This window comes from Pseudomonas sp. FFUP_PS_473 (assembly GCF_002858665.1).
GTDB classification, from domain to species: domain Bacteria; phylum Pseudomonadota; class Gammaproteobacteria; order Pseudomonadales; family Pseudomonadaceae; genus Aquipseudomonas; species Aquipseudomonas defluvii.
Map to the genome: position 1 here is coordinate 1 of NZ_PJQQ01000018.1, position 57671 is coordinate 57671.

General features: G+C 59.8%; 50 protein-coding genes (1 of these 50 running past the window's edge). 15 read left to right on the forward strand and 35 right to left on the reverse strand.

All coding sequences use genetic code 11. From position 1 onward, the window contains the following. Positions 1–116: 116 nt before the first annotated feature. The 8 genes from rpoS to CYD26_RS14080 all read right to left on the reverse strand — a co-directional run bounded on the left by rpoS (position 117) and on the right by CYD26_RS14080 (position 7247). Positions 117–1124 (reverse strand): RNA polymerase sigma factor RpoS, encoded by a 1008-nt coding sequence (gene rpoS / locus CYD26_RS14045; RefSeq protein WP_102052860.1) that lies wholly within the window; start codon positions 1122–1124, stop codon positions 117–119. 107 nt (positions 1125–1231) lie between these two features. Then, positions 1232–2089 carry a peptidoglycan DD-metalloendopeptidase family protein gene (locus CYD26_RS14050; protein ID WP_102052861.1) on the reverse strand — a complete coding sequence of 286 codons (858 nt, stop codon included), beginning with the start codon at positions 2087–2089 and terminating at the stop codon, positions 1232–1234. Positions 2090–2267: 178 nt separating this feature from the next. Continuing rightward, positions 2268–2906, reverse strand: a complete 639-nt coding sequence (locus tag CYD26_RS14055; RefSeq protein WP_177442435.1) for a protein-L-isoaspartate(D-aspartate) O-methyltransferase — start codon at positions 2904–2906, stop codon at positions 2268–2270. 35 nt (positions 2907–2941) lie between these two features. Further along, a complete protein-coding gene (gene surE, locus CYD26_RS14060; protein ID WP_099773742.1) occupies positions 2942–3691 on the reverse strand; it encodes a 5'/3'-nucleotidase SurE in 750 nt (249 codons plus the stop codon). Beyond that, complete coding sequence (gene truD / locus CYD26_RS14065; protein ID WP_102052862.1) at positions 3679–4737, reverse strand: tRNA pseudouridine(13) synthase TruD; 1059 nt, start codon at positions 4735–4737, stop codon at positions 3679–3681. Before truD ends, surE begins: the two co-directional genes overlap by 13 nt. Then, entirely contained in the window at positions 4734–5207 is a 474-nt protein-coding gene (gene ispF, locus CYD26_RS14070) for a 2-C-methyl-D-erythritol 2,4-cyclodiphosphate synthase (protein WP_099773740.1), read from the reverse strand. The genes truD and ispF overlap by 4 nt, the downstream gene beginning before the upstream one ends. Positions 5208–5283: 76 nt before the next feature. Further along, positions 5284–6126, reverse strand: a complete 843-nt coding sequence (fghA, locus tag CYD26_RS14075) for an S-formylglutathione hydrolase (protein ID WP_099773739.1) — start codon at positions 6124–6126, stop codon at positions 5284–5286. Positions 6127–6134: 8 nt separating this feature from the next. After that, the gene (locus CYD26_RS14080) at positions 6135–7247 is read right to left on the reverse strand and encodes an S-(hydroxymethyl)glutathione dehydrogenase/class III alcohol dehydrogenase (protein WP_099773738.1); all 1113 of its coding nucleotides are present in this window, start codon (positions 7245–7247) and stop codon (positions 6135–6137) included. A gap of 108 nt (positions 7248–7355) precedes the next feature. Between CYD26_RS14080 and CYD26_RS14085 the strand changes: the two genes are divergently transcribed. Then, positions 7356–8255, forward strand: coding sequence for a LysR substrate-binding domain-containing protein (locus CYD26_RS14085; RefSeq protein WP_099773737.1), 900 nt, complete (start codon positions 7356–7358; stop codon positions 8253–8255). 26 nt (positions 8256–8281) lie between these two features. Here the strand turns inward: CYD26_RS14085 and ispD are convergent, their stop codons facing one another. The 23 genes from ispD to rpsB all read right to left on the reverse strand — a co-directional run bounded on the left by ispD (position 8282) and on the right by rpsB (position 34277). After that, the gene (gene ispD / locus CYD26_RS14090; RefSeq protein ID WP_102052863.1) at positions 8282–8989 is read right to left on the reverse strand and encodes a 2-C-methyl-D-erythritol 4-phosphate cytidylyltransferase; all 708 of its coding nucleotides are present in this window, start codon (positions 8987–8989) and stop codon (positions 8282–8284) included. Then, the gene (ftsB, locus tag CYD26_RS14095) at positions 8986–9264 is read right to left on the reverse strand and encodes a cell division protein FtsB (protein WP_099773735.1); all 279 of its coding nucleotides are present in this window, start codon (positions 9262–9264) and stop codon (positions 8986–8988) included. Before ftsB ends, ispD begins: the two co-directional genes overlap by 4 nt. A gap of 160 nt (positions 9265–9424) precedes the next feature. Further along, positions 9425–10714, reverse strand: coding sequence for a phosphopyruvate hydratase (gene eno, locus CYD26_RS14100; RefSeq protein WP_099773734.1), 1290 nt, complete (start codon positions 10712–10714; stop codon positions 9425–9427). A gap of 159 nt (positions 10715–10873) precedes the next feature. Continuing rightward, positions 10874–11719: a 3-deoxy-8-phosphooctulonate synthase gene (kdsA, locus tag CYD26_RS14105; RefSeq protein ID WP_099773733.1), complete on the reverse strand. Its 846-nt coding sequence runs from the start codon at positions 11717–11719 to the stop codon at positions 10874–10876. A gap of 3 nt (positions 11720–11722) precedes the next feature. Further along, positions 11723–13351 carry a CTP synthase gene (locus CYD26_RS14110; RefSeq protein ID WP_102052864.1) on the reverse strand — a complete coding sequence of 543 codons (1629 nt, stop codon included), beginning with the start codon at positions 13349–13351 and terminating at the stop codon, positions 11723–11725. 271 nt (positions 13352–13622) lie between these two features. Beyond that, positions 13623–14930 (reverse strand): tRNA lysidine(34) synthetase TilS, encoded by a 1308-nt coding sequence (gene tilS / locus CYD26_RS14115; RefSeq protein WP_102052865.1) that lies wholly within the window; start codon positions 14928–14930, stop codon positions 13623–13625. A 100-nt stretch (positions 14931–15030) separates the two neighbouring features. Further along, entirely contained in the window at positions 15031–15978 is a 948-nt protein-coding gene (accA, locus tag CYD26_RS14120) for an acetyl-CoA carboxylase carboxyl transferase subunit alpha (RefSeq protein WP_099773730.1), read from the reverse strand. A 98-nt stretch (positions 15979–16076) separates the two neighbouring features. Beyond that, complete coding sequence (gene dnaE / locus CYD26_RS14125; protein ID WP_102052866.1) at positions 16077–19598, reverse strand: DNA polymerase III subunit alpha; 3522 nt, start codon at positions 19596–19598, stop codon at positions 16077–16079. Positions 19599–19702: 104 nt separating this feature from the next. Continuing rightward, a complete protein-coding gene (rnhB, locus tag CYD26_RS14130) occupies positions 19703–20332 on the reverse strand; it encodes a ribonuclease HII (RefSeq protein ID WP_102052867.1) in 630 nt (209 codons plus the stop codon). After that, entirely contained in the window at positions 20333–21460 is a 1128-nt protein-coding gene (lpxB, locus tag CYD26_RS14135; protein WP_102052868.1) for a lipid-A-disaccharide synthase, read from the reverse strand. 2 nt (positions 21461–21462) lie between these two features. Beyond that, positions 21463–22239 (reverse strand): acyl-ACP--UDP-N-acetylglucosamine O-acyltransferase, encoded by a 777-nt coding sequence (gene lpxA, locus CYD26_RS14140; protein WP_099773726.1) that lies wholly within the window; start codon positions 22237–22239, stop codon positions 21463–21465. Beyond that, positions 22236–22676 carry a 3-hydroxyacyl-ACP dehydratase FabZ gene (gene fabZ / locus CYD26_RS14145; protein ID WP_099773725.1) on the reverse strand — a complete coding sequence of 147 codons (441 nt, stop codon included), beginning with the start codon at positions 22674–22676 and terminating at the stop codon, positions 22236–22238. The genes lpxA and fabZ overlap by 4 nt, the downstream gene beginning before the upstream one ends. 111 nt (positions 22677–22787) lie before the next feature. Beyond that, positions 22788–23843 carry a UDP-3-O-(3-hydroxymyristoyl)glucosamine N-acyltransferase gene (gene lpxD / locus CYD26_RS14150; protein ID WP_099773724.1) on the reverse strand — a complete coding sequence of 352 codons (1056 nt, stop codon included), beginning with the start codon at positions 23841–23843 and terminating at the stop codon, positions 22788–22790. Between the two features lies 1 nt (position 23844). Continuing rightward, positions 23845–24348 (reverse strand): OmpH family outer membrane protein, encoded by a 504-nt coding sequence (locus tag CYD26_RS14155; RefSeq protein WP_099773723.1) that lies wholly within the window; start codon positions 24346–24348, stop codon positions 23845–23847. A 44-nt stretch (positions 24349–24392) separates the two neighbouring features. After that, positions 24393–26741, reverse strand: coding sequence for an outer membrane protein assembly factor BamA (bamA, locus tag CYD26_RS14160; RefSeq protein ID WP_102052869.1), 2349 nt, complete (start codon positions 26739–26741; stop codon positions 24393–24395). Between the two features lie 74 nt (positions 26742–26815). After that, positions 26816–28168 carry a sigma E protease regulator RseP gene (gene rseP, locus CYD26_RS14165; protein ID WP_099773721.1) on the reverse strand — a complete coding sequence of 451 codons (1353 nt, stop codon included), beginning with the start codon at positions 28166–28168 and terminating at the stop codon, positions 26816–26818. A 57-nt stretch (positions 28169–28225) separates the two neighbouring features. Continuing rightward, complete coding sequence (ispC, locus tag CYD26_RS14170) at positions 28226–29416, reverse strand: 1-deoxy-D-xylulose-5-phosphate reductoisomerase (protein ID WP_099773720.1); 1191 nt, start codon at positions 29414–29416, stop codon at positions 28226–28228. Further along, entirely contained in the window at positions 29413–30228 is an 816-nt protein-coding gene (locus CYD26_RS14175) for a phosphatidate cytidylyltransferase (protein WP_099773719.1), read from the reverse strand. Before CYD26_RS14175 ends, ispC begins: the two co-directional genes overlap by 4 nt. Further along, complete coding sequence (uppS, locus tag CYD26_RS14180) at positions 30228–30983, reverse strand: polyprenyl diphosphate synthase (RefSeq protein ID WP_099773718.1); 756 nt, start codon at positions 30981–30983, stop codon at positions 30228–30230. Before uppS ends, CYD26_RS14175 begins: the two co-directional genes overlap by 1 nt. A 15-nt stretch (positions 30984–30998) precedes the next feature. Beyond that, entirely contained in the window at positions 30999–31556 is a 558-nt protein-coding gene (frr, locus tag CYD26_RS14185) for a ribosome recycling factor (RefSeq protein WP_099773717.1), read from the reverse strand. Further along, on the reverse strand, positions 31553–32296 hold the full coding sequence (gene pyrH, locus CYD26_RS14190) for a UMP kinase (protein WP_099773716.1): 744 nt from the start codon (positions 32294–32296) through the stop codon (positions 31553–31555). Before pyrH ends, frr begins: the two co-directional genes overlap by 4 nt. A 181-nt stretch (positions 32297–32477) precedes the next feature. Beyond that, positions 32478–33341, reverse strand: a complete 864-nt coding sequence (gene tsf, locus CYD26_RS14195; protein ID WP_099773715.1) for a translation elongation factor Ts — start codon at positions 33339–33341, stop codon at positions 32478–32480. 195 nt (positions 33342–33536) lie between these two features. Next, complete coding sequence (gene rpsB, locus CYD26_RS14200; RefSeq protein ID WP_099773714.1) at positions 33537–34277, reverse strand: 30S ribosomal protein S2; 741 nt, start codon at positions 34275–34277, stop codon at positions 33537–33539. A 342-nt stretch (positions 34278–34619) separates the two neighbouring features. Here rpsB and map point away from each other — a divergent pair, with 342 nt between their 5' ends. From map to dapC, 3 genes are read left to right on the forward strand one after another with little or no spacing between them, the layout of a single operon-like run. Continuing rightward, positions 34620–35402, forward strand: coding sequence for a type I methionyl aminopeptidase (gene map, locus CYD26_RS14205; RefSeq protein ID WP_102052870.1), 783 nt, complete (start codon positions 34620–34622; stop codon positions 35400–35402). 28 nt (positions 35403–35430) lie between these two features. Beyond that, the gene (locus CYD26_RS14210) at positions 35431–38130 is read left to right on the forward strand and encodes a [protein-PII] uridylyltransferase (protein ID WP_099773712.1); all 2700 of its coding nucleotides are present in this window, start codon (positions 35431–35433) and stop codon (positions 38128–38130) included. Positions 38131–38152: 22 nt separating this feature from the next. Beyond that, the gene (dapC, locus tag CYD26_RS14215) at positions 38153–39346 is read left to right on the forward strand and encodes a succinyldiaminopimelate transaminase (RefSeq protein ID WP_102052871.1); all 1194 of its coding nucleotides are present in this window, start codon (positions 38153–38155) and stop codon (positions 39344–39346) included. A 98-nt stretch (positions 39347–39444) separates the two neighbouring features. On the opposite strand, the gene CYD26_RS14220 is transcribed toward dapC, so the two are convergent. Further along, entirely contained in the window at positions 39445–41103 is a 1659-nt protein-coding gene (locus tag CYD26_RS14220) for a Na+/H+ antiporter (protein WP_102052911.1), read from the reverse strand. A 254-nt stretch (positions 41104–41357) separates the two neighbouring features. Here CYD26_RS14220 and CYD26_RS14225 point away from each other — a divergent pair, with 254 nt between their 5' ends. Genes CYD26_RS14225 through CYD26_RS14240 form a run of 4 tightly spaced genes read left to right on the forward strand, consistent with a single transcriptional unit; the run spans position 41358 to position 44442 of the window. Next, positions 41358–41699: an ArsC family reductase gene (locus CYD26_RS14225; RefSeq protein ID WP_256588028.1), complete on the forward strand. Its 342-nt coding sequence runs from the start codon at positions 41358–41360 to the stop codon at positions 41697–41699. A gap of 41 nt (positions 41700–41740) precedes the next feature. Then, positions 41741–42775 (forward strand): 2,3,4,5-tetrahydropyridine-2,6-dicarboxylate N-succinyltransferase, encoded by a 1035-nt coding sequence (gene dapD, locus CYD26_RS14230; protein ID WP_099773709.1) that lies wholly within the window; start codon positions 41741–41743, stop codon positions 42773–42775. A 54-nt stretch (positions 42776–42829) separates the two neighbouring features. Then, complete coding sequence (locus CYD26_RS14235; RefSeq protein ID WP_102052912.1) at positions 42830–44035, forward strand: aminotransferase class V-fold PLP-dependent enzyme; 1206 nt, start codon at positions 42830–42832, stop codon at positions 44033–44035. Then, positions 44032–44442 carry a SufE family protein gene (locus tag CYD26_RS14240; RefSeq protein WP_102052873.1) on the forward strand — a complete coding sequence of 137 codons (411 nt, stop codon included), beginning with the start codon at positions 44032–44034 and terminating at the stop codon, positions 44440–44442. The genes CYD26_RS14235 and CYD26_RS14240 overlap by 4 nt, the downstream gene beginning before the upstream one ends. On the opposite strand, the gene tcdA is transcribed toward CYD26_RS14240, so the two are convergent. Further along, the gene (gene tcdA, locus CYD26_RS14245) at positions 44421–45245 is read right to left on the reverse strand and encodes a tRNA cyclic N6-threonylcarbamoyladenosine(37) synthase TcdA (RefSeq protein ID WP_102052874.1); all 825 of its coding nucleotides are present in this window, start codon (positions 45243–45245) and stop codon (positions 44421–44423) included. The two genes, CYD26_RS14240 and tcdA, sit on opposite strands and share 22 nt — an antisense overlap. Before the next feature lie 282 nt (positions 45246–45527). On the opposite strand from tcdA, the gene CYD26_RS14250 reads away from it, so the two are divergent. The 4 genes from CYD26_RS14250 (at position 45528) to CYD26_RS14265 (ending at position 50579) form a co-directional block, all read left to right on the forward strand. Then, positions 45528–48119 (forward strand): glycosyltransferase, encoded by a 2592-nt coding sequence (locus tag CYD26_RS14250; RefSeq protein WP_102052875.1) that lies wholly within the window; start codon positions 45528–45530, stop codon positions 48117–48119. A gap of 96 nt (positions 48120–48215) precedes the next feature. Next, positions 48216–49367 (forward strand): succinyl-diaminopimelate desuccinylase, encoded by a 1152-nt coding sequence (gene dapE, locus CYD26_RS14255; RefSeq protein ID WP_099773705.1) that lies wholly within the window; start codon positions 48216–48218, stop codon positions 49365–49367. Further along, positions 49367–50179, forward strand: coding sequence for a putative RNA methyltransferase (locus CYD26_RS14260; protein WP_102052876.1), 813 nt, complete (start codon positions 49367–49369; stop codon positions 50177–50179). The genes dapE and CYD26_RS14260 overlap by 1 nt, the downstream gene beginning before the upstream one ends. 22 nt (positions 50180–50201) lie before the next feature. After that, on the forward strand, positions 50202–50579 hold the full coding sequence (locus CYD26_RS14265) for a hypothetical protein (RefSeq protein ID WP_099773703.1): 378 nt from the start codon (positions 50202–50204) through the stop codon (positions 50577–50579). 59 nt (positions 50580–50638) lie between these two features. Here CYD26_RS14265 and CYD26_RS14270 read toward each other — a convergent pair whose 3' ends face one another. Then, positions 50639–50848 carry a cold-shock protein gene (locus CYD26_RS14270; protein WP_099773702.1) on the reverse strand — a complete coding sequence of 70 codons (210 nt, stop codon included), beginning with the start codon at positions 50846–50848 and terminating at the stop codon, positions 50639–50641. A 210-nt stretch (positions 50849–51058) separates the two neighbouring features. Between CYD26_RS14270 and plsB the strand changes: the two genes are divergently transcribed. The 3 genes from plsB (at position 51059) to CYD26_RS14285 (ending at position 54748) form a co-directional block, all read left to right on the forward strand. Beyond that, positions 51059–53545, forward strand: coding sequence for a glycerol-3-phosphate 1-O-acyltransferase PlsB (plsB, locus tag CYD26_RS14275; RefSeq protein WP_102052877.1), 2487 nt, complete (start codon positions 51059–51061; stop codon positions 53543–53545). 81 nt (positions 53546–53626) lie between these two features. Continuing rightward, positions 53627–54025 (forward strand): YbaY family lipoprotein, encoded by a 399-nt coding sequence (locus CYD26_RS14280; RefSeq protein WP_102052878.1) that lies wholly within the window; start codon positions 53627–53629, stop codon positions 54023–54025. 33 nt (positions 54026–54058) lie between these two features. Beyond that, positions 54059–54748, forward strand: coding sequence for a DUF4197 domain-containing protein (locus tag CYD26_RS14285; RefSeq protein WP_102052879.1), 690 nt, complete (start codon positions 54059–54061; stop codon positions 54746–54748). 108 nt (positions 54749–54856) lie between these two features. Here CYD26_RS14285 and CYD26_RS14290 read toward each other — a convergent pair whose 3' ends face one another. Continuing rightward, positions 54857–57671, reverse strand: partial view of an efflux RND transporter permease subunit gene (locus tag CYD26_RS14290; protein WP_102052880.1) — the 3' portion only. The gene runs 251 nt beyond the window's last position; only the last 2815 of its 3066 coding nucleotides appear in the window; its start codon lies beyond the right edge, outside the window — the gene reads right to left on this strand; it ends in the stop codon at positions 54857–54859.

Here is a 57671-nt window from a genome sequence, read left to right on the forward strand (position 1 = left end):
CAAGTCACCCATTCAGCCACCACAGCCAAACGGGTTGCGCTAACGCGCAACGCGCCATGCCTGGCGCACAACAAAAACACCCCGAACCAGTCGGGGTGTTTTTCACTGCATCGGCGTTACTGGAACAGCGACTCGCTGGACAGACCGTTCTTCTCCAGAATCTCGCGCAGGCGCTTTAGCCCCTCAACCTGGATCTGGCGAACCCGCTCCCGGGTCAGACCGATCTCCAAGCCAACATCCTCAAGGGTACTGCTCTCATGGCCGCGCAAGCCAAAACGGCGAATCACCACCTCACGTTGCTTGTCAGTCAACTCACTGAGCCACTGGTCGATGCTCTGGGACAGATCATCGTCCTGAAGCAACTCGCAGGGGTCAGTCGGTCGATCGTCAGTGAGGGTATCGAGCAGGGTCTTGTCAGAATCAGGCCCCAGCGAAACATCGACTGAAGACACGCGCTCGTTAAGGCCCAGCATGCGCTTGACCTCACCAACAGGCTTCTCCAGCAAGCTGGCAATCTCTTCCGGCGACGGTTCGTGATCGAGCTTCTGGGTCAGTTCCCGAGCAGCACGCAGGTAAACGTTCAGCTCCTTGACCACATGGATCGGCAAGCGGATGGTACGGGTCTGGTTCATGATCGCCCGTTCGATGGTCTGCCGGATCCACCAGGTGGCATAGGTAGAGAAACGGAAACCACGTTCAGGATCGAACTTCTCGACAGCACGGATCAACCCCAGGTTGCCTTCCTCGATGAGGTCAAGCAGCGAAAGCCCCCGATTCACATAGCGCCGGGCAATTTTTACCACCAGACGCAAGTTGCTCTCGATCATGCGCTTACGCCCAGCAGGATCACCACTTTGCGACAGCCGCGCAAAATGAACTTCTTCCTCAGGCGAAAGCAGGGGTGAGAATCCGATTTCATTCAGGTAAAGCTGAGTAGCATCAAGTGCTCGGGTGTAGTCGATGTACTTGTGCTGTTTGAGTGACGAGCCGTGTTTGGCTTTGGTCCGAACCGAAGATACAGCAGGTTCGTCTGACACCACATCCGTTTCCAAAACGATACCGGCCTCCATCAGGAGAACCTCATCGTCGATGTCAAACTCCGGCACTTCTTTACTGAGAGCCATTGTTATAGTCCTTTGCTGAGTTCGAACTCAGACTCGAGCGTCACCTGATCCTTGGTAGCGCTGGAGCCTGTCCCCACTACGCGAAGGAACAGGCAAGGCACAAGCGGTCAACGACGCGGCAGGAATTGCAACGGATCTACAGGTTTCCCCTGACGGCGAATCTCAAAATGAAGCTTCACCCGGTCAGTACCCGTGGACCCCATCTCGGCAATTGTCTGCCCTGCCTTGACCTGCTGCCCCTCCCGAACCAACAGCCTACGGTTATGACCGTAAGCACTGACGTAGGTGTCGCTGTGCTTGATAATTACCAACTCGCCGTAGCCCCGCAAGCCACTTCCGGCGTACACCACTGAACCATCAGACGCAGCAAAAACAGGCTGTCCCAAATCACCGGCGATATCAATGCCTTTATTCAAACTACCGTTTGAAGCAAATTTACCAATTAACACACCACTCGCAGGCCATGCCCAGCCCCCCACAGCACGCTCCGATGCCGGCACCTGAACGGGCGCAGGCACGCTGCTGGCGGCACTCGACGAGGTGCTTTTGGAAGGCGCCGGGGTACCCACCGGGCGCCGGGTAACCGTAGTTTTACTTGACGACGAGGAGCTGCTGACCACGGTCTGGGAGGGAGTACCCGACGCACCACCGGAACGGCCATCGAAACGAATAGCCTGCCCAGGACGAATGGTATAGGGCGGCGCAATATTGTTGCGCGCAGCCAACGCCTTGTAGTCCCAACCGTATCGGAAAGCGATGGAGAACAGGGTATCACCTGGACGTACGACGTACTGCCCTGTGGTCACGGCAGGACGCTTGGGCGCCGCATTATTGCGGTCCACCACGCCAACGCTGCTCGAAGAAGTGCTGGAACAACCCGTAACCAGCGTACCAAAGGCAAGTGCAATCACCAGAAGCCTGAAGCTCGATAGACCCATACGCTGCCGAATGACTGTGTGACTCACCCGCCGCTCCCTCTAATGGTGACCGATAAGGAAAATGAAATAATGTTGCAATTATAACTGAGCGTGCGCCTATTGCGGCGGGCTCACGCAGCACAAATTTACTCAGGATGTTTGCTCAGGCCTGGCAAATAGACCTGCAGCCTGCAGCAGAATTCGCTCACGCAGAAAAAAGCCTGGCTCAAGCCACCGGGCCGTTGAGCAATGGCACAAAACGCACCGCCCCCATCGCACGCTGGGAGAAACCGTTCTCCTCACGAACGATCAACATCAACTGCTGCAACTCTCCTGTAGCGCCCACCGGAATGACCATGCGCCCACCGGGCGCAAGCTGATCAAGCAAGGCTTGCGGAACCTCGGGAGCAACCGCAGTGACGATGATCCCATTGTAAGGGGCCAGGGCTGGCCAACCTTCACAGCCATCGCCCCAACGGAACACCACGTTACGCAGATTGAGTTCGAGCAAACGCTCCTTGGCCCGGTCTTGCAGCACCTTGATGCGTTCAACCGAAAACACTCGCTCAACCAACTGCGACAGAATCGCGGTCTGGTAACCAGAACCCGTGCCAATCTCCAGCACTTTGTCCAACGGACCCGCTTCGAGCAACAACTCACTCATGTGCGCCACAATAAAGGGCTGGGAGATGGTCTGGTTGTTACCAATCGGCAGCGCTGTATCCTCGTAGGCGCGGTGCGCCAGCGCTTCGTCGACGAACAGATGGCGTGGCGTGCGGCGAATGACCTCCAACACCTGCGGATTGGAGATCCCCTCTTCACACAACCGCTGGATCAGTCGCTCACGGGTTCGCTGAGAGGTCATGCCAATACCGCGGCGCACCAGATCGTCCTCACGCATCAGAGCACACCCTCCAACCAACCATCGAGTTGTTCAAACGCCTCATTGAAGGTGCGATCGAGCTGCAGCGGGGTAATCGATACATAGCCCTGCATCACCGCGTGAAAATCGGTGCCCGGGCCGCCGTCCTCAGCATCGCCAGCCACCGCGATCCAATAGCCTTCCTTACCGCGCGGGTTAACCACCTTGGTCGGCGCAGCTGCACGCGCACGGTGACCGAGACGCGTCAGCTGGATACCACGGATGTGCTCCAGCGGGAGGTTCGGAATATTGACGTTAAGCACTGTGCGTGGGGGCAATGTCAGGCGGCTCTGCGCCTCGACCAGCCTGCGGGCAATATAGGCAGCCGCTGGCAGATTGTCGGGAAGACGCGACAACAGCGAAAACGCAAACGAGGTTCCACCGAGGAAGCGCCCTTCCAGTGCGGCAGCGACCGTACCCGAATACAACACATCATCGCCCAGGTTGGCGCCCAGGTTGATGCCCGAAACCACCATGTCGGGGGTATACGGCAACAGACCATTAAGGCCCAGGTGCACGCAGTCGGTGGGTGTGCCATTGAGGCTGATGTAACCGTTGGCCAGGGTCTGCGGGTGCAGCGGCCGGTCAAGGGTCAGCGAGCTGCTCGCGCCGCTTTTGTCTTGATCCGGGGCAATCACCACACACTCGGCATAATCCGCCAACGCAGCGTGCAGTGCGGCAAGTCCGGGGGCAGTAACCCCATCATCGTTTGAAATCAGAATACGCATGGGCTGTCCGTCTGCCCTGCCGGCGCCAGGTCGATGAGTTCACGCACCACAACGGTGGCGAAGCATCCGGCCGGAAGGACGAATTCCAGTTGCAGGATATCAGGCTCGGGATAATGCCACGTCAGACCGCCAATGGGCAGCCGCAGAATGCGTCGCTCGTGACTCATGCCGGCCTTGCTCAACCATTGGCACAACGCCGCCTCTTCTTCGCCGATGCGCTGCTCCAACTCAGCAACAGCACCACCTGTGGCAGAGTGCCCCTCACCCCACAGTGGACCGGTTGGATGCAGGTCAAGTATCGAAAGACGAGGATCTTGGCACTCAGCCTCCCCTGCCGGGAAAAAACTGCGGCTGTCGGTGAAGGCCAGCAAGTCACCGACCTGCGCCTGGTTCCAGGTGCCATTGGCAACGCGGGCCGCCAGCACCCGGTTGAACAGGTAGCTGCGCGCAGCCGAAAGCAGCCGCGACCGCACATTGCGTTGCTCCGGCAAGGCCTGGCGGGCCGCCCAGTCACGGGCATCAACAATGTTCCCGCCGTTATGACCGAAGCGCTGCGTGCCGAAGTAGTTGGGAACACCCTCACTGCGCAACTGCTCCAGGCGAGCCTGGAGAGCAGCGGGGTCTGCAGACAGTTGAGTCAGGCGCAAGGTGAAGCCGTTGGCAGAGTGCGCACCGCGCTGCAGTTTGCGCTTATGCCGGGCACGCTTGAGGATTCGCAGGGTTTCGTTTTCTGCGCCAGACAGGTCCGGATCGGCCTTGCCCGGCAGGTGCAGACTGAACCATTGGCGCGTCAGGGCCTGACGATCCTTGAGGCCGGCATAACTGATGTTACGCACCGGCACGCCGGCTGCACGAGCCAGACGGCGGGCAGCTTCCTCGGTGTTGAGGTCGCGTTTCTCGACCCACAGCCACAGGTGCTCGCCGTCACCGGAGAGCGGGATATCGAGTACTTCGTCGACCTGAAAATCTTCCGCGGTCGCCTTGAGCACGGCATGCCCCAAGGATGGACCCGATGCGCACGGGCCAAGCAATTCAAGTTCGGTCATGCTGACAGCAACAAGGCAACAGCGTGAACGGCAATGCCTTCTTCACGCCCGGTGAAACCGAGCTTCTCGGTGGTGGTGGCCTTGACGTTGACCTGGTCGATATCGACCTGCAGGTCTTCAGCAATCAGGGCGCGCATGGTTTCGATATGGGGCGCCATTTTCGGAGCCTGGGCAACGATGGTTGCGTCGACATTCCCGACTTTCCACCCCTTGGCCTGGACCTTGGCCAGCACATGACGCAACAGCACGCGGCTGTCTGCGCCCTTGAACTGCGGGTCCGTATCGGGAAAGTGCCGGCCGATATCGCCCAATGCTGCCGCACCAAGCAAGGCGTCGCTCAGGGCATGCAGCAGCACGTCGCCGTCGGAGTGAGCCAACAGCCCGGAAGAGTGGGCAATGCGCACACCGCCCAAGGTAATAAAATCGCCCTGTGCGAAGCGATGTACATCGTAGCCGTGGCCAATACGCATAGAAAAACGCCCTGATTGAGTCAGGGCGTGATTCTACCTGCTTTACCCGGGCTTGGGCTTGATTTGTCCGCAGCCCCTAGCGCAACGCAGCGGCATGATGACGCAGATGGTCATCGATGAAGCTGGCGATGAAGTAGTAGCTGTGGTCATACCCCGGCTGCAGGCGCAACGTCAGGGGATGATCCGCAGCACGCGCAGCCTGGGCCAAGACTTCCGGCTTGAGCTGAGTGACCAGGAAATCGTCACGATCACCCTGATCGACCAGCAATGGCAGCCGCTCGCTCGCCTCGGCAATCAAGACGCTGGCATCCCACTCACGCCAACGCGCGCGCTCCTCTCCCAGGTAACGGGAAAACGCCTTCTGCCCCCAAGGGCAATCCATCGGGTTGCTGATCGGGGCAAACGCCGAGACCGAGCGATAACGACCCGGATTGCGCAAGGCGCAAACCAATGCACCGTGCCCCCCCATGGAGTGACCACTGACACCGCGCTTGTCGGAGGCCGGAAAGTGCGCTTCGACCAGTGCGGGCAGTTCCTCGACCACATAGTCGTGCATGCGGTAGTGCTCCGCCCACGGCTGCTCGGTGGCGTTGAGGTAGAAGCCCGCGCCAAGACCGAAGTCCCAGGCGCCGTCCGGATCACCCGGTACCTTCGGCCCTCGCGGGCTGGTGTCTGGGGCAACGATAATCAGCCCCAGTTCCGCAGCCAGCTTGTGCGCACCGGCTTTCTGCATGAAATTCTCGTCCGTGCAGGTCAAGCCGCTCAGCCAGTACAACACTGGCAGCTTGCCGCCCTGCTCCGCTTGTGGCGGCAGGTAGACCGCAAAGACCATGTCACACCCCAGCACCTCAGAGCGGTGCCGATAACGCTTGTGCCAGCCACCAAAGCTCTTTTGGCAGGATAGGTTTTCCAGGCTCATGGCTGACCTCAGAAATGGATGACGCTGCGAATGCTCTTGCCTTCATGCATCAGGTCGAAAGCCTTGTTGATGTCTTCAAGCCCCATGGTATGGGTGATGAAGGTATCGAGCGGGATTTCGCCCTTTTCAGCCATCTCGACATAGCTTGGCAGTTCGCTACGGCCACGCACGCCACCGAAGGCCGAGCCGCGCCAGACGCGACCGGTGACCAGTTGGAACGGACGCGTCGAGATTTCCTGACCTGCACCGGCCACACCGATGATCACGGATTCGCCCCAACCCTTGTGGCAACACTCCAGCGCTGCACGCATCAGTTGCACGTTGCCAACGCACTCGAAGGAGAAGTCCACACCACCATCGGTCAGGTCAACGATGACCTCCTGAATCGGACGGTCATAGTCTTTCGGGTTGACGCAATCGGTCGCGCCCAACTGACGGGCGATCTCGAACTTGGCCGGGTTGATGTCCACTGCAATGATGCGCGAAGCCTTGGCCTTGACTGCACCAATGATCGCCGACAGGCCGATGCCACCGAGGCCGAAAACCGCGACGGTGTCGCCTGGCTTGACCTTGGCAGTGTTGAGCACTGCACCAATACCAGTAGTGACACCGCAGCCCAGCAGGCAGACTTTTTCCAGCGGTGCTTCCTTCTGGATTTTGGCCACGGAGATTTCCGGCAGTACGGTGTACTCGGAGAACGTCGAGGTGCCCATGTAGTGGAACAGTTGCTGGCCCTTGTAGGAGAAGCGCGTGGTGCCGTCAGGCATCAGGCCCTTGCCCTGAGTGGCACGAATAGCCTGGCACAGGTTGGTCTTGCCAGAGAGGCAGAATTTGCACTTGCCACACTCCGGGGTGTACAGCGGGATCACGTGGTCACCTACAGCGACCGAGGTGACACCCTCACCGATGGCTTCGACGATAGCACCGCCTTCATGGCCAAGAATCGAGGGGAAGATACCTTCCGGATCGGCGCCGGACAGGGTGTAGGCATCCGTGTGGCAGACACCACTCGCCACTACGCGCAGCAGCACTTCGCCCGCCTTGGGCATGGCCACATCGACCTCAACGATCTCCAGTGGTTTCTTGGCCTCGAAGGCAACGGCGGCACGGGACTTGATCATGAATCTTCTCCAGCAAAGGTTCGGTTTCCAGCCTTGAAGTGTAATTCATCAACATTTGATGAATAATCCAGGCAAACGCAAAACATTAATGCTGAGCAGGGATAATCGATGGCAAGCAGTCACTGGGAAGGCTTCGATGAGTTCGTCGCCGTCGCCGAATCAGGGCAGTTCACCGCAGCAGCAGAGCGCCTTGGGGTTTCGTCTTCCCATATCAGCCGCCAAATTGCCCGCCTCGAAGAACGCCTGCAGACCCGCCTGCTATATCGCAGCACCCGAAGGGTCAGCCTGACGGAGGCAGGACAGACGTTCCTGCAACATTGCCAGCGTTTGCAAGATGGCCGGGACGAAGCGCTACGAGCCATGGGCGACCTTGGTAGCGAACCCAAGGGGCTGCTGCGCATGACCTGCGCAGTGGCATATGGCGAGCGTTTCATTGTGCCGCTGGTGACCCGCTTCATGGCCCTTTACCCGCAATTGCGGGTGGATATCGAACTGACCAACCGTACACTGGACCTGCTGCATGAAGGCATGGACATGGCCATTCGACTGGGGCGCCTGCAGGACTCGCGACTGGTGGCCAGCCGCCTGGCGCCCCGGCGCATGTACCTCTGCGCCTCGCCCGCGTATCTGGAGCGCTATGGTCGCCCGCACAGCCTTTCGGAACTGGCGCGACACAACTGCTTGATCGGCAGTACGGACAGCTGGCCTTTGCAGCAGGATGGGCGTGAAATCGCACAGCGCGTACAGGGCAACTGGCGCTGCAACAGCGGCCAGGCGGTGCTCGATGCAGCACTGCAGGGCGTAGGCTTGTGCCAACTACCGGACTACTACGTGCAAGAGCACCTGCGCAGCGGTGCACTGGTTTCGCTGCTTGAAGCGCACCAACCCCCCAACACTGCCGTGTGGGCGCTGTATCCACAGCAACGGCATCTGTCGCCCAAGGTGCGTCAATTGGTGGATTACTTACGAGAAGGATTGGCAAATCTGCCGGAGTACCGCACCCCGTAGAAGCCAGTCTGGCTGGCGGTTGGCAATCAGCCGCGCAGCGCCCAGCGCTGACGCAGCCACTCAAGGTCTTCTGGGCGAGTGACCTTGATGTTGTCACTGCGTCCTTCGATCAGTCGCGGCGCCTGCCCCGACCACTCGATAGCAGAGGCTTCGTCGGTAATCACCACGTCCGCCACCAGGCTGTCGGCCAGCGCACGGTGCAGGGCACCCAGACGAAACATCTGCGGTGTATAGGCCTGCCAGACGGTACTGCGGTCAATGGTCGCGGCCACCCGGCCCTGGGCATCTGCACGCTTAAGCGTGTCTCGCGCAGGCACGGCCAGCAGCCCACCCACCGGATCATCGGCAAGTTCGGCCAGTAGCCGATCCAGGTCGGTACGTGCCAGGTTCGGTCGCGCAGCATCATGCACCAGCACCCAGTCGGCGTCGTCAGCCCCCTGAGCATGCAACAACAGCAACGCATTGAGCACTGAGTCGGCCCGCTCACGCCCACCGGCTGCACGCTGGATACGAGTATCAACGGCGCAGCGAAGACCTGGCCAATAAGGATCGTCAGCGGCGAGGCTGACAACCACGCCCTTGAGGCAGGGGTGGTCTAGAAAACAGTCGAGGCTATGCTCGAGGATTGTCCGGCCGCCCAACTGCAAGTACTGTTTGGGGCGATCGGCTGCTATTCGGGCACCAACGCCCGCAGCAGGTATCACTGCCCAGAAGGCAGGCAGGGACTGGCTCATTGCGGTAACTGGTAGAGGGTTTCGCCCTCTTTGACCATACCCAGTTCGTGGCGCGCCCGTTCTTCGACGGTCTCCATACCTTTTTTCAACTCCAGCACTTCAGCATCGAGCACGCGATTACGCTCCAGCAACCGTTCATTCTCGGCGTGCTGATCAGCGATCTGCTGCTTGAGCTCAGTGACCTGCGCCAGGCTGCCATTACCCACCCACAGACGATACTGCAGGCCGGCAAGCAACAAGAGCAGAACGAGGAACAACCAATAGGGACTGCGCATCGAGGTATCCAGTGGAAAAGACCGCTGCTTAATGCAGGTTGCTGATGGCACGAAGCCTGGCCGAAGCCAGGCTTTGTGGGCAATTGCCTGCAACAAGCATGTTGCTGTCGATCAGTATGACCGATCGGCGGCACACTGCTGTCTTTTTACCATTTCTTGCTTAGCCACGAAACTCGGCACGGCCGCGGTATACCGCTTTGGCGCCCAGTTGCTCTTCGATACGCAGCAGTTGGTTGTACTTGGAGACGCGATCGGAACGGCACAGCGAACCGGTCTTGATCTGACCCGCAGCAGTACCCACAGCCAGGTCGGCAATGGTCGAGTCTTCAGTTTCACCGGAGCGGTGCGAAATCACGGCGGTGTAGCCTGCAGCCTTGGCCATCTGGATGGCTTCCAGGGTCTCGGTCAGCGTGCCGATCTGGTTGAACTTGATCAGGATGGAGTTGGCGATCTTCTTGTCGATGCCTTCCTTCAGGATCTTGGTGTTGGTAACGAACAGATCGTCACCGACCAGTTGTACCTTCTCACCAATCTTGTCGGTCAGGGCTTTCCAGCCAGCCCAGTCGGACTCGTCCATGCCGTCTTCGATGGAGATGATCGGGAAGCGCTCGGTCAGGCCTTTCAGGTAGTCGGCGAAACCGTTGGCGTCGAACGACTTGCCTTCACCCGACAGGTTGTACTTGCCGTCTTCGAAGAATTCGCTGGAAGCGCAGTCCAGTGCCAGGGTCACGTCGGTGCCCAGTTTGTAGCCTGCATTGGCCACAGCTTCGGCGATAGCCGACAGTGCATCTTCGTTGGACGCCAGGTTTGGTGCGAAACCGCCTTCGTCACCTACCGCAGTGTTCAGGCCACGGGCCTTCAGCACGGCTTTGAGGTGGTGGAAAATCTCGGTGCCCATGCGCAGTGCGTCGGAGAAGGTCTTGGCGCCAACCGGCTGAACCATGAACTCCTGAATGTCGACGTTGTTATCCGCGTGCTCGCCACCGTTGATGATGTTCATCATTGGCACAGGCATGGAGTACTGGCCTGGGGTACCGTTCAGGTTGGCGATGTGCGCGTACAGCGGCAGATCCTGGTCCTGAGCAGCGGCCTTGGCGGCAGCCAGGGAGACAGCCAGGATGGCGTTGGCGCCCAGCTTGGCCTTGTTCTCGGTACCGTCCAGCTCAATCATCGCGTGGTCGAGGGCTTTCTGGTCGCTTGGGTCTTTGCCCAGCAGCAGGTCGCGGATCGGGCCATTGATGTTGGCAACGGCTTTCAGCACGCCCTTGCCCATGTAACGGCTCTTGTCGCCATCACGCAGCTCGAGCGCTTCACGCGAGCCAGTGGAAGCACCGGACGGCGCACAGGCACTGCCGATGATGCCGTTGTCGAGCAGTACGTCCGCTTCGACGGTGGGGTTACCACGCGAATCGAGAACTTCACGACCTTTGATGTCGACGATCTTTGCCATTGTTGTAAGCACTCCAAAATTGACGAAAACAACGCAGCTGAGAAAAATCTTTGCCCGCCGCCAGACAAGGAAAAACAGGCAAGGCAAGCCTGACGGGGAGAGAACCCTGACCGGTTGGTCAGGGGTTGAGCGTGCGGTACTTTACCGGAGAAATGAGGATTACGCGGTTTCTACCGTCGGAAAACTCTTAACCAGATCATCCAGTTGCTTGAGCTGGGCCAGGAATGGCTCCAGTTTGTCCAGGCGCAGGGCGCATGGACCATCGCACTTGGCGTTGTCCGGATCCGGATGGGCCTCCAGGAACAGACCTGCCAGGCCTTGGCTGATGCCAGCCTTGGCGAGGTCGGTGACCTGGGCACGACGACCACCGGCCGAATCGGCGCGGCCGCCCGGCATTTGCAGGGCGTGGGTGACGTCGAAGAACACCGGGTATTCAAACTGCTTCATGATACCGAAGCCCAGCATGTCCACCACCAGGTTGTTATAGCCGAAGCTGGAACCACGCTCGCAGAGGATCAACTGATCGTTACCGGCCTCCTCGCACTTGGTCAGGATGTGCTTCATCTCCTGCGGTGCGAGGAACTGGGCTTTCTTGATATTGATCACAGCGCCGGTCTTGGCCATGGCCACGACCAGATCGGTCTGACGAGACAGAAAGGCCGGCAACTGGATGATGTCGCAGACCTTGGCCACCGTGGCAGCCTGGTCCGGCTCATGCACGTCAGTGATAACGGGCACGCCGAACGCTTTCTTCACGTCCTCGAAAATCCGCATGCCCTCTTCCAGGCCCGGCCCACGATACGAATTGATCGAAGAACGGTTGGCCTTGTCGAAGCTGGCCTTGAACACGTAAGGGATACCGAGCTTCTCGGTCACCCGCACGTACTCTTCGCAGACCTTGAGTGCCAGGTCACGACTTTCCAGCACGTTCATACCGCCGAACAGCACCATTGGCTTGTCGTTGGCGATCTCGATGTTACCGACGCGAATGATCTTCTGGGTCATGGATCAGCCTTTGTTCCGTTGTGCCAGTGCCGCCTTCACGAAACCACTGAACAGTGGGTGGCCATCACGTGGCGTGGAGGTGAACTCCGGGTGGAACTGGCAAGCGACGAACCATGGATGATCCTTGGCCTCGACAACTTCAACCAGTGCGCCGTCGCCGGAACGACCGGACACTTTCAGGCCAGCTTCGATCAACTGCGGCAACAGGTTGTTGTTCACTTCATAGCGGTGGCGATGACGCTCGACAATGACGTCCTTACCATAGCAGTCATGAACCTTGGAACCGCCCTCCAACTGGCACTCTTGAGCGCCAAGGCGCATGGTGCCGCCCAGGTCGGAAGTTTCGGTACGGGTTTCGACGGCGCCGGTAGCGTCAGCCCACTCGGTGATCAAACCGACAACCGGGTGACCGCTGTTGCGATCGAACTCGGTGGAGTTGGCGTCTTTCCAGCCCATGACGTTACGCGCGAATTCGATCACGGCAACCTGCATGCCCAGGCAGATGCCCAGGTAAGGCACCTTGTTCTCACGGGCGTACTGAACGGCAGTGATCTTGCCTTCGACACCGCGCAGACCGAAACCACCGGGTACCAGGATGGCGTCAGCACCTTCGAGCAGGCTTGTGCCCTGGTTCTCGATGTCTTCGGAGTCGATGTAGCGCAGGTTGACCTTGGTGCGGTTCTGGATGCCGGCGTGGCTCATCGCTTCGATCAGCGACTTGTACGCGTCCAGCAGCTCCATGTACTTACCGACCATGGCGATGGTGACTTCATGCTCGGGGTTGAGCTTGGCGTCGACAACCTTTTCCCACTCGGACAGGTCGGCACCGTTGCATTGCAGGCCGAAACGCTCGACGACGAAATCATCCAGACCCTGGGCGTGCAGTACGGCCGGGATCTTGTAGATGGTGTCGACGTCTTCCAGGGAGATCACCGCACGCTCTTCAACGTTGGTGAACAGGGCAATCTTGCGACGAGAAGACACATCAACCGGGTGGTCGGAGCGGCAAATCAGTACGTCTGGCTGCAGACCAATGGAGCGCAGCTCCTTGACCGAATGCTGAGTCGGCTTGGTTTTGGTCTCACCGGCAGTGGCAATGTACGGAACCAGCGTCAGGTGCATCAGCATGGCGCGCTTGGAGCCTACTTCAACACGCAGCTGACGGATCGCTTCGAGGAACGGTTGCGACTCAATGTCACCCACAGTACCGCCGATTTCCACCAGGGCCACGTCGGCATCGCCGGCGCCCTTGATGATGCGACGCTTGATCTCGTCGGTGATGTGCGGAATGACCTGGATGGTCGCGCCCAGATAATCACCACGGCGCTCCTTGCGCAGCACGTGCTCGTAGACACGCCCGGTGGTGAAGTTGTTGTTCTGGGTCATGGTCGTGCGGATGAACCGCTCATAGTGGCCCAGGTCCAGGTCGGTCTCGGCGCCGTCGTGGGTGACGAACACCTCACCGTGCTGGAAAGGGCTCATGGTGCCCGGGTCGACGTTGATGTACGGGTCCAGCTTGAGCATGGTGACCTTGAGCCCCCGCGCCTCCAGGATGGCCGCCAATGAAGCCGAGGCAATGCCTTTCCCCAATGAAGAAACAACACCGCCCGTGACGAATATGTAGCGCGTCATGAAAAACCCTAGAAGTCTGCGTTAAAGCGGTCTGCGCCGCCGGGGAAAGCGAAGGAAGGCCGAAGCCCCCGATCACCTGCGTCAATCACAGTGCATCTTAAAAAACTGCCGCGTCTGGACAGACCGGGGGTAAAAAACCCGGTAAGGAGCTCGCTAAACATTTTTAGAATCGCCCAGCAAAAAACTGCTTGGTAATCGGCAACTCCCGTGATTTCGATGAAGTCACAGAAGCTGTATCAAGAAGGGAGCGTAGTCTACCCGAAACTGCCCTTCATCTCAAACCTTGCGCGTTCGTCGGTGCTGACCAGTGCAATTGCCACTGGTCCTGCGCCAGCGAAGGCAGGTTCGCTACTGCCAACAGACGCTCACCCTCGAACAGTAAGGGTAGCCGAGCGCGAACGAACAGCGGCAAATGCTGCTCGTTGAGCAAACGCTTGAGATCGCGCTGGCCTCGGCCTGGCACCTGAAGCATTTCACCGCCCTGACGATAGCGAATCTGCACTAAGCCCTGCGGCACTCCACCACTTATACGGACACAGCCGTTATCGATCAACGCCAGTGGTCGACCAGGATCACGCCAGGGCTGAGTCGGTGGCTGCGGTTTAAGCCAGTCACCTGCCAACCACCAGATCCGATCGCCGCAACGGTGCAACTCACCATCGGTGAGGCGCCACAGGGCACGACTGCCGTCGGCCGCATCCCGCACGCTCTCCCACCCAGCCCAGTGCCGGCTGTCGGGTAAACGAGTGTACTCAGCCAGCCAGGACTGCAACGCGTTGCGCTGGCGCGCCGGGGAAAGCGCCCGGAGTGTCGGCAAATCCAACGAAGGCAATGCCAGCCATTCAAAACCACTGGCCGTTCGGGCCTGTAGCAGATCCTGCTGCGCCAGTTCCTCAAGCAATACGCGCGCTTCCTCGAGGTGAGCAGCGCTGCGTGCAAGGCTTTGTGCCGCCTGAGGCCAGCGCTGGGTCAACACCGGAAACACGTCATGGCGCAAGTAATTACGTGAGAAGCGACAATCGGTGTTGGAGGGATCGTCGATCCACTCCAGCCCCTGCTGCGCCGCATAACGCTCCAGTTCTTCGCGCCCAACCGCCAAAAGTGGACGCACCAAGCGCCCCGTACCCAATGGGCGCTGCACCGGCATCGCTGCCAACCCTCGCACACCCGCGCCACGCAGCAAGCGAAACAGTATGGTTTCAGCCTGATCCTCACGGTGTTGAGCCGTCAACAACACCTCAGCAGGGCGCAATGCTTCAGCAAACGCCCGGTAGCGTGCATCCCTTGCGCCCTGCTCCAGGCTCGCACCCGGCGCTACCGTGACATGAATGACCTGAAGCTCAATACCAAGCGCGTCGCAGCGTTGCTGGCAAAGCTGCGGCCACGCGTCAGCAGCGACCTGAAGGCCGTGATGGATGTGGATGGCACGTAGAGGGGGCAAGGCATGCTGGCGGGACAACAGCGCCAGCAGATGAAGCAGGACACTGGAGTCCAGCCCACCGGATAGCGCGACACACCAGGACGGTGCGTTGCGCCAGGGTGCCAGGCTGGCAAGCAGCCTGGTAGGTAGATCAGTCATCGGGGCACCTCGTCAGCGAGCGCTCTGCACGCGTTCACCGGCATGCCAGCCCCTGAAAGGAGCCTGGCATACCTGCAAGCGGGGCACCGATGCCTTCAGATCAGAGCCCGTAGCTCATCAGACGATCGTAACGACGCTTGAGCAGCGCGTCGTTATCGAACTTCTTCAGCATGTCCAGTTGCTCAAGCAACTCGCCACGGATCGAAGCCGCCGCCGCCGCTGGATCACGGTGAGCACCACCCAGTGGCTCGGCAATGACCTTGTCGACAATACCCAGGCCTTTCAGACGCTCGGCGGTAATGCCCATGGCCTCGGCAGCATCAGCGGCCTTCTCGGAGGTTTTCCAGAGAATCGACGCGCAGCCTTCTGGCGAGATCACCGAATAGGTGGAGTATTGCAGCATGTTCAGTTGGTCGCAGACACCAATGGCCAACGCACCACCGGAACCACCTTCACCGATAACGGTGGCGATGATCGGGGTTTTAAGACGTGCCATGACCCGCAGGTTCCAGGCAATGGCTTCGCTTTGGTTGCGCTCTTCAGCGTCGATACCCGGGTAAGCACCTGGCGTGTCGATGAAGGTGAGGATCGGCATCTTGAAACGCTCGGCCATTTCCATCAGGCGGCACGCCTTACGGTAGCCTTCAGGGCGCGGCATACCGAAGTTGCGGCGAACTTTCTCGCGCACTTCGCGGCCTTTCTGATGACCGATGACCATGACTGGCCGACCGTCCAGGCGGGCGACACCACCAACAATGGCGGCATCGTCGGAGAAGTGACGGTCACCGTGCAGTTCGTCGAACTCGGTGAAGATGTGCTCGATGTAGTCCAGGGTGTAAGGACGGCGCGGATGACGAGCCATTCGTGCAATCTGCCAACTGGTCAGATTGTTGAAGATGCTGGCAGTCAGGGCGCTGCTCTTGTCCTGCAGGCGCGAAATTTCTTCGCCAATGTTCAGCGAGTTGTCGTTACCAACCAGGCGCAGCTCTTCGATCTTGGCTTGCAGGTCAGCAATCGGCTGTTCGAAATCCAGAAAATTCGGGTTCATAGGCTTCCGTCTTGGGTCGACGGCCAGGCGGCCGGCCGGTTGATCCGTTTGGCGCCCTACCTTAAGGGATCGGGCGCATTCAGGTCGAGATTAAAAATTCATCGATATTGCAAAAAGACGTTCTCACGTCCGAACTGGTCACGCAGTGCCTGGATCAAGCCATCGGCCGGATCGATACGCCAGCCCTCGCCGAACTGCAGCAAGGCCTTGGCATCGGTTCCGGTGTACTCCAATGTGATCGGGCAGGCGCCACGATGACGCTTGAACAACTCCCCCAACCAGGTCAAGCGATCACCTTTGAGCGCATCACTACGCACCTTCAGGCGCAGGCTTTCGGCCAGGTTGGTACGCGCATCTTCCATGCTCATGACGCGCTTGACCCGCAGGCGCAAGCCGCCGGAGAAGTCATCGTTACTGACCTCCCCTTCAACCACGACCATTGCGTCGGTCTGCAACAATGCCTGAGCAGAATGGAATGCATCGGCGAACAAGGACGCCTCGATCCGTCCGGAACGGTCGTCAAGGGTCACAAAGCCCATCTTGTCGCCTTTCTTGTTCTTCATCACCCGCAGGGCGATGATCATGCCCGCGACGGTCTGGGTGTCACGGGCAGGCTTCAGATCAATGATCCGCTGGCGCGCGAAACGACGAATCTCACCTTCATACTCATCGATCGGGTGCCCGGTCAGATAGAGGCCAAGGGTATCTTTCTCGCCTCGCAGGCGCTCCTTGAGGGTGAGTTCTCGGGCCTTGCGGTGATTGGCATAAACGTCGGCGTCTTCCTCGACGAACAGCCCCCCAAACAGATCGGCGTGGCCGCTGTCATGGGTACGCGCAGTCTGCTCCGCCGACTTGATTGCCTCCTCCATGGCCGCCAGCAGTACCGCACGGTTGCGGTCGATGTTGGCCTGGTAGGCCTTGAGCTCGTCATGAAAATAAGGCCCCAGGCGATCCAGCGCGCCGCTACGAACCAGTGCATCGAGGGTGCGCTTGTTGATGCGCTTGAGGTCCACGCGCTCGCAGAAATCGAACAGATCCTTGAACGGACCATCGGCGCGAGCCTCGACAATGGCCTCTACCGGCCCTTCACCAACACCCTTGATCGCGCCCAGGCCGTAGACAATCCGACCGTCGTCGTTGACCGTGAACTTGAAGTCCGAAGTGTTAACGTCCGGGGCGTCCAGACGCAGCTTCATGCTGCGCACTTCCTCGATCAGCGTGACCACCTTGTCGGTGTTGTGCATATCCGCCGAGAGCACCGCCGCCATGAACGGTGCCGGGTAGTGGGTCTTGAGCCAGGCGGTCTGGTACGACACCAGGCCATAGGCCGCCGAGTGAGACTTGTTGAAGCCGTAACCGGCGAACTTCTCTACCAGGTCAAAGATGTTACCGGCAAGCTCGGCATCAATATTGTTGTTCGCACACCCTTCGATGAAACCGCCGCGCTGCTTGGCCATCTCCTCGGGCTTTTTCTTGCCCATGGCCCGACGGAGCATGTCCGCGCCACCCAGGGTGTAACCCGCCATGACCTGAGCGATCTGCATCACCTGTTCCTGATACAGGATGATGCCGTAGGTAGGCGCCAGTACCGGCTTCAGGCCTTCGTACTGGTAGTCCGGGTGCGGATAGGCCAGCTCGGCGCGGCCGTGCTTACGGTTGATGAAGTCGTCCACCATGCCCGACTGCAGCGGGCCGGGACGGAACAGCGCAACCAGTGCAATGAGGTCTTCCAGGCAGTCGGGCTTGAGCTTTTTGATCAGCTCTTTCATACCCCGCGATTCAAGCTGGAACACTGCCGTCGTTTCGGCTTTTTGCAGCAGTTCGAAGGTCTTTCTGTCGTCAAGCGGGATAAAGTCGATGTTCAGATCGTCCAGGCCGTTCTTGGCCTGCTCACGGTTGATCGTCTCCATCGCCCATTTGATGATGGTCAGGGTACGCAAGCCGAGGAAGTCGAACTTCACCAGGCCCGCCGCCTCAACATCGTCCTTGTCGAACTGGGTTACCAGGCCGCCGCCCTCTTCGTCACAGGCAATCGGCGAGAAGTCGGTCAGCTTGGTCGGGGCGATCACCACACCACCGGCGTGCTTGCCCGTGCCGCGCGTAACCCCTTCAAGCTTCAGGGCCATGTCCCAGATCTCCTGGGCTTCCTCATCGCTCTTGAGGAAGTCGCGCAGCATCTCCTCCTGCTCGTAGGCCTTTTCCAGGGTCATGCCGACTTCGAACGGGATCATCTTCGACAACCGGTCGGCAAGCCCGTAAGACTTGCCCTGCACCCGTGCCACGTCTCGCACTACCGCCTTTGCCGCCATGGTGCCAAAGGTAATGATCTGACTTACCGCATTGCGCCCATAGGCTTCAGCCACATAGTCAATCACCCGGTCACGACCGTCCATGCAGAAGTCGACGTCGAAGTCGGGCATGGAGATCCGTTCAGGGTTGAGGAACCGCTCAAACAGCAAGTCGTAAGCCAGCGGATCGAGGTCGGTGATCTTCAGAACGTAGGCCACCAGTGAGCCCGCACCCGACCCACGGCCAGGGCCTACCGGCACGCCGTTGTTCTTGGCCCACTTGATGAAGTCCATAACGATCAGGAAGTAACCCGGGAACCCCATCTGGATGATGATGTCGAGTTCGAACTTCAGCCGGTCCAGGTAGGTCTGGCGCTTCGCCTCATAGTCGGGCGTGGTCTCTTTGGGCCACAACACCGCCAGACGTTCCTCCAGGCCCTCATGTGATACAAGACGCAGGTAGTCGTCGATGGACATGCCATTAGGCGTCGGGAAGTCCGGCAGGAAGTATTTCCCCAACTGCACCTGGATATTGCAGCGCTTGGCAATTTCAACCGTGTTCTCCAGCGCCTCAGGCAGATCACTGAACAGCTCGGCCATTTCCGCCGGGCTTTTCAGGTATTGCTGATCACTGTAGTTACGCGAGCGGCGCGGGTCATCCAGCGCCCGACCTTCGCCGATGCAGACGCGCGTTTCATGCGCATCGAAGTCCGACTGTTTGATGAACCGTACATCGTTGGTCGCCACCAGAGGCGCGCCGAGCTTGTCAGCCAGGGCCACCGCAGCGTGCAGGTACTCTTCGTCGCCCGTGCGGTTAGTGCGTTGCACTTCCACATAGAAGCGCTCCGGGAACATTGCCATCCAGTCACGCAGCAGGCGTTCTGCCTCGTCGGGATTACCCGCGAGCAATGCCATGCCGATATCGCCCTCGCGGGCCGCAGAGAGGGCAATCAGACCTTCGCTGGCCTGGGCAATCCAGTCACGCTCGATGATAACCAGACCATTGCGCTGCCCGTCCATCCAACCGCGGGAAATCAACTCGGTGAGGTTGCGATAACCCTGGACATCCATCGCCAGAAAGCAGATGCGTGCCAGAGGCGCATCCGGGTCCGCGCTTGCCAGCCACAGGTCGGCGCCACAGATCGGCTTGACGCCCGCGCCCATGGCTGCCTTGTAGAACTTGACCAGCGAACACATGTTGCTCTGGTCAGTGACCGCGACTGCCGGCATGTTCATCCCGGCCAACGCCTTGACCAGCGGCTTGATGCGCACCAGGCCATCGACCAGCGAGTATTCGGTGTGCAGGCGAAGATGAACGAAGGAAGCCGACATGATGATCCTATAGCAGCGCAAAACAACAAGGCCCGGATTGTACCGGGCCTTGAGCGAAACATCAGCCAGTGCAGAACACTGGCCAAAAATGAATGGTCAAGCGGTCAGATATCCGGCAAACCGCCAGCCTGTATCTCGCGGGCCTCGAAGGCGGCACGCACCGGCGCGAATGAGCGCCGATGAATGGGGGTCGGGCCCAGCCGGGCTAGTGCTTCAAGATGCACAGGTGTCGGGTAGCCCTTATGCCCGCCAATGCCGTAGCCGGGGTAGACTTTCTCGAAGGCTGCCATCTCGCGGTCGCGCGTGACCTTGGCCAGGATCGAGGCCGCCGCAATTGCAGGCACCTGGCTATCACCCTTGACCACCGGCGCCGCCGGTACATCGAGCTTGGGGCAGCGGTTACCGTCGATCAACGCCAGTTTCGGGGTGATATGCAACCCCTCTACCGCACGCTGCATGGCCAACATGGTGGCATGCAGGATGTTCAGTTGATCAATCTCTTCGACCTCGGCCCGGGCAATGCAAAAGCTGAGCGCCTTTTCACAGATTTCGTCGAAGAGCTTTTCACGACGAGCTTCGGTGAGCTTTTTCGAGTCATTCAGGCCAAGAATCGGCCGCTTCGGGTCCAGGATCACCGCAGCGGTGACCACCGCGCCACACAGAGGCCCACGACCGACCTCGTCAACACCGGCGACAAGGTCCTCGACCAGATTGAAGTCCAGTCCCATTTGCATTTATCGTTTTTCCAGCAAGGCCAGCACCGCTTCAGCCGCCTGATTGGAGGCGTCACGGCGCAGCGTACGGTGAATCTGATCAAAGCTGTCGGTCTGTCCACGGCCATCGGCAAGCAACGGCAGCAACGTCTCTGCCAGCGCCTCGGGCGTCGCTGCATCCTGCAACAGCTCCGGCACCAACAGGCGCTGGGCCAGCAAGTTAGGCAGCGAGACGTACGGGCTTTTCACCAGACGCTTGAGAATCCAGTAGGTCAACGGCGCCAGGCGATAGGCAACCACCATTGGCCGCTTGAACAGTAGCGCTTCAAGGGTGGCAGTACCGGAAGCAATCAACACGGCATCACAGGCCGCCAAGGCCTGATGCGACTGACCGTCGAGCAGGGTTACCGGCAGATCACGACCAACCAGCATTTGCTCGAGCTGTTCACGACGCAGCGCGTTGGCGCAAGGGGAGACGAAGCGCACATCCGGGACACGCTCCCTCAGACGTTGCGCGGCATCCAGGAACAACGCGCCCAGACGGCCTACCTCACCACCACGGCTACCCGGCATCAAGGCCACCAGCGGCCCATCCGGCAACCCCAACTGAGCGCGAGCAGCACTGCGGTCGCACTCAAGATCGATAGTATCGGCCAACGGATGACCGACGAAACGCACCGGCACGCCCTGCTCTTCGTAGAACCTAGCCTCGAAGGGCAACAGGGTGAGCATAAGGTCGCAACCTTCGCGAATCTTCAACACACGCTTCTGACGCCAGGCCCAAACGGACGGGCTGACGTAATGCACCGTCTTGATTCCGACCTGGCGCAGCTTCAGTTCGATATTGAGCGTAAAGTCCGGGGCATCGATACCGATGAACACATCGGGCTTTTCGGCGATCAGTGTCTGGATCAGCGCCTTGCGCCGCTTGAGCAGTTCGCGCAGGCGCCCAAGCACCTCAACCAGGCCCATGACAGCCAAGCGCTCCATCGGGAAGTACGAATCCAGGCCCTCGGCCTGCATCAATGGGCCGCCTACGCCGATGAAGCGGATATCCGGGTGACGGGTCTTCAATGCGCGCATCAGGCCCGCACCCAGAATATCGCCACTGGCCTCACCTGCCACCAGCGCTACACAAAGCTGCGCCATGGTCAGCGGGTGATGCCGCGAGTGGAGTTCTTGATCGACGTGAGGAACAGGTCGACTTCAGGGAATTGACTGGCCGACTCGGTGAGCTCGACGATGGCCTGCTCGACCGTCAGTCCTTGGCGATAGACCACCTTGTAAGCGCGGCGTAGCGCATGGATGGCGTCGTCACTGAAACCACGACGGCGCATGCCCTCGAAGTTCATGCTGCGTGCTTCAGCAGGGTTGCCAAACACCGTCACAAAAGCCGGTACATCCTTGCCAATTGCCGTACCCATACCGGAGAAGCTGTGAGCACCGATATGGCAGAACTGGTGAACCAGCGTGAAGCCGGAGAGTATCGCCCAATCATCGACATGCACATGGCCGGCCAATGCAGTGTTGTTAACCAGAATGCAATGGTTGCCAATTACGCTGTCGTGACCGATGTGAGCATAGGCCATGATCAGGTTGTGATCACCCAGGGTGGTCTCCGAACGGTCTTGTACGGTACCACGATGGATCGTCACACCCTCGCGAATCACATTGTGATCGCCAATGACCAGACGGGTAGGTTCGCCCTTGTATTTCAGATCAGGGGTGTCTTCGCCAACAGAGGAAAACTGATAGATGCGATTATGCCGACCAATACGGGTTGGCCCTTTGATAATCACATGCGGACCGACAACGGTCCCCTCCCCGATCTCGACATTTGCGCCGATAATCGACCAGGGGCCGACCTCAACGCCTTCGGCCAGCTTGGCCGAAGGGTCGATGATTGCCCGAGGGTCAATCAAACTCATAGTTTACGTTCCGCGCAGATGATCTCAGCCGAGCAGACAGGCTTGCCGTCCACCGAAGCCTGGCAATCGAACTTCCAGATCTGGCGCTTGCAACTGATGAACTTGGCTTCAAGAATCAGCTGATCGCCCGGCAGAACCGGCTGACGGAAGCGCAGCTTGTCGGAGCCCACGAAGTAATACAGGGTGCCGTCCGCAGGTTTGACGTCGAGCATCTTGAAGCCGAGGATACCGGCTGCCTGGGCCATGGCCTCGATGATCAATACGCCCGGCATGATCGGGTGCGCCGGGAAGTGACCATTGAAGAAAGGCTCGTTGATGCTGACATTCTTGTAGGCACGAATGCGCTGAGCCTCTACGTCCAAGTCCACTACCCGGTCCACCAACAGGAACGGGTAACGGTGAGGCAGGTATTCGCGAATCTCGTTGATGTCCATCATTTCGGGGGGAAGCCTGTAGTAAAGATAGGGAGCGTAAACCTTGGTTTAACGCTCCTTTTGCAAATCAAGGCGGCTATCCAGCAGCTGAGCACGCCTGATCAGGAAATGGTATCAGCCTTCTGATGAAGCTTTGCCGTCCGAGGTCACGGTGTCGACGCGCTTTTCCACCTGGACGAGGCGTTTTGCCATCTCATCCAACTGGCGAATTCGCGCCGCGCTCTTGCGCCACTCTGCCAACGGCTGCATGGCCGTACCGGAGGAGTAGGCGCCCGGCTCAGTGATTGAGCGGGTGACCATCGTCATGCCGGAAACGAACACACCATCGCAGACATCGATATGACCGACCATGCCGACACCGCCTGCGATAGTGCAATGCTTGCCGATCTTGGTACTGCCGGAAATGCCGACACAAGCCGCCATGGCCGTGTGATCGCCGATCTGAACGTTGTGCGCAATCTGGATCTGGTTGTCGAGTTTGACGCCATTGCCAATACAGGTATCGGCCAAGGCACCACGATCAATAGCGGTGTTGACACCAATCTCGACATCATCGCCGATCGTCACACCGCCAATCTGCGCGATTTTCTGCCAGACACCCTTCTCGTTGGCAAAGCCGAAACCTTCGCCACCCAACACGGCACCCGACTGAATCACGACACGCTTGCCAATGCGCACGTCATGATACAGGGTCACCTTGGGCGCGAGCCAACCACCCTCGCCAATCACGCAACGTGCACCGATATAACACTGCGCGCCAACGGTCACACCCGGGCCGATCTGCGCACCGCTTTCGATAACAACGAAGGCTCCAATACTGGCGCTAGCATCCACCTGAGCGTCCGCAGCCACCACGGCGCTGGGATGAACTCCCGCCACAGCCTTTGGTTTGGGATCAAACAGGTGGGAAATGCGCGCATACGCAAGATAAGGGTCGGGCACGATCAGCGCATGACCGGCAAAACCTTCAGCATCGCTTGCCTTGAGCAACACCGCGGCGGCATTGCTCTCACCCAGGTACTTGCGGTACTGAGGGTTGGCCAGGAAGCTCAACTGCCCCGGACCGGCATCCTGCAAGGTTGCCAGACCGACGATTTCAAGCTCAGCGGGGCCACTGAGCGTCGCCCCGAGAAACTCTGCCAGTTGCCCCAGCTTCATACTGAATGCCATATCAGCGGGACTGGTTCATGCGCTCGATGACTTGGCGGGTGATGTCGTATTGAGGTTTGACATCGATTACCGCGCCGCGCTCAAGCACCAGGTCGAAAGCACCTTTCTTGATGACTTCCTCAACAGCACCATCCAGCTTAGGTTTCAGTTGCTTGAGCATGTCACGATCAGCGACTGCCTTGGCCTCGTTCAACTCCTTGGACTGGAACTGGAAGTCACGTGCTTTCTGCTTGAACTCAAGCTCCAGGCGCTCACGCTCACCCTGAGGCATCTTGTCGCCACCCTTGACCAGGCGGTCCTGGATGCCCTTGGCGCTGCTCTCCAGATTTTTCAGCTTGGTCAACTGAGGGCCGAATTTCTTCTCGGCATCAACGGCGTACTTCTTCGCCGCATCCGACTCCAGCAATGCCATCTGATAGTTCAGCACGGCGATTTTCATTTCGGCGAACGCCGGGGTCGCAACCAGGGCTGCGGCCAGAACAGCCAGTTGAGTCAACTTACGCACGATGCACTCCTACAGAATCCGTTGTCGTTACAAGGATCAGACCCTTAGAAGGTCTGGCCCAGAGAGAATTGGAACACCTGGGTATCGGCGCTGTCCGGCTCTTTGACCGGCATCGCCAGACTGAAGCTCAGCGGGCCAAGCGCCGTGATCCAGGTCACGCCCAAACCAACGGAACTGGCCAGCCCGGAAAGGCCAACCTTTTCACAGTCCGGTTGAGAACCGCATTGCGTGTCAAACACGTTACCCACATCCCAGAAAACCGAGGTGCGCAGGGAGCGCTGATCCTTGACGAACGGTAGAGGGAACAGCAACTCGACACCACCCTGTACAAGGACGTTACCACCGAACGGCAAGGGATCCTGATCCGGGTCAGCAATCGTGCCTGGGTTCTTGCCGGTACTTGGCGTACTGCGCGGGCCAAGACTGCTGTCCTTGAAGCCACGAACCGAGTTGAAGCCACCTGCATAGTAGTTCTCGTAGAACGGCAGGCCCTCGGTAGAACCGAAGCCGTCTCCGTAGCCGAGCTCGGTATGCAGCCGCAGTGTGTAGTCGTTGGTGATCGGCTTGAACATCTGGCCACGGTAGTCCAGCTTGAAGAACGACAGGTCGCTACCTGGCGTGGTCGCCTCGAGCACCAGGCTTTGTGAGTGGCCACGGGTAGCCAGCACGCCCTTGTTCAGGGTCGATTCGGACCAACCTGCGGATGCCTTGAAGTTCAGGTACTTGTCGCCCTCTTGTTTGACGAAATCGAAGATCTCGTCAACGGTGTAACGACCAGTCTTGATCTCATCCTGCTGCGCAGTCAGGCCGAAGGTCAAACGCGAGGTTTCACTGATCGGGTAACCAACGCTGACACCGGCACCGAGACTGTCCACGGCATAGCTGGCAACGTCGACATCCAGATCCTGGTAGTCAGTGGTGCGATAGAACGCGTTGTAGCCCAGGCTGACGCCATCGGCAGTCCAGTAAGGGTCTACAAAGCTGAAGTTGTAACGACTCTGGTACTCACTACGGGTCAGGCCAATGGAAACCTTGTTACCGGTACCGAGGAAGTTGTTCTGGCTGATCGAACCACCAAGGATCAAGCCGGCACTCTGAGCGAAACCAACGCTGGCGGTAATCGAACCGGAAGCCTGCTCTTCTACACTGTAGTTGACGTCTACCTGGTCATCGGTACCCGGAACTGCCGGGGTTTCAACGTTGACCTCCTTGAAAAAGCCCAAACGCTCCAGACGCGTCTTGGATTGATCAATCAGGTAGGTCGATGCCCAACCGCCTTCCATCTGGCGCATTTCACGACGCAGTACCTCATCCTCGGACTTGGTATTACCACGGAAGTTGATGCGATTGACGTAAGCACGCTTGCCCGGGTCGACTACAAAGGTGATGTCGACAGTCTTGTCATCATCGTGCGGCTGGGGTACGCCGTTAACGTTGGCGAAGGTGTAGCCTTCGTTACCCAGACGACGGGTGATCAGCTCGGAGGTGGTGGTCATCACCTTGCGCGAGAACACCTGCCCTGGTTGCACCAGCAGCAGTGCCTTGACCTGGTCTTCCGGCACCTTCAGGTCACCGGACAGCTTGACGTCACGCACGGTGTACTTCTCACCTTCGTTGACGTTCACCGTGATATAGACATGTTTCTTGTCTGGGGTGATGGATACCTGGGTGGAGGCGATATCCATGTTGATATAGCCGCGGTCCAGGTAGTAGGAGCGCAGACGCTCCAGGTCACCCGAGAGCTTTTCGCGAGCGTACTTGTCATCGTTCTTGAAGAACGACAGCCAGTTGGTGGTCTTGAGCTCGAACAGGCTGGCCAGTTCTTCATCGGAGAAGACGGTATTACCAACCACGTTGATGTGCTGAATCGCCGCAACGGTGCCTTCGTTGATCTTGATCTTCAGTGCTACGCGGTTGCGCGGCTGCGGTACAACCTCAGTGTCAACCTCAGCCGAATAACGACCCTGGGCAACATACTGACGCTGCAACTCGTTACGCACACCTTCGAGGGTTGCGCGCTGGAAGATCTCACCTTCGGACAGCCCGGACTGTTTCAAGCCCTTGAGCAGGTCCTCGGTACTGATGGCCTTGTTACCATCGATCTCGATGCTCGAAACCGAAGGACGCTCGACCACATTGATGATCAAAACGTTGCCTTCACGCCCCAGTTGGATGTCCTGAAAGAAGCCGGTTTTGAACAACGCACGGGTGGACTCCACTAGGCGGCGGTCATCGGCGTCGTCACCGACGTTCAACGGCAATGCGCCAAACACGCTGCCAGCGGAAACCCGCTGCAGGCCATTGACACGGATATCGGAGATGGTGAAGGACTCGGCGTGAACTTCAGCGATCATCAGTACGGCGAGAACCGCAGTTAGCAGCAGACGTTTCATGAAGTCCTTTCTTATTCCAACTGGCAATAAACGACCCTCCGCGAAAGACGGCGGGTTCGCAATTGAGCGAAGCGTTACAGACGACCCAAATCGTTGATCAGGGCGAGCAACATCACCCCGACTACCAAACTGATACCGATCTGGATTCCCCAACCTTGCACCCGATCAGAGAGCGGGCGACCACGCGCCCACTCGATCAGGTAAAACAGCAAATGCCCCCCATCCAACACTGGAATAGGCAGCAAATTCAGAACCCCCAGGCTAATGCTCAGATAGGCGAGGAAATTAAGGAAATCACCTACACCGGACTGGGCCGAAGCGCCCGCCACTTTAGCAATGGTTATCGGTCCGCTCAAGTTTTTTACCGAGAGCTCGCCGAACAGCATTTTCTTGAGCGAATCCAGGGTCAGAACACTCATGTTCCACGTGCGAGAGAGCCCTTCGCCAACCGCTGCAAGCGGCCCGTAACGCACCTCGCGCAGCATGCTTGGCGGCCATTCGACTGCCTTCACCCCAGCACCAAGATAACCACTGGCAGCCTTGCCTTCGCCACGCGTGGCCAGGTTCACCGGCAACTCCAGCGTGGCACCATCGCGCTCAACGCTCAGCGTTACGCGACCGCCGGCACGACTGCGCACCTTGTCGACCACCTGCTGCCACTCATTCACCGCCTGACCATCGAGTGCCAGCAGACGATCACCGGGTTTCAGGCCAGCAGCCTGAGCGGGGCCTTTAGGGTCGAGCTCGGCCAACACTGGCGGCAACGCAGGACGCCACGGACGAATCCCCAGGGAATTGATCGGGTCCGGCTCATCAGCACCCTTTAGCCACTTATCGAGCTTGAGCACGTGGGTGCTCTCAGCACTGCTCCCCTCCTCCCTGACCGTCACCTGCAGCGAACCGGTCTCGCCAAGGCGACGGATCAACTGAAGATTAACCGCAGCCCAACCGTTGATCGACTCGCCGTCTACGGCAATGACTTCCTGACCGGCGCCCAGACCGGCAGCCGCAGCAATACTATCGGCCTCGACTGCACCAATGACCGGGCGCACCTGCTGGCTGCCCAACATGGCCAGCACCCAGAAAAACAGAATGGCGAGCAAAAAGTTGGCAATTGGGCCGGCTGCGACGATAGCGATGCGCTGGCGCACCGACTTTCGATTGAACGACTGATCCAGCTGATCGGGCGACACCTCACCCTCTCGCTCATCGAGCATCTTGACGTAGCCACCCAACGGGATCGCCGCGACCACAAACTCAGTGCCATGCCGATCATGCCAGCGAAACAGTGGCAGACCGAAACCCACTGAAAAACGCAAAACCTTGACGCCGCAGCGGCGCGCCACCCAGAAGTGACCGAACTCGTGAAAGGTGACCAGCACACCCAATGCAACCAGGGTGCCGATAATCATATAGAGCGCACTCATGTCTCTCTCCGAATGACGTTCATCGGACGCTGACGCTGCGCCATGAAGCGCGGCGCATCAGCGTCCGTGACGGCTCAACCACTGACCGGCCAAAAGGCGCGCCTGGTGATCAGCCGCAAACACGGCTTCAAGCGTATCGACCGCTACCACCGACTCATGATCGAGTACATCTTCGATCATACTCGCGATCTCCGGGAAGCGGATGCGCCGCTCAAGAAATGCAGCCACCGCCACCTCATTGGCTGCGTTGAGCAGCGCCGGGGCACTACCCCCAGCGTCAGCAGCCTGACGCGACAGGCGCAGGCAAGGGAAACGCTGCTCATCCGGCGCCTGAAAATCCAACCGGGCAATCGCAAACAGATCCAGTGGTGCAACCCCTGAGTCAATCCGCTCAGGCCAGGCCAGCGCATTGGCAATCGGTGTACGCATATCGGGATTGCCCAACTGCGCCAGCACAGAGCCATCCACATAATCGACCAGAGAGTGGATTACGCTTTGTGGGTGAACGACCACCTCAATCTGGGCCGGCCGGGCATCGAACAGCCAACAGGCCTCGATCAATTCCAGCCCCTTGTTCATCATGCTTGCCGAGTCGACAGAGATTTTCCGCCCCATCGACCAGTTCGGATGCGCACACGCCTGCTCTGGCGTCACGTCAGCCAGTTCGCTTTGCGGGGTTTGCCGGAACGGGCCACCTGACGCAGTCAACAGGATTCGCCGTACGCCAACCTGAGGCAAGCCGCGGGAGAAATCGCCCGGCAGGCACTGGAATATCGCATTATGCTCGCTGTCGATCGGCAACAACACTGCGCCACTCTGACGCACAGCCTGCATGAAGAGTGCGCCGGACATGACCAGCGCCTCCTTGTTGGCCAACAACACTTTCTTGCCAGCTTCGACAGCTGCCAGGGTAGGACGCAAACCCGCCGCACCGACAATGGCCGCCATGACGGTATCCACTTCAGAGGCAGCCGCAACCTGGCACAAACCCGCTTCGCCAACCAGCACTTCGGTAGCCGAGCCGGCTGCGCGCAGGTCAGCACGCAACTGCTGCGCGGCTTCGACGCTTGGCACCACGGCATAGGACGGGGCATGGCGAATGCAAAGTGCGAGCAACTCGCTCAAGCGCGAGTAACCGGTCAATGCGAACACCTGGTATCGCTCGGGATGACGAGCAATTACATCAAGCGTGCTGAGGCCGATGGAGCCAGTGGCCCCAAGCACGGTAATACGTTGCAGACCGCTCACATCGCGCCCCAGTTAGCTGCCCAAAGCAGCACAGCAAATAGCGGAATGGCAGCCGTCAGGCTGTCGATACGATCCAGCACACCGCCATGACCTGGCAGCAGATTGCTGCTGTCCTTGATGCCTGCACGGCGCTTGAACATGCTCTCGGTCAGGTCACCCACGACCGAAACAGCAACAACCAATGCCGCGCCAAGCACCCCCAACAGCAACTCAGTGGCCGACCAGCCACGATTCACGCCGACCGCCACGGTAATCGCCAGGCTCAGCGCTACACCACCATAAACGCCTTCCCAGCTCTTGCCTGGGCTGACCTGCGGTGCCAGCTTACGCTTGCCAAAGGCCTTACCGGAGAAATAGGCCCCAATATCGGCAGCCCACACCAGCACCATGACCGACATGATCAACCCGTTACCGAGCGGCCAATGCTTGAGCAGGATAAGCCCCTGCCATGCCGGCAGAAGGATCAATAAACCGATCAGCAGCTTGCAGGCGGCACTGGCCCACAACTCGCTACTCGCGGGATAGGTCAAGACCAGCCAGGTTGCCACCCCCCACCACAACACCGACGCACCGAGCACCCAAGGGGCCAGATCCGGCATCAGGTGCAGCAGCATCAGCAAACCGGCTACCACGGCGGCGTAAGCGATACGCAATGCCTGGGCGACCAGCCCCGACAAACGCGCCCATTCCCAAGCGCCCAGGGTCACAACTCCACCAATGAACAAGGCGAAATCGCCACCTTCGAGCAGAAAGAAACCACCCAGAGCGATCGGCAACAGGATCAGCGCAGTGATGATGCGTTGTTTAAGCATTAAGCACGGGCTCCTGCTTCGACCTGCTCGCTGGTTCTACCAAAGCGGCGCTGACGCGAAGCAAAATCGGCCAGCGCCTTGCGCATGGCTTCGTGTTTGAAGTCCGGCCAGAACAGGTCGGAGAAATACAACTCGGAATAGGCCAACTGCCAAAGCAGGAAGTTGCTGATACGGTGCTCCCCCCCTGTGCGAATACACAGATCAGGCAACGGCAGATCACCGGTAGCCAGGCAGGGTTGCAGCAGCTCCGGCGTGATGTCTTCCGGGCGCAAATGCCCCGCCTGAACTTCCCGCGCCAAGCGCTGGGCAGCCTGGGCGATATCCCACTGGCCACCGTAGTTGGCAGCGATTTGCAGGATAAAGCGACCACTGCCCGCAGTCAGCGCTTCAGCCTCACGCATGGCAGCCTGCAGCTCCGGATGAAAGCGCGACCGATCGCCAATGATCCGAAGGCTGATGTTGTTCTCGTTCAGGCGCTTGGCTTCGCGGCGCAAGGCCGAGAAGAACAGCTCCATCAACGCACCGACCTCATCAGCCGGCCGCTGCCAGTTCTCACTGGAGAACGCGAACAGGGTCAGTACCTCGACCTTGGCTTCGGCGCACACCTCGATCACCGCACGGACGGCATCAACACCAGCCTTGTGCCCGGCAACGCCGGGCAGCAGACGTTTCTTCGCCCAGCGATTGTTTCCGTCCATGATGATCGCGACATGGCGCGGCACCGACGGGGACACACCCTGCTTGCTCTTTTCCATGAAAAAGTCCCGGCCTCAAACAGCCATCAGATCCTTTTCCTTGGCTTCCAGCGCCTTGTCGACTTCCGCGACGAACTTGTCGGTCAGCTTCTGCAACTCATCGGCCGCACGACGCTCTTCGTCTTCGCTGATCTCTTTGTCCTTGGACAGCTTCTTCAGGTCTGCCAGGGCATCACGACGCACGTTACGCACGGCGACCTTGGCATCTTCGGCAACGCCACGCGCCTGCTTGGTGTAACCCTTACGGGTTTCTTCCGTCAGGGCAGGCATTGGCACACGGATGGTGGTGCCGGCACTGCTTGGGTTCAGGCCCAGATCAGAGGTCATGATCGCCTTTTCAATGGCAGCGATCAGCGTCTTGTCGTGCGCAACGATTTTCAGGGTACGCGCATCTTCCACGCTGATACCGGCGACCTGATTCAATGGCATGTCGCTGCCATAGGCCGGCACCTTGACGCTATCGAGAATGCTTGGGTGCGCACGGCCAGTACGAATGGAGGCCAGGTTGCGAGCCAGCGATTCCAGGGACTTGCCCATGCGGCTTTCAGCGTCTTTCTTGATTTCGTTGATCATTCTTCGCCTTCCTCGATCAGAGTTCCTTCAGCGCCGCCCACTACGATATTCAGCAGAGCGCCAGGCTTGTTCATGTTAAATACCCGCAATGGCATCTTGTGATCACGGCACAGGCAGATTGCGGTGAGGTCCATCACGCCGAGTTTGCGATCCAACACTTCATCGTACGTCAGACGGTCAAACTTCTCAGCATGCGGATCCTTGAATGGATCGGCAGTGTACACGCCATCGACCTTGGTCGCCTTCAATACCACATCGGCATCGATTTCGATGGCGCGCAGGCACGCGGCCGAATCAGTGGTAAAGAACGGGTTACCGGTACCGGCGGCAAAGATCACCACATCGCCGGAATTGAGATGACGCACACCTTTGCGGCGGTCGTAGTGATCAGTCACACCGACCATGGAGATAGCCGACATGACGATTGCCGGGATGTTCGAGCGCTCAAGCGCATCACGCATGGCCAGGGCGTTCATCACGGTAGCCAGCATCCCCATGTGGTCGCCAGTAACGCGATCCATGCCCGCAGCACTCAGGGCGGCGCCGCGGAACAGGTTACCGCCACCAATGACCAGGCCAACCTGAACACCGATGCCAACCAGCTGACCGACTTCAAGGGCCATGCGATCCAGGACTTTCGGGTCGATGCCGAACTCTTCCGAGCCCATCAGGGCCTCGCCGCTAAGTTTGAGCAAAATGCGTTTATAGCGAGGTTGACGACCACTCACCTGCTGAGCCATTGCGAATCTCTCCTGCGGCGTTTGTATAAAATTCTTGGCGGGCTGTTTTCAGCCGGCTCTAACTCTAGCGTGGCGCTGCTACAGCGCCTGCGGGAACAGGTCTCGTAAACCACCCCCGCTTTGACAAAGAGGCTGCGCGCGTGAGCGGGCAGCCTCTTTGGGGCAGACAGATGAATCCGTCTTATTGCTTGGCAGCAGCCAGCTGAGCGGCAACTTCTTCGGCGAAGTTGTCAACTGGCTTCTCGATGCCTTCGCCGACCTTGAAGTAGGTGAAGGAAACGATTTCAGCGCCAGCTTTCTTGGCCAGAGCACCAACGGTGACTTCTGGGTTCATCACGAAGGCTTGCTCGACCAGGCTGGCTTCAGCCAGGAACTTGGTGATACGACCAGCAATCATCTTCTCGACGATTTCAGCTGGCTTGCCCTTCATCTTGTCTTCGTTGAGGGTCATGAAGACGTTCTTCTCACGCTCGATGGCCTCAGGAGAAACCTGCGATGGCAGCAGGAACTCAGGGTTGCTGGCAGCAACGTGCATGGCGATTTCTTTGGCCAGCTGGACGTCGCCGCCCTTCAGGACAACAGCAACACCGATCTTGTTACCGTGCAGGTAGGTACCAACAACGTCACCCTCAACGCGCACCAGGCGACGGATGTTGACGTTTTCGCCGCACTTGGCAACCAGGGCTTCACGAGCAGCTTCACGCGAAGCGATCAGCGGAGCGGCATCGGTCAGCTTTTCAGCGAAAGCCTGTTCAACGCTTTCGGCAACGAAGTTTTTGAAGTCATCTTGCAGAGCCAGGAAGTCAGTCTGCGAGTTCACTTCCAGCAGGACGGCGGACTTGTCGTCAGCCTTGATGGCGATGGCGCCTTCGGCGGCAACGTTGCCAGCCTTCTTGGCAGCCTTGATGGCGCCCGAAGCACGCATGTCATCAATGGCTTTTTCGATGTCGCCGCCAGCCTTTTCCAAGGCTTTCTTGCAGTCCATCATGCCTTCGCCAGTACGCTCGCGCAGTTCTTTTACCAGCGCTGCAGTAATTGCTGCCATTTCAAAATCCTCTTGGATAGGTTTTCAACCATTCCACCCGATCGGAACGGGCGTTCAATTCTGTGGAAATCCACTGCCAACTGCACACACAGACAAAGATGATGCAACGACAATGCTGACAAGCGGATTTCAAGGTGGCAAAAAGGGGGCCTAGCCCCCTTTTTGCGCACTGAGTCAACGCAAAGCGTTACCGACTCAGCCCTCTACCGAAGCAGCTGGAGCGTCTTGGACGTACTCTTCGGTACCGCCAGCGACGTTGTTGCGGCCACGGATAACGGCGTCTGCCATGGAAGCCATGTACAGCTCGATGGCGCGGATGGCGTCGTCGTTACCTGGGATGATGTAGTCAACACCTTCTGGGCTGCTGTTGGTATCGACAACGCCGATAACCGGGATGCCCAGCTTGTTGGCTTCGGTGATCGCGATGCGCTCGTGATCAACGTCGATGACGAACAGTGCATCAGGCAGGCCGCCCATGTCCTTGATACCGCCCAGGCTGCGATCCAGTTTTTCCAGATCACGGGAGCGCATCAGGGCTTCTTTCTTGGTCAGCTTGGTGAAAGTGCCGTCTTCAGCCTGAGTTTCCAGCTCGCGCAGGCGCTTGATGGAAGCACGGATGGTCTTGTAGTTGGTCAGCATGCCGCCCAACCAGCGGTGATCGACGTACGGCGAGCCGCAACGAGCTGCTTGTTCAGCAACGATCTTGCCAGCGGAACGCTTGGTGCCGACGAACAGAATCTTGTTTTTGCCCTGAGCCAGGCGCTCAACGAAAGTCAGTGCTTCGTTGAACATTGGCAGGGTTTTTTCAAGGTTGATGATGTGAATCTTGTTGCGCGCGCCGAAAATGTACTTGCCCATTTTCGGGTTCCAGTAACGGGTTTGGTGACCGAAGTGCACACCGGCCTTCAGCATATCGCGCATGTTGACTTGGGACATGATAGTTCCTTGATAAGTCGGGTTGGGCCTCCACGCATCCCAATGACCAACCAGCGATCCTAAGATCGAAGGCACCCAGGCCATCGTGTCGACACGTGTGTGGGTTAGTGCTTTCGGGGCTATCCCCGGAAAGCGGCGCATTTTATACCACAGAAGCGCGCGCAGCGAAACCCGAAATACCAACGCAACCGGGCGACTTTTGCACCGCCTGCGCAATCACGCCATTATGCGCCCTAAATAGTGGCAGCAAACACGCTGCTGGCGCCTGCTGGCTACGTCGCTCTGTTAGAATCCTGCCTTTATCCGTTTATTCGCGCGACACCGCGCTGTAGAGAGCCTGCAATGACCGTCACCATCAAAACCGCCGAAGACATCGAAAAGATGCGCATCGCCGGCCGCCTGGCCGCCGACGTTCTGGAGATGATCGAAGAGTACGTCAAACCCGGCGTGACCACTGAAGAGCTGGACCGCATCTGCCACGACTACATCGTCAATGTCCAGCAGGCCATCCCTGCACCGCTCAACTACAAGGGTTACCCGAAGTCGATCTGCACCTCGATCAACCACGTGGTCTGCCACGGCATTCCGAATGAGAAGCCGCTGAAAGATGGCGACACCCTGAACATCGACGTCACCGTCATCAAGGACGGCTACCATGGCGACACCAGCCGCATGTTCCACGTCGGCACCGTGCCGGTCTGGGCCGAACGGCTGTCCAAGGTCACTCAGGAATGCATGTACAAGGCCATCGAGCTGGTCAAACCTGGCTGCCGCCTCGGTGATATCGGTGAAGTGATCCAGAAGCATGCCGAGAAGAACGGTTTCTCGGTGGTTCGCGAATTCTGCGGCCACGGTATCGGCAAGGTATTCCATGAAGAACCACAGATCCTGCACTATGGGCGTGCCGGCACCGGCATGGAACTTCAGGAAGGCATGACCTTCACCATTGAACCGATGATCAACCAGGGGCGTGCCGACACCAAGGTACTGGGCGACGGCTGGACAGCCATCACCAAGGACCGCAAGCTCTCTGCGCAGTGGGAACACACCCTGGTCGTAACGGCCACCGGGTATGAGATCTTCACCCTGCGCAAAGACGACACCATCCCCCGCACTTCGGCCTGAACCCGCCCTACTGTAGGAACTTGATTCGATGCCCCAGGTGGATCCCGAGCTGTTCGACCGTGGCCAGTTCCAGGCGGAACTGGCTCTCAAGGCAAGCCCCATCGCCGCCTTCAAGAAGGCCATCCGCCAGGCTCGAGAGGTGCTGGATCAGCGCTTTCGCGATGGCCGCGAGATCCGCCGACTGATCGAAGACCGCGCCTGGTTCGTCGACAATATCCTGCAGCAGGCCTGGAACCACTTCGAGTGGAGTGACGAGGCCGATATCGCCCTGGTTGCGGTCGGCGGCTATGGTCGCGGTGAACTGCACCCCTACTCGGACATCGACCTGCTGATTCTGCTCGACAGCGCCGACCATGAGGTGTTCCGCGACTCGATTGAGCGCTTCCTGACCCTGCTGTGGGATATCGGACTTGAAGTCGGCCAGAGCGTGCGCTCGGTCGACGAGTGCGCCGAACAGGCCCGCGCCGACCTGACGGTGATTACCAACCTGATGGAAAGCCGCACCATTGCCGGCCCCGAGCGCCTGCGCCAGCGCATGCTCGAAGTCACCAGCACGGCGCACATGTGGCCAAGCCGGGAATTCTTCCTGGCCAAGCGCGCCGAGCAGAAAGCTCGGCACCACAAGTACAACGACACCGAGTACAACCTGGAGCCCAATGTCAAAGGCTCCCCTGGCGGCCTGCGCGACATCCAGACCGTACTTTGGGTTGCGCGCCGCCAGTACGGCACGCTCAACCTGCACGCCCTGGCAGATGAAGGCTTCCTGCTGGAAAGCGAAAACGAACTGCTGGCTTCTTCCCAGGAGTTCCTGTGGAAGGTCCGCTATGCCTTGCACATGCTTGCAGGGCGCGCCGAAGACCGCCTGCTGTTCGATCACCAGCGCAGCATTGCCGCGCTGCTGGGTTTCACCGACGAGAACCCCAAGCGCGCCATCGAACAGTTCATGCAGCAGTACTACCGGGTGGTCATGAGCATCGCCGAGCTGAGCGATCTGATCATCCAGCACTTCGAGGAAGTGATCCTCGCCGATGACAGCTGCAGCAGCACTCAGCCGCTGAATCCGCGCTTCCAGTTGCACGACGGCTACATCGAAGCGGTGCGCCCGAATGTGTTCAAGCGCACACCATTCGCCATGCTGGAAATCTTCGTGCTGATGGCCCAGCACCCGGAGATCAAGGGCGTACGCGCCGACACCATCCGCTTGCTGCGCCAGCATCGCCACCTGATCGACAGCGAATTTCGCCACGACATCCGCAACACCAGCCTGTTCATCGAGCTGTTCAAGTGCGAGATCGGTATTCACCGTAACCTGCGCCGCATGAACCGTTACGGCATCCTCGGTCGCTACCTGCCGGAGTTCGGCCTGATCATTGGGCAGATGCAGCACGACCTGTTCCACATCTATACGGTCGATGCGCACACGCTGAACCTGATCAAGCACCTGCGAAAATTGCAGTACACGCCTGTATCGGAAAAATTCCCGCTGGCCAGCAAGCTCATGGGCCGCCTGCCCAAGCCTGAACTGATCTACCTGGCCGGGCTGTACCACGATATCGGCAAAGGCCGTAAAGGCGACCACTCCGAGATCGGCGCCATTGATGCCGCAAGCTTCTGCAAGCGTCATCAGTTGCCCGTCTGGGACAGTCGCTTGATCGTCTGGCTGGTGCAGAACCACCTGGTGATGTCCACCACAGCCCAGCGAAAAGACCTCTCTGACCCGCAGGTGATCTACGACTTCGCCCAGTTGGTCGGCGACGAGGTTCACCTTGACTACCTCTATGTACTGACCGTGGCCGACATCAATGCCACCAACCCGAGCCTGTGGAACTCCTGGCGAGCCAGCCTGCTACGCCAACTCTACACAGAGACCAAGCGTGCCCTGCGTCGTGGCCTTGAAAACCCGCTGGACCGCGAGGAACAGATCCGCCAGACCCAGAGCGCCGCACTGGACATCCTGGTGCGAGAGGGCACAGACCCGGATGACGTCGAGCAACTCTGGTCACAACTGGGTGACGACTATTTCCTGCGCCACACCGCGGCCGATGTGGCCTGGCACAGCGATGCGATCCTGCAGCAACCCGCGGATGGCGGGCCACTGGTGCTGATCAAGGAAACCACGCAACGCGAGTTCGAGGGCGGCACCCAGATCTTCATCTATGCCCCCGACCAGCATGACTTCTTCGCCGTGACCGTGGCGGCCATGGACCAGCTCAACCTGAACATCCATGACGCCCGAATCATCACCTCCAGCAGTCAATTCACCCTCGACACCTACATCGTGCTCGACAACGACGGCGGTGCGATTGGCGACAATCCAAAACGGGTCAAGCAAATCCGCGACGGCCTGACTGAAGCACTGCGTAACCCGGATGACTACCCGACCATCATCCAGCGCCGAGTACCGCGCCAACTCAAGCATTTCAACTTTGCCCCGCAGGTGACCATCCACAACGATGCCCAGCGCCCGGTCACCGTGCTTGAGCTGAACGCCCCCGACCGCCCTGGCCTGCTGGCGCGGATCGGCCTCATCTTCCTGCAGTTCGACCTGTCGCTGCAGAACGCCAAGATCGCCACCTTGGGCGAACGCGTGGAAGATGTGTTCTTCATTACCGATGCCAACAACCAGCCGCTCTCCGACCCGCAGCTGTGCAGCCGCCTGCAGGATGCGATCGTGCAGCAGCTGCAGGCCGACCAGGCCGGTGTCGAAATGTCCCGCTTGACCATTTAACGTTTGACGAGATTCAGCGCCGATGAACAACGCCTTGCAAAAGCTTCAGCCTTACCCGTTTGAAAAACTGCGCGCCCTGCTCGGCGCTGTACAACCGGCCGCGGACAAACGCGCCATCGCCCTGTCGATCGGTGAGCCGAAGCACACCTCACCGGCGTTCGTCGCCAAGGCACTGGCCGACAATCTGGATCAGATGGCTGTTTACCCCACTACCCTGGGCCTGCCGGCACTGCGCGAGGCAATTGCGCACTGGTGCGAGCGCCGTTTCAACGTGCCAGCCGGCTGGATCGACCCGGCTCGCCATGTACTGCCGGTCAACGGCACCCGTGAAGCGCTGTTCTCCTTCACCCAGGCCGTCGTCAACCGTAGCGACGACGCCTTGGTGGTCAGCCCCAACCCTTTCTACCAGATCTACGAAGGTGCGGCCCTGCTGGCAGGTGCACAACCACACTACCTGCCATGCCTGGATCAGAACGGCTTCAACCCGGACTTCGACGCCGTGCCAGCCGAAATCTGGCAACGCTGCCAGATTCTCTTCCTCTGCTCCCCGGGCAACCCGACCGGCGCACTGATTCCGCTCGATACCCTGAAAAAACTGATTGCCCTGGCTGACCAGTACGATTTCATCATCGCCGCCGACGAATGCTACAGCGAACTGTACTTCGACGAGCAAAGCCCACCACCGGGCCTGCTGAGTGCGTGTGCGGAACTGGGTCGCAGCGACTTCAAGCGTTGCGTGGTGTTCCACAGCCTGTCCAAACGCTCCAACCTGCCGGGCCTGCGCTCAGGCTTCGTCGCCGGTGATGCCGATGTACTCAAGGGCTTCCTGCTCTATCGCACCTACCACGGCTGCGCCATGCCGGTACAAACCCAACTGGCCAGCATTGCTGCGTGGAACGATGAAGCGCATGTACGCGCCAACCGCGACCTGTACCGCGAAAAATTCGACGCTGTGCTGGAAATCCTCGGGCCGGTGCTGGATGTGAAGAAACCGGACGGCGGCTTCTACCTGTGGCCGAAAGTGCCGATGGATGACGCCACCTTCTGCCGCAACCTGTTCGAACAGCAGCACGTGACCGTGGTACCGGGCTCTTACCTGTCTCGCGAGGTCAATGGCGTCAACCCTGGCGCCAGCCGCGTGCGCCTGGCACTGGTCGCACCACTGGCCGAGTGCGTTGAAGCCGCACAGCGGATTCGTGCGTTCATCGAGGGTTAAGCAGCGGCTCCAGTACCGTGGCAAGCCGGCCCCCGTAGACAGTAAACGGGAGTCGGCACACGTGAGCGACCGTCGGCGCTGCTTTTCACCTGAGCCGGCTACTTGACCGGCCCCAGGTTGGCCTCACTCATGTCCAGCTCGCCCAATACCTGACGCAGTACGTCATCACCAATTTCATGATTGCGACGCAGGTTGTACAGCTCCAGCCGCTGCGCACGCAGAGCGCGCAAGCGCAGACGCCGCTCCAAATGGTCCATCTGCTCGGCCAACGCCTGTGCTTCGGCGCTGTCATTGAAGGTATCGAGCTGATGCCGATACTCCGCCATCAAACGCCCCTTGAGTTCTATCGCCAACGCCGCGTGATTGGCATCCTGCGCGGCATCCTGAGGCAGGCTTGATTCCACCGCCTCCTCTGCCTCCAGCGCATGAATGGCCGCCTCAGCCGTGCGCCGCCAGGCCTCCTTGGCCTCTTGGCGCAAGGTATCGTCCGGGCTTTTGGTCACACCGCGCAGCAGCACTGGCAAGGTAATGCAGGCCGAGATCAACGAAAGCAAAATCACTCCGGCAGCGATGAAGATCAGCAGGTCTCGCTCCGGGAAGGCTTTACCTGCGCTGATCAACAGCGGGACCGACATGACACCCGCCAGGGTCACCGCACCACGCACACCGCCCAGGGTCAACAGCCAGCACGAACGAGCGGTGGGCACCAGAACCAGGTCGTCCTTGCCCCGCCAGCGGCGAATCGCACCGATCAGGCGCCAGATGCTCTGCACCCATACAAAACGCAGTGCGATCAACACCAGGAAAATCGCCAGTACATCCAGGCAGCGCCACAACAGGGTTGGCCACAGTGACGCTTCGTGACTGGTCACCGCCTTGACGATATCCGGCAACTGCAGGCCCAGCAGTAAGAAGATCAGACCATTGAAGGCGAACTCCAACAGCGACCAGACACTGCGATTGAGCAGGCGAGTACTGGTCTGACGTGGCAACAGATCAAGCCAGCTCTGCATCATGCCTGCCGCTACGGCAGACAGAATGCCCGAAGCCCCAAGACGCTCGGCCAACACATAGGCGGCAAACGGCAGTAACAACATAAATACGACGTGGGTGGCCGGATCATCCCACCCTCGTGCAATCATCCAGGCACGCAAACGTCCGACCAGCCAGCTCAACGCCACGCCGATAGCCAGCCCGCCTACCGCAACCAAAACAAAGGTCAGGCTTGCTTCGGCCAGGGAAAACACCCCGGTAATGGCTGCTGCCAGGGCAAACTTGAAGGTCACCAGGCCCGAGGCATCGTTCATCAGGGCTTCGCCCTGAAGCATGTGCATCAAGGGTGTCGGCAGACGATCCTGGGTAATGGCCGAAACGGCAACGGCATCAGTCGGCGACAGCACGGCAGCCAAGGCAAAGGCCACCGGCAGCGGAATACTCGGCAGAATCCAATGGATGAAGTAGCCCGCGCCGACGACGGTAAACAGCACCAGCCCGACCGCCAGGGTCAGGATTGGCCCTCGCAGGCGCCACAACTCGCGCTTGGGCATGCGCCAACCATCGGAAAACAATAGCGGCGGGAGGAACAAAAAGAGGAACAGCTCAGGGTCGAGGGCAACGTGAAGCCCCAGGGTTGGCCAGGCCAGCAAGGCTCCAGCGGCAATCTGTACCAACGGCAAAGGTAGCGGAACAAGCCTTCCGACCAACTTGGAAACGCTGACCAGCATCAGCAGAATTAAGACGGTATAGGCTGACTGCATGCGGCGTAATTCCTGTTCGATTTCAAAGCGTTCAATAGCGATAGGCATCCTGCGCCGGAAAACGCCATTGAAGCGACATATTAGCCGCTTAGGCTGCGCGCACACCGCTGCACAAAAGTCGCAAGCACTGCCGCAACCTGTAACACAATGCTACAAAGAACCATGACCAGCGCCACTCCCCGGTGTAGGTCGTGGCATAATCCGTCATCATTTTTTCCCAGGAGGGGCATGACTTGACTACGAGCGACACGCCATTGCGCCTTTACGGAATCAAGGCCTGCGACACCATGAAGAAAGCCCGTACCTGGCTCGAAGAAAATGCCATTGCCTGCGACTTTCACGATTACAAGAGCCAGGGTATCGACCGCGAAAGCCTCGAACGCTGGTGTGACGAGCATGGCTGGCAGGTTGTCCTCAACCGTGCAGGCACGACGTTCCGCAAGCTCGACGACGCGCAGAAGGCCGACCTTGATCAGGCAAAGGCCGTCGCGTTGATGCTCGCCCAGCCCTCGATGATCAAACGCCCGGTACTCGACCTGGGTGAACGAACCCTGGTCGGCTTCAAGCCCGACCTTTACGCGGCCGCCCTGTCCTGACCGGCGCCACGCTTTCATTCAATTTCCCAAGAGGTAACCGCATGTCCACTACCCTGTTCAGCCTGGCCTTTGGTGTTGGCACCCAGAACCGCCAAGGCGCCTGGCTGGAAGTCTTCTACGCACAACCGCTGGTCAACCCGGCTGCCGAACTGATCGCGGCCATTGCCCCGATCCTCGGTTACGAAGGTGGCAACCAGGCCATTGCCTTCAACACCACCCAGGCCGCACAACTGGCCGAAGCGCTGAAAAACGTCGACGCCGCACAGGCCGCCCTGCTGACTCGCCTGGCAGAAAGCAGCAAGCCGCTGGTCGCTACCCTGCTGGCCGAAGACGGTGCCCTGACCTCCACCCCAGAAGCGTACCTGAAGCTGCACCTGCTCTCGCACCGCTTGGTCAAACCGCATGGCGTGAGCCTGGCCGGCATTTTCCCGCTGCTGCCGAACGTGGCCTGGACCAGCCAGGGCGCCATCGACCTGGCCGAGCTGGCCGAGCTGCAACTGGAAGCACGCCTGAAGGGCGAGTTGCTGGAAGTCTTCTCGGTAGACAAGTTCCCGAAGATGACCGACTACGTCGTGCCGAGCGGCGTACGTATCGCCGACAGCGCACGGGTACGCCTGGGGGCTTACATCGGCGAAGGCACCACCATCATGCACGAAGGCTTCGTCAACTTTAACGCTGGCACCGAAGGCCCGGGCATGATCGAAGGCCGTGTTTCGGCAGGCGTATTCGTCGGCAAGGGCTCGGACCTGGGCGGCGGCTGCTCGACCATGGGCACCCTGTCGGGTGGCGGCAATATCGTGATCAAGGTCGGTGAAGGCTGCCTGATCGGCGCCAACGCCGGTATCGGTATTCCGCTGGGCGACCGCAATACCGTTGAAGCTGGCCTGTACATCACTGCCGGCACCAAAGTGGCCCTGCTTGACGAACAGAACCAACTGGTCAAAGTGGTCAAGGCACGCGACCTGGCTGGCCAGCCAGACCTGCTGTTCCGTCGCAACTCGGTCAGCGGCGCAGTGGAGTGCAAGACCCACAAGTCGGCTATCGAGCTGAACGAAGCGCTGCACGCTCACAACTAAGTGGTACGATCGGGCTTGGCGCTTGCCAAGCCCGATGCCCAGAGCCCGACCATCATGTTCCTGCCTTCTCCATGGCGCGCTGACTTTCCGGCCATCGCTGCCCTGCAACGACAGCACCAGACCTATCTGGACAATGCTGCAACCACTCAGAAGCCTCAAGCCCTGCTCGATGCCCTGAGCCACTATTACAGTCACGGTGCCGCCAATGTTCACCGTGCCCAACACCTGCCCGGCGCGCTGGCGACACAAGCCTTTGAACGCACCCGGGAGAAGGTTGCCGGCTGGCTGAATGCCGCCAGCACCGACGAGATCATCTTCACCCACGGCGCCACTTCGGCACTGAACCTGCTGGCCTACGGCCTGGAAGCGCGCTTTCATCCCGGCGATGAGATCGCGGTCAGCGCCCTGGAACACCATGCCAACCTGCTGCCCTGGCAGCAGTTGGCCCGGCGCCGCGGCCTCACGCTGGTGATATTGCCCATCACCCCTGAGGGCTTCATCGATGTCGAGGCTGCGCTGCAGTTGATTGGCCCGCGCACACGCCTTGTCGCACTCAGTCAACTGTCGAATGTACTGGGTACCTGGCAACCCCTCGCGCCCTTGCTGGCCCATGCCCGGGCTCAAGGAGCACTGAGTGTGGTCGATGGCGCCCAGGGCGTGGTCCATGGGCGGCATGATGTCCAGCAACTGGGCTGTGACTTCTATGTCTTTTCCAGCCACAAGCTCTATGGCCCGGACGGTGTCGGCGTGCTTTACGGTCGGTACCAGGCACTGAACCTGCTGCAGCACTGGCAGTTCGGCGGCGAGATGGTGCAGTTGGCCGACTATCAAGAGGCCACGTTCCGCCCCGCCCCGTTGGGTTTTGAAGCGGGTACACCGCCGATAGCCGGCGTCATCGGCCTGGGCGCCAGCCTTGATTACCTGGCCAGCCTGGACCCATCCGCCGTTGACGAACACGAGGCCACCCTGCACCGCCTGCTGCTGCGCGGCCTGAACGACCGTGAAGGTGTGCGGGTGCTCGGTACGCCCGACGTGGCAGTGGCCAGCTTCGTCATCCACGGTGTACACAGCGCCGATCTGGCCCACCTGTTGACCGAGCAGGGCGTCGCCGTACGTGCCGGCCACCACTGCGCCATGCCACTGCTGAAAAGCCTCGGCCTTGCAGGTGCGGTACGGGTGTCACTGGCCCTGTATAGCGATTCGGATGACCTGCAACGCTTTTTTGAAGCACTGGACCAGTCCTTGGAGCTGCTGCGATGACCCTGCCAATCGCTGCCCAAGAGGCACTTGATAGCTTTGAACAGGCCGCAGGCTGGGAGCAGCGTGCCCGCTTGCTGATGCAATGGGGCGAGCGCCTCCCAGCCTTGAGCAGTGACGAACAATGCGAAGCCAACCGCGTGCACGGCTGTGAAAGCCAAGTGTGGTTGGTCGCCGAACAGCGCGCCGGGCACTGGCACTTTCGCGCCAGCAGCGATGCCCGGATGATCCGTGGCTTGCTCGCCCTGCTGCTGATTCGGGTCGAAGGCCTGTCCAGCAGCGCCTTGCAACAGCTGGATCTGCCCGGCTGGTTCAACCAGTTGGGCCTGGGGCGACAACTATCGCCCTCGCGCAGCAACGGCCTCAATGCCGTGCTGCAACGTATGGCTCAGCTCGCCTCTGGCGCCTGAGCCGGCTTGCGCTCGGATGGGCGCCGGGTACCCGCCACCAGTTTGTCCAGTGCCTTGCTCGCCGCGACCATGCCGAAGGTCGCGGTGACCATCATGACCGCGCCGAAGCCACCGGAGCAGTCCAGCTTGACCCCATCACCGACAAAACTTTTCTGCAGGCAAACGCCGCCGTCCGGCTTCGGGTAGCGCAACTGCTCGGTGGAGAACACGCACGGCACGCTGTAGTTGCGGCTGACATTGCGCGAGAACCCATAATCGCGGCGCAGAGTCGAACGCACACGCGAAGCCAATGGGTCGTTATAGGTACGGTTCAGGTCGGTGACCTGAACCTGGGTAGGGTCGATCTGCCCACCCGCGCCACCGGTAGTGATGATCGAGATCTTGCGACGTTTGCACCAGGCAATCAGCGCCGCCTTGGCCTGCACGGCGTCAATGCAGTCGATGACGAAATCCAGGTCTTCGGTGATGTACTGGGCGAGGGTTTCCTTGGTCACGAAGTCCGCCACCGCATGTACCGTGCATGCCGGGTTGATCGCCCTCAAGCGTTCGGCTGTGGCGTCCACCTTCGGTTTGCCGACATTGCCTTGCAGCGCATGCAACTGACGGTTGGTATTACTGACACACACATCATCCAGGTCGAACAGCGAGATTTCACCTACCCCACTGCGGGCAATGGCTTCTGCCACCCATGAACCGACGCCACCGATGCCGATGATCGCCACATGGGCGTCACGCAGGCGCTGCAGCCCCTCCAGCCCGTACAACCGGGCAACACCGGCAAAGCGTGGATCTTCTGTACTCATGGCCCTACCCCGAAAAAACCGGCGCGCATTATAGGCTGCTCTGCGTTCGATGCCATACCGTGCCTGACCGACAGCCAAGACAGCCGATTGGTCATACCGGTTGCAATGCTGCTTTAATGTCCAGCGTAACCCCAAGTCCTGGACGACAATTGCACGGGCGTCAGAACTAAAGCTGCTAATGAAAATCCAAGTTGATACCTGCCTGTATTGCACGGCAGGTAACGATCAGGATTTGCGCTGTACGGCGCTTGCCCGTTCCACCCTTTGGAACCCGAACTACCTATGTCATCGCGTAAATTTGGTCTTAACCTGGTCATCGTCGTGGCAATCGCCGCGCTGTTCACCGGGTTCTGGGCGCTGATCAACCGCCCGGTTTCCACACCCAACTGGCCGGAGCAGATTTCCGGCTTCTCCTACTCGCCTTTCCGCCTGGGGCAAAGCCCGCAGAAAGGGCAATACCCAACCACTGACGAGATGCGCCAGGACCTGGAGCAGTTGAGCAAGCTGACCGACAGTATCCGTATCTATACCGTGGACGGCACCCAGGACCAGATTCCGGCACTGGCCGAGGAGTTTGGCCTGCGAGTAACGCTGGGGGTATGGATCAGCCCCGACCAGGAGCGTAACGAACGGGAAATCCAGCGTGCCATCGAACTGGCCAACAGCTCACGCAGCGTAGTGAGGGTAATGGTCGGTAACGAAGCCCTGTTCCGCAAGGAGATCACCCCCGAAGCGCTGATGCAATACCTGGATCGGGTACGCGCCGCCGTCAAGGTACCGGTCACGACCTCTGAGCAATGGCACATCTGGAAAGAACACCCCGAACTGGCCAAGCACGTCGATCTGGTGGCGGCGCACATCCTGCCGTACTGGGAATTCATCCCGATGAAGGACGCCGGCCAATTCGTTCTCGACCGTGCCCGCGACCTCAAGCGCCTGTTCCCGAAAAAGCCACTGCTGCTCTCGGAAGTCGGCTGGCCGAGCAATGGCCGTATGCGTGGTGGTGCTGAAGCAACCCAGGCCGATCAGGCCATCTACCTGCGCACACTGGTCAACAAACTGAACCGCCAGGGTTACAACTACTTCGTCATCGAAGCCTACGACCAACCCTGGAAAGCCAGTGACGAAGGTTCGGTCGGCGCGTACTGGGGCGTATTCAACGCGGCTCGCCAACAGAAGTTCAACTTTGAAGGCCCTGTGGTCGCGATCCCACAATGGCGCTTGCTGGCCATCAGTTCCGTGGTCCTGGCGATGCTCTCGCTGGCCCTGCTGCTGATCGACGGCTCGGCCCTGCGTCAGCGCGGCCGTACCTTCCTGACCTTCATCGCCTTCCTGTGCGGTTCGGTACTGGTCTGGATCGGCTACGACTACAGCCAACAGTACAGCACCTGGTTCAGCCTGACGGTGGGCTTCCTGCTTGCCCTCGGGGCACTCGGCGTCTTCATCGTGCTGCTCACCGAGGCTCATGAACTGGCCGAAGCCGTGTGGATACACAAGCGGCGTCGCGAGTTCCTTCCGGTACAGGCCGACAGCGCCTACCGTCCCAAGGTTTCGGTCCATGTGCCCTGCTACAACGAGCCGCCGGAAATGGTCAAACAGACCCTCGACGCGCTGGCCGCACTGGATTATCCGGACTACGAAGTCCTGATCATCGACAACAACACCAAGGACCCGGCGGTCTGGGAGCCGATCAAGGCCCACTGCGAACTGCTCGGCGAGCGCTTCAAGTTCTTCCACGTCGCACCACTGGCCGGTTTCAAGGGCGGGGCATTGAACTACCTCATCCCGCATACGACCAAGGACGCCGAAGTGATCGCAGTGATCGACTCGGACTACTGCGTCGACCGCAACTGGCTCAAACACATGGTGCCGCATTTCGCCGACCCGAAAATCGCCGTGGTGCAATCGCCACAGGACTATCGCGACCAGTATGAAAGCACCTTCAAGAAGCTCTGCTACTCGGAGTACAAGGGCTTCTTCCATATCGGCATGGTGACCCGCAACGACCGTGACGCGATCATCCAGCATGGCACCATGACCATGACCCGCCGCTCGGTGCTCGAAGAACTGGGCTGGGCCGACTGGTGTATCTGTGAGGATGCCGAGCTGGGCCTGCGCGTGTTCGAAAAAGGCTATTCGGCGGCTTATGCCCACAACAGCTACGGCAAGGGCCTGATGCCCGACACCTTCATCGACTTCAAGAAGCAGCGCTTCCGTTGGGCCTATGGCGCGATTCAGATCATCAAGCGGCACGCTGCAAGCCTGTTGCGCGGCAAGGACACCGAGCTGACACGCGGCCAGCGCTACCACTTCCTGGCCGGCTGGCTGCCATGGATCGCCGACGGCATGAACATTTTCTTCACCGTCGGGGCACTGCTCTGGTCGGCAGCGATGATCATCGTGCCGCAGCGGGTTGACCCGCCGCTGATGATTTTCGCCATCCCGCCACTGGCATTGTTCGTATTCAAGGTCGGCAAGATCGTGTTCCTCTATCGCCGCGCGGTCGGGGTGAACCTCAAGGATGCCTTCGCTGCGGCGCTGGCTGGCCTGGCCCTGTCGCACACCATTGCCAAGGCGGTGCTGTACGGCTTCTTCACCAGCAGCATTCCGTTCTTCCGCACCCCGAAAAACGCCGACAGCCATGGTCTGCTGGTGGCGATTTCCGAGGCGCGCGAAGAGCTGTTCATCATGCTCCTGCTCTGGGGTGCCGCGGCCGGTATCTACCTGGTTCAAGGCATGCCGAGCGCCGACATGCGTTTCTGGGTGGCCATGCTGTTGGTGCAGTCGCTGCCCTACCTGGCCGCACTGATCATGGCGATGCTGTCGTCGCTGCCGAAACCGTCGAATGAGGTACAGCCGGCCACCGCCGGATAAAATCTGCACAACCTCTAAACGGCGGCCTTGGGCCGCCGTTTTTGCTATAAGATAACGCCCCTAATTTTGTGCCTTGCCTTGCTTCCGGAGTCTTTCATGACGGCCCCAGCCGACCTCTCGCCTACCCTTGAACTGGCCTGCGACCTGATCCGTCGGCCCTCGGTGACCCCGCTCGACGCCGACTGCCAGAAACAGATGATGCAGCGCCTGGGCGATGCCGGCTTCATGCTGGAGCCAATGCGTATCGAAGACGTCGACAACTTCTGGGCCACCCACGGCACTCAGGACGGCCCGGTATTGTGCTTTGCCGGTCATACCGACGTAGTGCCTACCGGCCCGGTACAGGCCTGGCAGAACGATCCGTTTGAAGCGCTGATCGACGAAAACGGCATGCTCTGCGGCCGCGGCGCAGCCGACATGAAGGGCAGCCTGGCCGCCATGGTCGTGGCCACCGAGCGTTTCGTGGCCGACTACCCCAACCATCGCGGCAAGGTTGCGTTCCTGATCACCAGCGACGAAGAAGGCCCGGCCCACCATGGCACCAAGGCGGTGATCGAACGCCTGGCCGCCCGTCAGGAGCGCCTGGACTGGTGCATCGTCGGCGAACCGTCGAGCACCACCCTGGTGGGTGATGTGGTGAAGAACGGTCGACGTGGCTCCCTCGGCGCGAAGCTGACCGTACGCGGCAAACAAGGCCATGTGGCCTACCCGCACCTGGCGAAGAACCCGATCCACCTGGCTGCCCCGGCATTGGCCGAACTGGCCGCCGAGCACTGGGACGAAGGCAACGCCTTCTTCCCGCCGACCAGCTTCCAGATCTCCAACCTCAACTCCGGCACCGGCGCCACCAACGTCGTACCTGGCGAACTGACCGCCCTGTTCAACTTCCGCTTCTCCACCGAGTCGACCGTCGAAGGCCTGCAGCAGCGCGTCGCGGCCATCCTCGACAAGCACCAGTTGGACTGGGATGTGGAATGGGCGCTGTCAGGCCTGCCGTTCCTGACCGAACCGGGCGAACTGCTCGATGCGGTATCGGCGAGCATCAAGGCCGTGACTGGCCGCGAGACCCAGCCGTCGACCAGCGGCGGTACCTCCGATGGCCGCTTCATCGCGACCCTCGGTACTCAGGTCGTCGAACTGGGCCCGGTCAATGCCACTATTCACCAGGTCAACGAGCGTATCCTGGCCAGCGATCTCGATGTGCTGACCGAGATCTACTACCAGACCCTGACCCGGCTGCTTGCCTGATGCTCATCTGCCCTCTTTGCAGTGCGCCACTGGCCAGCGTCGATAATGGCGTGGCCTGCCCCGCAGGTCATCGTTTCGACCGTGCTCGTCAGGGCTACCTGAACCTGCTGCCAGTGCAGCACAAGAACAGCCGTGACCCGGGCGACAACCAGGCCATGGTCGAGGCGCGTCGGGATTTTCTCAGCGCAGGCCACTACGCTCCGGTTGCACACCGCCTGGCCGAACTGGCCGCTGAGCGTGCACCTCAGCGCTGGCTGGACATCGGCTGTGGCGAAGGCTACTACACCGCGCAGATCGCCGAAGCCCTGCCTGCGGCAGAAGGCTATGCCCTGGACATCTCCCGGGAAGCGGTCAAGCGTGCCTGCCGGCGTAGCCCCGCAGTCACCTGGCTGGTCGCGAGCATGGCCCGGATACCGCTGGCCGATGCCAGTTGCGGCTTTCTGGCCAGCGTCTTCAGCCCGCTGGACTGGCAAGAGGCGAAACGCCTGCTGGTGCCGGGGGGTGGCCTGATGCGTATCGGCCCGACCCGTGAGCACCTGATGGAGCTGCGCCAGCGTCTGTACGATGAAGTGCGCGACTACAGCGATGATAAACACCTGGCGCTGGTCCCCGAGGGCATGGTTCACGATCACAGCGAAACCCTGACCTTTCGCCTGACCCTGGACACCCCAAAGGCCCGTGCCGACCTGCTGGCAATGACTCCTCATGGCTGGCGTGCCAGCGCAGAAAAACGCACCGCGGTCATCGACCAGGCCGAGCCCTTTGAGGTGACGGTGTCCATGCGTTACGACTATTTTGTACGGCAAGGCTGAGCCGAACCTGGAGGATTGCCCCATGCGTCAACCCGATATCGAGATTTACCTCAAGGATGCGGACGTCGACCACAAAGCCATTGCTGCCTGGCTAAGCGAAGCCCTCGGCCCATGCACTGAGTGGGTGCAGAAAGGCCAGACCTGGAAATGCAAGGCTGGAAACGTGCCTGTTACCTGGCTGCCGAAAGCCGTTGGCAAATGGAACAGCCTTTACCTGGAAAGCGACCAGACCCCGTGGGAAGACGACATTGCCTGCGCGCGTGCAGCATTTGCCGTGCTGAACGTCGAAGTACGCTGCGCACCGGGCAGTTGGGTAGAAGAAGAAGGCGAGGAAGACGCCGATCGCTGGATTCGCATCAGTGCCGACGGTGAAGAGGAAATCACCTGGCGCACGCAGTAACCTGCACTCTCGAAAAGGCCCGTCCCGGTCGTCCGGCGACGGGCCTTTTCGTTCACGGCTTAGAGACCAACCACGTCTTCAGCCTGAAGGCCTTTCTGGCCTTCTACCAATGCGTACTCCACTCGCTGCCCCTCGCTCAGGGTGCGATGCCCCTCGCCACGAATCGCACGGTAATGAACAAATACATCGGCACCGCCTTCACGCTGAATGAAGCCATAACCTTTGGCGTCATTGAACCACTTCACGTTCCCAGTCTCACGAGACGACATCTTTACTACTCCGGTTTTTTATTTTGGAATCGCCTTGCAGGCAGGGGTCACCACCCTCTACCGACGCAGCTTGCAACAAAAAACCTGCAAGCTGCGGACCGAGTATAAGGCAGCCTTCAAAGAATTTTTATGACCTGAGTCCTTTTTGCTGAACTTGCGCAGATACGGCACACTAACCTGCTTGAATTCAATATCCAGAGCAGAGCCTGTATGACCCGTTCACCTTTGCACCGCCTGATTTTCGGTGCTCTGCGCCGCCTGCTGTACCTATGGGTTCGCTCCGAGACAATCAACCAGTCGTCTTTCACCCTGAACCTGGACCGCAGTCGCCCGGTGTTCTATGCCCTGCAATCACCGTCGCTGGCCGACCTGGCCGTGCTGGACAGTGAATGCACCAAAGCCGGGCTGCCACGCCCTGTGTTACCCGTTTCACTCGGTAACCTCGAAGAACCGGCCGCTTTCTTCTATTTGACCCCAGACCCGGACTGGCTCGGCCGGCATGACAAACGCGGCGCACCACCAACGCTGGCTCGGTTGGTCAACGCGGTCAGCCTGCATGATGAAAACGATGCACAGATCATCCCGGTCAGTGTGTTCTGGGGCCAGTCACCGGCCAGTGAATCGAGCCCGTGGAAATTGCTGTTCGCCGACAGCTGGGCCGTGACCGGGCGCCTGCGCAAGCTGCTGAGCATTCTGATCCTGGGGCGCAAGACCCGCGTGCAGTTCTCCGCACCGATCCATCTGCGCGAACTGGTGCAACACGAAAAAGGGCAGGCGCGCACGGTACGCATGGCCCAACGCCTGCTACGGGTTCATTTTCGCAACCTCAAGACAGCCGTCATCGGCCCGGACATTTCTCACCGGCGCAACCTGGTCAAGGGCCTGATCCACGACCCGTTGGTACGTCAGGCCATCGCCGAGGAAGCCGAACGCGAGAACATACCGCTGGCCAAGGCCGAAGCCCAGGCACTGCGCTATGGCAACGAAATCGCCTCGGACTACACCTACACCGCCATTCGCTTCCTTGAGGTGGTGCTCAGTTGGTTCTGGAACAAGATCTACGATGGCATCAAGGTCAACCACATCGAGCAGGTGCAAGGTATCGCACCAGGACATGAGGTGATCTACGTCCCCTGCCATCGCAGCCACATCGACTACCTGCTGCTGTCGTACCTGCTGTTCCGCAATGGCCTGACCCCGCCGCATGTTGCCGCCGGCATCAACCTGAACATGCCCGTCATTGGTAGCCTGCTACGCCGAGGCGGTGCATTCTTCATGCGCCGTACGTTCAAGGGCAACCCGCTGTACACCGCCGTGTTCAACGAATACCTGCACACCCTATTCAGCAAAGGCTTCCCCGTGGAGTACTTCGTCGAAGGTGGACGCTCGCGAACCGGGCGCATGTTGCAACCCAAAACCGGGATGCTGGCAATTACCCTGCGCAGCTTCCTGCGCTCCTCACGCACACCTATTGTCTTCGTACCGGTGTACATCGGCTACGAACGCGTCCTGGAGGGGCGTACCTACCTGGGTGAACTGCGCGGTGCGAGCAAGAAGAAAGAGTCGATTTTCGATATCTTCAAGGTCTTCGGTGCCCTAAAACAGCGCTTTGGCCAAGTGTCGGTCAACTTCGGCGCCCCAATTCGCCTGGCCAGTTTCCTCGACGCGCAGCAGCCCGGCTGGCGCGAGCAGGAGCATGGACCACAGTTCCGCCCGGCCTGGCTCAACCAGACCACCTCACGCCTGGGCGAGACAGTCGCCCGGCACCTGAACGAAGCGGCGGCAATCAACCCGGTCAACCTGGTGGCCCTGGCCCTGCTGTCGACCAGCAAGCTGGCCCTCGACGAACGTGCCCTGGCACGCGTGCTGGACCTGTACCTTACACTGCTGCGGCAAGTGCCCTACTCACCGTACACGACGCTGCCAGAGGGTGACGGCCTGGCGCTGATCGCCCACGTCAGGGATATGGACATGCTTGCTGAACAGCGTGATGCGCTGGGCAAGATCCTCTATCTGGATGAGCAGAACGCCATCCTGATGACCTACTACCGCAACAACGTCCTGCACATTGTTGCCCTGCCCGCCCTGCTGGCGAGCTTCTTCCAGAGCAGCTCGCGGATGAGCCGCGACTTGATCCTGCAATACGTCCGGGCACTGTACCCGTACCTGCAATCCGAGTTGTTTATCCGCTGGTCGCTGGACGAACTGGACGCGGTGGTTGACCAATGGCTGCAGGCGTTTGTCGACCAAGGCCTGCTGCGCTTTGAAAATGGCGTCTACCTGCGCCCTGCCCCGAGTTCGCGCCAATTCGTGCTGCTGACCCTCCTGGCCCGGGCCATTACCCAGACCCTGCAGCGCTTCTACATGGCCACCGCCCTGCTGCTCAACAGCGGCCAACACAGCCTCAGCGCCGAAGCACTGGAAGACCTCTGCGTGGTCATGGCCCAGCGGCTGTCGATCCTGCACGGGCTCAATGCCCCGGAGTTCTTCGATAAAAGCCTGTTCCGCCACTTCATTCAAACCCTGATCGAACAGGGAGTTCTGCGCCCCGATACCGCTGGCAAACTGGGATACCACGAAAAACTCAGTGAGTTGGCAGAGGGGGCGGCCAAGCGTGTGCTCTCGGCGGAGGTGCGCCTGTCAATCCGTCAGGTGGCCCTGCATCGCAATGACGATAACCCCGATACGACGACATGAACCCTACGTGGTCTTGCCCGGAGCACGACCACGAAACAACGTGGGCGCCGACGTCACGGCGCCTTCGATAAGGAGATCCTGATGAAAAAATTGACCCTGGCCCTGATCGGAAGCCTGCTGGCAGCCTGCAGCAGTACGCCCCCAACCCCCAAGGCCAGCCTGGACGGCGAAGTGTTCTACCTTCAGCGTATCGCCCTGCCTCCAAGCGCCACCCTGAGTGTCAGCCTGCAAGATGTCTCCCTGGCTGACGCGCCAGCCGTCACGCTGGCCAGGCAGAGCGGCCCGGTAAACGGTCAGGTTCCGCTGCCGTTCCACCTCACCTACGACCCGAGCCAGGTCAAACCAGGCCACCGCTATGCCGTCAGCGCACGTATCGAGCTGGACGGTAAACTGATGTTCATCAACACCGAACAGCATGCCGTGCAACTTGATGGCCACGACCCGCAACCCGTGCACATCAAGGTCGACGCGATTCGCTGATTTCCCCCTTCGTTCCCAGAAAAGGATGCTGCCATGTTTCGCCCCGTTCTCACCTTTACCAGCCTGTGTGCAGGCCTGCTGCTCTCGGCCAGCGCCATGGCCCTGTCGTTGAGCGATCTCTCGCAACAGGATGCCAGCGGTGGCCTCAAGGATGCCTTGACCCAAGGCGCCCAGATTGCCGTCAAGCAACTGGGTACCCCAGGTGGTTTCAGCAACAACCCGGATGTACGCATCGAGCTGCCTGGCAACCTTGGCAAGGCCGCCAAAACGATGAGGAAATTCGGCATGGGCGCCGAGGTTGACCAACTGGAAACCAGCATGAACAAAGCCGCCGAGGCGGCCGTACCGCAAGCTCAGGCATTGCTGGTGGATGCCGTGAAGAAAATGACCGTGGCCGATGCCAAGAGCATTCTCAGCGGCGGCAACGACTCGGCGACGCAGTACCTGAACAAGACCAGCCGTGAACAGATCCGCGCCAAGTTCCTGCCAATCGTCAAGCAGGCTACCGACCAGGTTGGCCTGGCGCAGCAGTACAACAGCTTCGCCGGCCAGGCTGCGAGCCTGGGTGTACTGGACTCGAAAAATGCCAACGTCGAGAACTACGTGACCGAGCAAGCGCTCAATGGCCTGTTCGAGATGATCGGCAAGCAGGAAGCCAGCATTCGTGAAAACCCGGCCGGTGCGGCCACCAGCCTGGCGAAGAAGGTGTTTGGCGCGCTCTGACACGGCAGGGGTCGCCACATAAGGCATGACACCCCATACCATCGCGGGCAAGATCCGCTCCCACACATGTTGCGCACTGTGGGGGTGGCTTGCCCGCGATGCCGGTCTCTAGGGTTTCTTGACCCTGAACCAGGCCGCATACAGCGCTGGCAGGAACAACAGGGTCAACACCGTCGCGACGATCAGGCCGCCCATGATGGCTACCGCCATCGGCCCGAAAAACACACTGCGCGACAGTGGGATCATGGCCAGCACCGCCGCCAACGCCGTCAACACAATCGGTCGGAAACGCCGTACCGTGGCTTCGATGATCGCCTGCCAACGGTCAAGCCCTGCGGCAATGTCCTGCTCGATCTGGTCCACCAGGATCACCGAGTTGCGCATGATCATCCCTGATAACGCAATGGTGCCAAGCATCGCGACGAAGCCGAACGGCTGTCGGAACACCAACAGGAACAAGGTCACGCCGATTACGCCCAACGGGGCCGTCAGGAACACCATCACCGTGCGCGAGAAGCTGCGCAACTGCAGCATCAGCAAGGTCAGCACCACCACGATGAACAACGGGAAACCGGCTTTCACCGAGTTTTGCCCTCGCGTGGAATCCTCGACCGTACCGCCCACTTCCAGCAAGTAGCCATCCGGCAGTTGCGCACGCACGCTCTCAAGTGTTGGCAGGATCTGTTGAACCAGGGTCACCGGCTGCTCCTTGCCGTAAATATCGGCGCGCACGGTGACCGTCGGCAGGCGGTTACGGTGCCAGATCACCCCTTCCTCAAAACCGTATTCCAAGGTCGCGATCTGCGACAGTGCAACGCTGCGGCCGCTATCAGTCGGTACCGCGAGGCTAGGCAGGTTCGCAAGCTCACGCCGTTCCTGTAGCGTGCCACGCAGCAGTATCTCGATCAGCTCATTGTCTTCCCGGTACTGGCTAACCCCTGAACCGCTCAGGGTGCTTTGCAGGAATTGGGCGAGGTTGGCCGTGCTCACGCCGAGTGCACGGGCACGATCCTGATCGATGATCAGGTGAACCACCTTGCTTGGCTCTTCCCAGTCCAGGTGCACGTTAGCCACATGGGGGTTCTCGTGGACCTTGGCCGCAACCTTGCGCGCCAAGGCTCGCACGACCTCAATGTGCTCCCCCGTGACCCGGAACTGCACCGGATACCCCACCGGCGGCCCGTTTTCCAGCCGAGTGACACGCGAGCGCAGTTGCGGGAACTGTTCGTTCAGGTTTTCGATCAACCAGCTACGCAGCGCCTCACGGTCTTCGATGGTCTTGGCCAGCACCACGAACTGGGCAAAACTCGCTGCAGGCAGTTGCTGATCCAGGGGCAGGTAGAAGCGTGGCGAACCAGTGCCGACATACGCCACATAGTTTTCAATATCAGGACGCGCCTTGAGCATCGCCTCCAGCCGCTCGACCTGCTCAGCGGTATTGCTCAGCGAGGCGCCTTCAGCCAGTTTCAGGTCAACCATCAACTCCAGACGCCCGGAAGCCGGGAAAAATTGCTGAGGGACGAAACGGAACAACAGGATGCTCGCGATGAACATGCCGATGGTGAGCACAATGACTGTCTTACGCCGCCGTACACACCATGCCACCACTCGCCGAACCCGTTGATAGAACGGCGTGCCGTAGGGGTCAGGCGCGTTGCCGTTCGTACCGTGTTTAGCCGCATGCGACTTGGCCAGGTCCGGTAACAGCCGTTCGCCCAGGTAAGGCACAAACACCACCGCGACAATCCAGGACGCCAACAACGCAATCGTCACCACCTGAAAGATCGAGCGGGTGTACTCGCCAGTACCTGACTGCGCTGTTGCGATCGGCAGGAAGCCTGCCGCAGTGATCAGCGTGCCGGTGAGCATCGGAAATGCCGTGCTGGTCCAGGCAAAGCTGGCGGCCTTGAAGCGGTCAAAGCCCTGCTCCATCTTGATCGCCATCATCTCTACCGCAATGATCGCATCGTCCACCAGTAACCCCAGCGCCAGTACCAGCGCCCCCAGGGAGATCTTGTGCAGACCGATGCCCAGGTAGTACATGGTGGCGAAGGTCATTGCCAATACCACAGGAATCGCCAACGCGACCACCAGCCCGGTGCGCAGGCCCAGGGAAAAGAAACTCACCAGCAACACCACGGCCAAGGCTTCGACCAGTACGTTGACGAACTCACCGACACCGGTCTTCACCGCCGCAGGTTGGTCAGACACCTTGCGCAGCTCCATGCCGGCAGGCAGGTTGCGGGTAATCCGCGAAAACTCGGCTTCCAGCGCCTTGCCCAACACCAGAATGTCGCCACCGGGCTTCATCGACACCGCCAGACCGATGGCGTCCTCGCCCATGAAGCGCATACGTGGCGCGGGCGGGTCGTTGAAGCCACGACGCACGTCGGCGACATCGGCGATGCGGAAGGTGCGGTTATCGACACGAATGGGAAACTGCTCGATCTGCTCAACCGTCTCGAACTGACCACTGACGCGCAACTGCAAACGCTCGGTGGGCGTTTCAAAGAAGCCCGCCGTGCTGACCGTATTCTGCTCTTCCAGTGCTTGCTGCACCGCCGCCAATGGCAAGCCAAGGGTAGCCAGCTTGACGTTCGACAGTTCGATCCAGATTTTCTCGTCCTGCAGCCCCAGCAGTTCGACCTTGCCTACATCATTGACCCGTTGCAGCTGGACCTGCACACGGTCGGCGTAGTCCTTGAGCACGGCATAATCGAAGCCTTTGCCTGTCAGGGCGTAGATGTTGCCGAACGTGGTACCGAATTCATCATTGAAAAACGGCCCCTGAATGCCCGGTGGCAAGGTGTGGCGGATGTCCGCGACTTTCTTGCGCAACTGGTACCACAACTCAGGGATCTCGTCCGAGTGCATGGAGTCCCGGGCCATGAAGGTGACTTGCGATTCGCCGGGGCGAGAGAAC

Bases quoted from the DNA above. Each gene is read 5' to 3' on its own strand.
- rpoS (WP_102052860.1), bottom strand. From the start codon at position 1,124: ATGGCTCTCAGTAAAGAAGTGCCGGAGTTTGACATCGACGATGAGGTT.
- CYD26_RS14055 (WP_177442435.1), bottom strand. From the start codon at position 2,906: ATGACCTCTCAGCGAACCCGTGAGCGACTGATCCAGCGGTTGTGTGAA.
- surE (WP_099773742.1), bottom strand. From the start codon at position 3,691: ATGCGTATTCTGATTTCAAACGATGATGGGGTTACTGCCCCCGGACTT.
- truD (WP_102052862.1), bottom strand. From the start codon at position 4,737: ATGACCGAACTTGAATTGCTTGGCCCGTGCGCATCGGGTCCATCCTTG.
- ispF (WP_099773740.1), bottom strand. From the start codon at position 5,207: ATGCGTATTGGCCACGGCTACGATGTACATCGCTTCGCACAGGGCGAT.
- fghA (WP_099773739.1), bottom strand. From the start codon at position 6,126: ATGAGCCTGGAAAACCTATCCTGCCAAAAGAGCTTTGGTGGCTGGCAC.
- CYD26_RS14080 (WP_099773738.1), bottom strand. From the start codon at position 7,247: ATGATCAAGTCCCGTGCCGCCGTTGCCTTCGAGGCCAAGAAACCACTG.
- CYD26_RS14085 (WP_099773737.1), top strand. From the start codon at position 7,356: ATGGCAAGCAGTCACTGGGAAGGCTTCGATGAGTTCGTCGCCGTCGCC.
- ispD (WP_102052863.1), bottom strand. From the start codon at position 8,989: ATGAGCCAGTCCCTGCCTGCCTTCTGGGCAGTGATACCTGCTGCGGGC.
- ftsB (WP_099773735.1), bottom strand. From the start codon at position 9,264: ATGCGCAGTCCCTATTGGTTGTTCCTCGTTCTGCTCTTGTTGCTTGCC.
- eno (WP_099773734.1), bottom strand. From the start codon at position 10,714: ATGGCAAAGATCGTCGACATCAAAGGTCGTGAAGTTCTCGATTCGCGT.
- kdsA (WP_099773733.1), bottom strand. From the start codon at position 11,719: ATGACCCAGAAGATCATTCGCGTCGGTAACATCGAGATCGCCAACGAC.
- CYD26_RS14110 (WP_102052864.1), bottom strand. From the start codon at position 13,351: ATGACGCGCTACATATTCGTCACGGGCGGTGTTGTTTCTTCATTGGGG.
- tilS (WP_102052865.1), bottom strand. From the start codon at position 14,930: ATGACTGATCTACCTACCAGGCTGCTTGCCAGCCTGGCACCCTGGCGC.
- accA (WP_099773730.1), bottom strand. From the start codon at position 15,978: ATGAACCCGAATTTTCTGGATTTCGAACAGCCGATTGCTGACCTGCAA.
- dnaE (WP_102052866.1), bottom strand. From the start codon at position 19,598: ATGTCGGCTTCCTTCGTTCATCTTCGCCTGCACACCGAATACTCGCTG.
- rnhB (WP_102052867.1), bottom strand. From the start codon at position 20,332: ATGCAAATGGGACTGGACTTCAATCTGGTCGAGGACCTTGTCGCCGGT.
- lpxB (WP_102052868.1), bottom strand. From the start codon at position 21,460: ATGGCGCAGCTTTGTGTAGCGCTGGTGGCAGGTGAGGCCAGTGGCGAT.
- lpxA (WP_099773726.1), bottom strand. From the start codon at position 22,239: ATGAGTTTGATTGACCCTCGGGCAATCATCGACCCTTCGGCCAAGCTG.
- fabZ (WP_099773725.1), bottom strand. From the start codon at position 22,676: ATGATGGACATCAACGAGATTCGCGAATACCTGCCTCACCGTTACCCG.
- lpxD (WP_099773724.1), bottom strand. From the start codon at position 23,843: ATGGCATTCAGTATGAAGCTGGGGCAACTGGCAGAGTTTCTCGGGGCG.
- bamA (WP_102052869.1), bottom strand. From the start codon at position 26,741: ATGAAACGTCTGCTGCTAACTGCGGTTCTCGCCGTACTGATGATCGCT.
- rseP (WP_099773721.1), bottom strand. From the start codon at position 28,168: ATGAGTGCGCTCTATATGATTATCGGCACCCTGGTTGCATTGGGTGTG.
- CYD26_RS14175 (WP_099773719.1), bottom strand. From the start codon at position 30,228: ATGCTTAAACAACGCATCATCACTGCGCTGATCCTGTTGCCGATCGCT.
- uppS (WP_099773718.1), bottom strand. From the start codon at position 30,983: ATGGAAAAGAGCAAGCAGGGTGTGTCCCCGTCGGTGCCGCGCCATGTC.
- frr (WP_099773717.1), bottom strand. From the start codon at position 31,556: ATGATCAACGAAATCAAGAAAGACGCTGAAAGCCGCATGGGCAAGTCC.
- pyrH (WP_099773716.1), bottom strand. From the start codon at position 32,296: ATGGCTCAGCAGGTGAGTGGTCGTCAACCTCGCTATAAACGCATTTTG.
- tsf (WP_099773715.1), bottom strand. From the start codon at position 33,341: ATGGCAGCAATTACTGCAGCGCTGGTAAAAGAACTGCGCGAGCGTACT.
- rpsB (WP_099773714.1), bottom strand. From the start codon at position 34,277: ATGTCCCAAGTCAACATGCGCGATATGCTGAAGGCCGGTGTGCACTTC.
- map (WP_102052870.1), top strand. From the start codon at position 34,620: ATGACCGTCACCATCAAAACCGCCGAAGACATCGAAAAGATGCGCATC.
- CYD26_RS14210 (WP_099773712.1), top strand. From the start codon at position 35,431: ATGCCCCAGGTGGATCCCGAGCTGTTCGACCGTGGCCAGTTCCAGGCG.
- dapC (WP_102052871.1), top strand. From the start codon at position 38,153: ATGAACAACGCCTTGCAAAAGCTTCAGCCTTACCCGTTTGAAAAACTG.
- CYD26_RS14220 (WP_102052911.1), bottom strand. From the start codon at position 41,103: ATGCAGTCAGCCTATACCGTCTTAATTCTGCTGATGCTGGTCAGCGTT.
- dapD (WP_099773709.1), top strand. From the start codon at position 41,741: ATGTCCACTACCCTGTTCAGCCTGGCCTTTGGTGTTGGCACCCAGAAC.
- CYD26_RS14235 (WP_102052912.1), top strand. From the start codon at position 42,830: ATGTTCCTGCCTTCTCCATGGCGCGCTGACTTTCCGGCCATCGCTGCC.
- CYD26_RS14240 (WP_102052873.1), top strand. From the start codon at position 44,032: ATGACCCTGCCAATCGCTGCCCAAGAGGCACTTGATAGCTTTGAACAG.
- tcdA (WP_102052874.1), bottom strand. From the start codon at position 45,245: ATGAGTACAGAAGATCCACGCTTTGCCGGTGTTGCCCGGTTGTACGGG.
- CYD26_RS14250 (WP_102052875.1), top strand. From the start codon at position 45,528: ATGTCATCGCGTAAATTTGGTCTTAACCTGGTCATCGTCGTGGCAATC.
- dapE (WP_099773705.1), top strand. From the start codon at position 48,216: ATGACGGCCCCAGCCGACCTCTCGCCTACCCTTGAACTGGCCTGCGAC.
- CYD26_RS14260 (WP_102052876.1), top strand. From the start codon at position 49,367: ATGCTCATCTGCCCTCTTTGCAGTGCGCCACTGGCCAGCGTCGATAAT.
- CYD26_RS14265 (WP_099773703.1), top strand. From the start codon at position 50,202: ATGCGTCAACCCGATATCGAGATTTACCTCAAGGATGCGGACGTCGAC.
- CYD26_RS14270 (WP_099773702.1), bottom strand. From the start codon at position 50,848: ATGTCGTCTCGTGAGACTGGGAACGTGAAGTGGTTCAATGACGCCAAA.
- plsB (WP_102052877.1), top strand. From the start codon at position 51,059: ATGACCCGTTCACCTTTGCACCGCCTGATTTTCGGTGCTCTGCGCCGC.
- CYD26_RS14280 (WP_102052878.1), top strand. From the start codon at position 53,627: ATGAAAAAATTGACCCTGGCCCTGATCGGAAGCCTGCTGGCAGCCTGC.
- CYD26_RS14285 (WP_102052879.1), top strand. From the start codon at position 54,059: ATGTTTCGCCCCGTTCTCACCTTTACCAGCCTGTGTGCAGGCCTGCTG.